Genomic DNA, 57,671 nt, shown 5'->3' with positions numbered 1-57,671 from the left:
GCTATGTCTATAGATCACCTATAATAAATGCAAAGCTTACAGGTTACTACAACAAAATAGAAGATGCCAATGAGGTCTCTTTTTATTATGCTGATGGGGTCATCGGATTTGATGATGTAGCAGAGTTTGTTAGCGAAACTTTACAAGGTGTAGATAAAAGATATTTGGGTGCAGAATTAGGGATTGAGGCACAAGTTTTACCAACCTTGAAATTGAAAGGGGTCGCCGCTTTAGGTAATTTTACCTATGACAATAATCCCAATCTTATTTTGTCTTCCAATGATAGGGATGTCATTGTAGGACAATCAAATCTTAAAGATTACAAATTGGCAAGTGGTCCTCAAACGGCAGCCTCATTAGGATTTGAATATCGCGACCCAGATTACTGGTGGTTTGGAGCTACCGTAAATTATTTTACCAATACCTATGTAGATGTTGCTCCTTTAACTAGAACCAGAAACTTTTATTTAAATCCAGTTGATGAAATTCCTTTTGATGATTATGACCAAGAAGTGGCTAGAGAATTGTTAAGACAAGAGGAATTTGAAGACTATTTTACCGTAAATTTAATAGGAGGGAAATCTTGGAAGATAGATGACTATTACATTGGTTTCTTTGCTAGTGTTAACAACCTTTTGGACGAAGTCTACAAGACTGGAGGGTTTGAACAAGGCAGAAACGCAAACTATAGAGAACTATTGGCAGATGAAAGTAGGGATACACCTATTTTTGGTTCCAAATATTGGTATGGTAGGGGAGCTACCTACTTTGTAAACGTATACTTTAGATTCTAAAAAAAAATGATTATGAAAAATATAACTTCAAGCTTTATGAAAACAACCAAATTATTTAGTTTGATGTCTATCATGGCTCTAACTGTGTTGACATCTTGCGTAAATGACGATGATTATAGTATCCCCAACGTTGGAGATGCTCAAGAGCCCAATATTTCTGCAACCACAACAATTTCTATTGTGAAAAGTATGTACGATTCTAGTACTGATGCTATTGTAGATTTTGATGAACAAGGAACCGATTTAGTTTTAGAAGGGTATGTTATTTCTAATGACGAGGCAGGTAACTTCTATAAAACGTTGATTATTCAGGATGAACCTGAAAATCCAGTAGCAGGTATTCAAATTGATATTGATGACCCTACGTTATATGATTTATACAAGCCTGGACGAAAGGTTTATGTGAAATTAAACGGATTGGGTATGGAGAATCAAAATGGGGTCCTTCATATAGGGACCATTAACGGGACAAGCGTAGAAAGAATTCCTGCCGTTACTTATACTGATTATATCATTCGCTCTACAGAAGTTGCAGAAATCGTTCCTAAAGTTATTACTCCAGGAGCCTATACAGATGCCAATTTAAATCTATTGGTACAAATTGACGATATGCAATTAAGAAGCGAGGAAGTAGGTTTACCATATGCTAATGCTGATGACACTTACACGGTAAATAGATATTTAAAGAATTGTGGAGATGATTCTCAAATCATTATTAGAAACAGTGGATTTGCTGCTTTCAAAAGTCAGTTGTTCCCAACAGGAAGAGGAACCGTAACGGCTGTTTTCAGTAAATATAATAGCGATTATCAGTTGTTCATTAGAGATACTGATGATGTAGCCTTTGATGGTGAGCGCTGCGATCCTTTGTTTGAAGAGTTTTTTGAAACAGGATTCACAACTTGGACAGCTTATAATGTCATTGGGTCTCAAGTTTGGATTCCAAATTCTTATGGGAACCCAGGTTATTGTGCTGCTATGTCAGGTTTTAGTGGTGGTAATCATGAAAATGAAGATTGGTTAATCTCTCCTGCTATTGATTTGACTGGAGTAACCGAGGCTATTCTTAATTTTCAAACTGCTAAAAACTACAATGGAAATTTATTAGAGGTTTATATGGCAACCAATTACTCTGGAGGAGATCCTAATACAGATGGTGATTGGACGCCTCTATCTGCTACCTTATCAGCAGGAAGTTGGAGCTGGACTGATTCTGGTGACATTGATGTTTCTGCTGCGGCTGGAGGTAATTTATTTATTGCTTTTAAATACACATCAACAACTTCAGCTTCTTCTACTTGGGAAGTTGATAACGTAAAAGTTTTTGTTCCATAAGGAATGATTCTTTAAAGAATAAAAAAAAAGCCCGATTAAACAATCGGGCTTTTTTTATTTATGAAGTATAAGATAAACCGGAAAATGATCACTATAGCCCCCTTTGTATTTGGTGCCTACATAGGTTCGAAAAGGTTCTCCTTTAAAAGGTCCCCTAAATAATTTTAGGAAGTCTTCATCAAAAATATCAGCCTTTAGATAGGTCAATGTTCCTGGTATTCTTTCAAAAAAAGACGTACTCAAAATAATTTGATCAAATAAATCCCAAACAAAGTCATGTCGTGTGGTGCCGCGACTCTTGCTATAAACTTGTTCCATAGGATTGAACAAATCCTGATTGTTCACCAAATTTTTAATGCTTTCTGTGTCGGGGTTATCATTGAAATCTCCCAAGATGATAAATTTGGCTTCAGGCTCTTCATATAAAATCGTCTCCATTATTTCGATTACCTTATTGGAAGCTGCCATTCTTTTGATATTGGATTCTTCAAGGCCTTCACGTCGGGATGGCCAATGATTCACAATAACATGTACTTTTTCACCATCAAATAGACCCGATACATGTAGGATATCTCGTGTATAATCTTTTTCCCCATCTACATTGAATATGTCAAGTGCATGTCTTGAGGCTTTTAGTTTATGGAATACCTTTTTATTATACAATAAGGCCACGTCAATGCCACGTTCATCTGGAGAATCAAAATGAACAAAATCATAATGAATGTGAGCCAAGTGTTGGGAGCTAATTAAATCTCTTAACACTAATTCATTCTCCACTTCAGATAAACCTACCAAAGCAGGAGGGAATCCAGTTTCGTTCTCACCTATTTGGGAAATAGCAAATCCTAATTTTCTAAGCTTGTTCAGATATCTTTTAAACGTCCATTTTTTAACCGAATCAGGAAGAAATTCATTGTCTTGGGTCAGTTCGTCATCATAGGTGTCAAAAAGGTTTTCAAGGTTATAAAAGGCAACGGTATATTGTTTTTTATTGTGAAATGAAGGCATGTCCCTTTGATTGCAAAATGGTTGTACTTATAAAGATACAGATATATCAGTGGGCAATTTTAAAAAATTTGATTTAATCCTTGTAACTTTGTCGTATATTAATGATATATGCTAGAAAAGAAGGACATAGACTTAGAAAAGGCCGTTTTGATTGGTATCGTAAACCAAGAACAGGATGAGGCCAAGTCCAAGGAGTATTTAGATGAATTGGAGTTTTTAACTTATACCGCTGGCGGAGAAGTTGTAAAACGGTTTACACAAAAATTGGAGATGCCCAATCCAAAGACTTTTATTGGGAAGGGTAAGATGGAAGAGGTGCAGGAATTTATTCAGGAGAATGAAGTGGGAACTGCCATTTTTGATGATGAATTATCTCCGGCACAGGAAAGGAACATCAGCAAGATGCTTAATTGCAAAGTGTTGGATAGGACCAATTTGATATTGGATATTTTTGCACAAAGAGCCCAAACCAGTTATGCAAGAACCCAGGTAGAATTAGCCCAATGTGAGTATTTGCTTCCTAGATTAAAAGGAATGTGGACACACTTAGAGCGTCAAAAAGGGGGGATTGGTATGCGTGGTCCTGGTGAAACGGAAATTGAGACAGATAGACGTATTGTAAGGGACAAAATATCACTTTTAAAGGAGAAGATTAAAACCATTGATAAACAGATGGCTGTTCAAAGGGGGAATCGCGGACAAATGGTTCGTGTGGCGTTGGTAGGATATACCAACGTTGGGAAATCGACCTTAATGAACGTCATAAGTAAGAGTGAAGTATTTGCAGAGAACAAATTGTTTGCCACCTTGGACACAACGGTTAGGAAAGTCGTAATAGGAAACCTACCATTTTTGTTAAGTGATACTGTTGGATTTATTAGAAAGCTGCCAACGCAGTTGGTAGAGTCTTTTAAAAGTACCTTGGATGAGGTTCGGGAGGCTGATTTACTGCTTCATGTGGTAGATATTTCACATCCTAATTTTGAAGAACATATTGAATCTGTGAATAAGATTCTTGGTGAAATAGAAAGTATTGATAAACCAACGATAATGGTTTTCAATAAAATTGATGCCTATGAGCCTGAGCCTTATGATAAGGAAGACTTAATGACAGAGAGAACCAAAGCGAATTATTCCCTAGATGAATGGAAAAAAACGTGGATGGGAAGAATAGGGGACAATGCTTTGTTTATTTCGGCACTAAATCGAAATAATCTAGAGGATTTCAGAGCTAAGGTTTATAATGAAGTTAGGAAAATACATGTCACCAGATTTCCATACAACCATTTTTTATATCCCGATTACAACGAATTTACTGAATAAAAAAACACGCCAATTGGCGTGTTTTTTTATTTAAACCCTTTCTTTTAGAAGGAATAGCTAATCCCGAAAGTAGAGTAATATTGAATCTTGTTATCTACGTTGTCAAAATCAGGAACAGGCTCTCCAGACTCTTCGGTCCAATTACCCAAGGCGTAGTTAACGGCCTCTTGCTTGTTACCTCTTAAACCGATTTCAAAACCAACTCCAATACCTTTCCAAATGGAATAGCTAGCCGAGTTAATCCACGTCCAATTGGATAAATCTGAACTCTTGTAACTTTGAAAAGCGGAAAGGTTTGACATGAACTTAAATTTATTCATCGTTCTGGTATAATTGGCCACAATTTTAGCACCTAAAGATGAATCAAAAATGGCATCATTATCTGCAAAAACGAAGTTGTAGTTTATTGGATGTACCACAACGACTAAATTGGATATAGGTGTCCAAGTAACACCAACCCCTAAATCCAAATACCCTGGATCGTTAAAATTGTTTAAAAGAGTTGTTCTGTATTCCCCTAAGGTAGATGCTGCTAACTTTGAAGACAGCTTGTAGCCAAAAAGTGAGGTAACATTAAAAACATCTACTGCCTCTCTCCATCCTTCTTCATCGGTTGGGTCATCTTTGTCATCAAATTTCACCCAGCCTAAATTGATATTGGCTTGGTTGTACCAAAAATATTTTTCTCGATCTAATTTGGCGTGCGGGTTAAAGGTAATATTGATATTCCCTGAAGCATTATTAGGCGATCCTTGGGCATACCAATTACTAAATTCTGACCAACTCCCACCTATGGTACCAAGTGCACCAAACTTCCAACCTGGAAATTTGTCAATCTGGGATTGTAAATCATCGACTTTTGACTGTAAGGCGTCAATGGAGTCTTGTTTTGAGGCTTTTTCAGCTTTAAGTTCTTCTAAGGTTTGGGCATTTGCTGCAATCGAAAAACACAGCAAAGAAAATGATAGTAATAGCTTTTTCATAAATATATATTATATGTAATAAATGATGGTTCAAAAATAACCATTTTTGCCTAATGGCTCTAAATAAAGTACTTAGATTATTTTTTGTATAAAGGAACGGTGGAACAAGCTTCACCAAACATTAAAGATTTGGCCACTGGTTGCAATTTGGAAATTAAAAGTGTGTAAGCCGAATCGGGTATGGGTTTGTCAGAGCATCCTTTAATGATGACTGGTTTGTCTGCAAATTCATCCAATTGCAATTCATTGATGACTTCTTGAAAAATAACGGTTTCCAATAATTCAAGGCTGCCAACCACTATTTTTTTAGCAAATGGTTGCAGTTTGGTGGTCAATAAAAGATAAGCCCAAGATGGAATAATGGCATCTGCCGAACAGCTAAGTGCCACATATACGTCTTGATATTGGCTCCAATCGTGAGCTTCCACAAAAGTCCTAAAATCTTTTTCTTTAAGAATGATTTCTTGAAACAACCAGTCTTTAATATCAAATAAAATTCTGTTGCCTTTTGGATAGAATTCCTCTAAATCCAAAGTTTTTAGTTTGCTGTTTGCTACGCGATTAACAATTTCTCCTGACATGGTACAAAGTTACATAAATTACTTATAGCCTTCCGCTTGCAATGTAAACAGTTCGGCATACAGTTTTTGATTCGTCATCAATTCCTCGTGAGTGCCTATTTCTAATACTTTACCCTCTTCTAGAACCAGAATGCGATCAGCTTGTCTTACTGTGCTGAATCTATGGGAAATGATGATGCTGGTTTTTCCTTTGGTCAATCCTATAAAGCGTTCAAAAACATCACTCTCTGCTCTAGCATCCAATGCGGAGGTAGGTTCGTCTAAAATCATAACCTTGGCATCTTTCATATAGGCTCTGGCTAAGGCTACTTTCTGCCACTGTCCACCAGATAATTCCATACCACTTACAAATCGTTTTCCTAATTGTTGCTCATAGCCATCCACTAGGGAATCAACCACTTCATTGGCCAAACTTAACAGGGCGGCATTTTCTATTTTATTTTGGTTTTCAAGCTCCTCAATATCTCCAATCGCAATATTTTCTTTGAGCGTAAATTCATATTTGAAAAAGTCTTGAAAAATCACACCAAAATACTCTTGGTAATCTGCTTTTTTGAAACGGTTGATATTTATTCCATCTAGCAAGATTTCTCCAGAGGTAGGTTCGTAGAATCTCAAAAGTAATTTGATTAAGGTCGTTTTTCCGGCGCCATTCTGGCCTACGAAGGCAAGTTTTTCTCCTGCTTTTAGCTGGAAGTCGATTCCCTTTAAAATTTCGATTTCCGATTCTGGGTATGAAAAATGAACGTTTCTGAATTCGAATCCGGTTTCTATTTTTTGGGGAAGAGGTATCTCTTCTTCAGTCGTTGAAGAAATGGAAATATCAATGAAATCAAAATAATCCTTAAGGTATAAGGCGCTTTCTGATATTCTTGTAAATCGAGAGAAGAAATCTTGAAGGTTCTTGGTTAATCTATTGAAAGACCCTGAAAGAAAGGTCAATTCACCCAGAGTGATGACCCCTGAAAGCACTCTGTAGATGATAAATACATAGGCTGCATAATAACTTAGCGACCCTAAAACATTAAATAAAAAGCCGTAAGAAGACCGTTTGATGGCAAGTTTTCTATTCAGTTTGTAGTATAAATGGGAAAGTGTTGAAAAACGATTAACCAGAAAATCTGTAAGTCCAAAGAGTTTGATTTCTTTGGCCGTTTTGTCATTGGCTCCAATGTATCTCAAATAGTCCAATTCACGGCGCTCTGAAGTCCAACTTCTAGCTAAGGAATATTGTTGCTGACTAAATTTAACTTCATTGATAAATGAAGGGATAATACTTAAAACCAAAAGGATGATTAATAAAGGCTCAAAATAAATCAAACCAGCTACTAAGGATATGATGGAAATCAATCCTTGAGCTTGTCCCAAAACATTTGACATCAATCCAACCCTGCCTGTGGTTTGCGTTCTGGCACGTTCCAGTTTGTCATAGAATTCAGAGTTTTCTAAAAGACTGATATCTACTTGATGTGTTTTTTTAATGATTTTGACAGAAGTGGCAATATTGTATTCGTCCCCTAAAAGACCATCGGTTAGGGAAATAGCACGACTAATCAGGTCAGAAAGGATGACCAGAATAAACTCAATAATTACATAAGTCCAGAGTTGACTATAATCTGTAATTTCAAGATTGGTTTGGGTGACAATTTCGTCAATAATCAGTTTGCCTACCCAAAGGATAATAACGGGTAATAATGCTCCTATTAACCGGCAAACCGCTGTCCATAAAAACAATCCTTTGTTTACATTCCAGATTTCTTTGAAGAACCGTGGAATGTAAGCTAAGGCGTTAAAAGACGATTTTAAATTAGTTTTTTGATCCTCTTGTAAGGATTTTGGTATATGTCTGGGCATTCAAAGAATGATATTAAAGCATCCCTAGCTCTAATTTTGCTTCTTCACTCATTAAATCTTGGCTCCAAGGTGGGTCAAAAGTGATTTCTACCTCTGCACTATTAACCTGATCTAATGATTTTATTTTTTCCTCCACTTCCATGGGTAATGTTTCTGCAACTGGGCAGTTGGGAGTGGTTAAGGTCATCAGGATTTTAACGTCATAATCTTCATTGACAAAGACATCATAAATTAATCCCAATTCATATATGTCTACTGGAATTTCAGGGTCAAAAATAGTTTTTAAAACCTTGACTATCTGTTCTCCGAGAGCATTTGTATCTATAGTGGAATCGCTCATACTTAACTTAATTGTGTTTGGTATGCAATAGCATACATTTTCAGTTGTTTTATCATACTAACCAAACCGTTGGCCCTAGTGGGAGAGAGGTGCTCTTTTAATCCAATTTCATCAATAAATTCAGTATCCGCCTCAATGATGTCTTTTGGATTTTGATTAGAGAAAACCCTAATGAGGATGGCAATAATTCCCTTGGTAATGATGGCGTCGCTATCTGCTGTAAACAAAACTTTGTCATCTTTCAGTTCAGCGTTTACCCACACTCTACTTTGACAGCCTTTTATTAAGTGGTCTTCCGTTTTAAATTTTTCATCTATAAGCGGAAGCGATTTTCCCAAATCTATCATATATTGATAACGCTCTTCCCAATCATCAAACATGGAAAACTCTTCAATAATATCTTGTTGAATATTTTTAATGCTCACGACCAATTGTTTTGTGCAAAAATACAACTTGAAACATACCTATTTGAATAAATTAGGGTTTTTCAACAAACGATAACATTTCATTAACTAAATCGGCAATTTCTTCTGGGGGATTCCCGTGGTCAAAAGCGGGAGTTTGAAAGGTTTCTCCATTCTTGGTTATTTTCAAGGTAGCAAGGAGTGCTCCATCAAATTGATGATCCTTAGAAGGAACCTCAAGGTTTTTTAATTCTTCTAATTCCAATTTATTAGCTTTTTCTAAAATGGAGGATAAAGCCTCCAAATTAAGTTCTTTACTGGAAGGAAGTCCTCCCCTTGTTTTTTGATAACTAATCGAATTGTCATTCAAGGTCACTTTCAAAAAGGAACCTCTTGTTGTAGCAGAATATTCTAGAATGTATGGGTTTTGTGTCATTGTTTTTTGATTGGAAACCTTAATTTGATTGGCTATAATAAGGGTTTTGTTATCCTCATCTTTTAGGTATAAGGTGTTATTCTTGAATTCATAATTTTTTACCTGATCCAATAATTTCAGGAAATGATCTTCAACTTTCATCCCTTCTCCTGGGCAGAGTTTTTTGGTTGTTGCTAATGGACCAAAATTCAACTTTTTGTCTGATGTCTTATAATTGCCCGTAAACCTGTTGCATCCCGCAAAACCAGAAACCATTTTGTTTTCATCATTAAACTCCATAGTTAGTTTTGAAGGTAATGTGGTTAAACCATCAATAGTTGAAATTTCATAAGTTCCGCTAATCATGGTAGCAGTTTCCTTGGCGCTTCCACAAGCATTGAAAATAAGTGAAAAGCATATGATATAAAGAAGTTTCATTAGTATCTTTTTAGTGTTTCAAAACTAATATTACAAAAAAGAAGCCAAACTGAATGTGAAAGCTATGGTAAATAAAAAAGCGCTCTATTTTGAGCGCTTTTAATATTTATGAGAAGAATCTTAGTTTCCTGCCAATGAAGCTCTAGCTCCACCAGACTCAAACAAAGCTCTCATTCTAGTATTTTGACCATTCGTAAACATATACATACAATCATCATAGACATAATCCATGTAGTTCATAGTCATATCTGCTGTTTGACAATTTACGGTTGGATAAGAAGGACAACCATAGTTAGGTCCATTTGATGGAGGTGTGTCCTGTACAAAATCATCTTGCTTACATTGACCATCACCCCAGATATGACGTAAGTTTAACCAGTGACCTACTTCGTGAGTTGCTGTTCTACCATGGCCATAAACGCCTCCAGCAGCATTTTCACCAAAGAAATCAGTTCCAATTACAACACCATCAGTTGAAGAAGGTCCTCCTGGAAATTGAGCGTAACCTAAAATTCCACCACCAATTTCACATACCCAAATATTTAAATAGGTAGAAGGATCTGTTACATCTATTCCTCCTTGACTACTGTGCTTCATAGCATCATTAGTTCCCCAAGAGGATTGGGTGCTAACAACTCTATTTACAGCATGAAGTGTAAAGGAGATACCACAATCTGCTACATCACCAGAAAATTCAGAAGGTACACCACTTGTGTTTGAGTTGTTATTGTTGAAATCCTCATTTAAAACAGCTATTTGCGAGTTGATCTGTTGAGTTGTCACTTGATTAGAATATTGCTCTATGATATTCACTACAACAGGGATGCTTACTGGATCTGTGAAGCCTGGATCTGGGTCAGTACCACCGCCACCGTTGTTTCCACCACCATTTCCATTTCCGGCGCCATCTGGCTTTTTAGCAGCTATGGCAGCTCTTAAATTGTATTCTATATCATACATTGTTTGTTCTAAACCTGGATTCTCATTTAATAAGCGGTTTAGGTTCACCATGGAATGGCAGGATTTCTGTCCAGAGGCTACACGTGATTGCTCATCAATGTCAGCATCGGTGTAAAGATAGAAGTCACTCATGTCAACTTTAGCCTGTTGATCATTGTTCATAGTTTCTTTGGAGTCATTACTACATGAAGTAGCAAAAATCATGGCCAAGGCGGCCATACTTAAAATTACTTTTTTCATCTGATTCTATAAATTTTGAATTAAGTGAATCGGAAGATATAAAAAACAGATTACTATCTAAAAAAAATGTTAAAAAATAATAGATATTTCGATGAATGACCTGAAATTTTCACGTTTAGATCAAAAAAAAGACACTTATTTTAAGTGTCTTTTTTACAAATAATATGGAGGTATTTTTCTTTAGATGCATATTTTAACACCGCCTGCAAGACCACCATGATGTACGGTAATGACCAGCGTGTCTCCTGATCCAAAATCTTCAAATGCGGTGGCTAAATTTCCTTCTACACAGGACTGCGTATAACAGTTACTACCAACTTGACTTGTTCCTGAAGGGCAATTCCATACCTCAAGCCCGTCAAACGAAGTATGTTCACCATTTCTTTCAAAATATTCAAAATCCCTAATAGTTATTTTTTGGTCATCTACTAGTATCTTATAAGTGGCCATGAGTAAAAACTCGTCCTCTTCAATTGCTCTTTCAAGATCATTATTAATTTCTCCTATTTTTGTTAGGGCTTGTTGCTTATCAAGAATATTAAATTCAAATATTTCTTCTCCAGAAATCTTTAAGTTTGGAAGAGATATATTATCTAATTTTGGGAGTTTATCTGTGTTTGAATTTTCATTTTCACTACACGAGAAAAGAGTTAGAATAAAAAAAACTAATACAAATGTTTTTTGATAAAGTCTCATGGCTTTTGGGTTTATAGGTTATTGAACCTTAAATAAATAAATAAATAAATATCAAAAAATCCAAAAGAAAATAGATTAATTTTATTCTTGATTTATCACGACAGCATCATCTGAGCTTTTTTTACCCCCTCGACCAGTTGGTCAATTTCTTCAAACTTATTGTAAAAAGCAAAAGATGCCCTTACTGTTCCAGGAATTTTGAAATAGTCCATGATCGGTTGGGCACAATGGTGTCCTGTGCGAACAGCAATTCCCATTTTATCTAAGATGGTTCCTACATCATAAGGATGGATTCCTTCTAGATTAAATGAAATCACCGATGTTTTATGTTTTGAAGTCCCATATATTTTCAGACCTTCAATTTCTAAAAGCTTTTCAGTCGCATAAACCAAAAGTTCATGTTCGTAAGCTTCAATATTTTCTAAACCTATTTGATTTAAGTAATCTACGGCAGCCCCAAAAGCAATGCCACCACAAATGTTTGGCGTTCCAGCTTCAAATTTATGTGGCAGATCTGCGTAGGTTGTTTTCTCAAAAGTAACTTCGGCAATCATCTCGCCACCACCTTGATAGGGGGGTAATTTATTTAACCATGTTTCTTTTCCATACAGTATGCCTACACCTGTTGGCCCACACATTTTATGGGCAGAAGCCACATAGAAATCTACATCCAAAGCTTGTACATCAACTTGAATATGGGGACAGGCTTGGGCGCCATCTACCAATACCGCTGCTCCAACTTCGTGTGCCTTTTGAATGATATGTTCAATAGGATTGATAGTTCCCAAGGCATTCGATATATGATTTACAAATACCAATTTGGTTTTATCAGTAAGTAAGTTTTCAAATTGTTCAATGACCAATTCACCTTCATTGTTCATTGGGATGACCTTAAGAATAGCTCCTGTACGTTCACAAAGCATTTGCCACGGTACAATGTTACTGTGATGCTCTAAGGCGGAGACTATGATTTCGTCTCCCGATTTTAACAAAGCAGAAAACCCATTGGCAACCAAATTAATACCATGGGTAGTTCCAGAAGTCATAATGATTTCAAAAGCATGTTTGGCATTAAAATGCTTTTGAATGGTGTGTCTGGCTTGTTCGTATTTATCGGTAGCTTCTTGACTTAATGCATGAACGCCTCTATGAATGTTGGCATTATAGGAGCTGTAATAATCTACAATACAATCAATGACCTGTTGCGGTGTTTGCGAGGTCGCTGCATTATCAAAATACACCAAGGGTTTATCATTGACTTTTCTTGAAAGAATGGGGAAATCTTTTCTTATGTCCTGAATGTCTAGGGCCATAAATTTATTTTATAAATCAAACCCAATATTCACCCCAAGCTTTTTGGCTATGAGTTTGGTGATTCTTCTTTTAATTTCGTTGATTTTGACAGATTCCAATACCGTGTTACTAAAAGCAAACATCAAAAGTGCTCTTGCCTCTTTTTCTGGAATTCCACGAGATTTCAAGTAGAATAGCGCTTCTTCATCCAACTGACCAATAGTACAACCGTGAGAACATTTTACATCATCAGCAAAAATCTCAAGTTGTGGTTTGGTGTTAATTGTAGCTTTGTCATCTGCCAAAATGTTATTATTGGCTTGGTAGGCATTTGTTTTTTGCGCTTCTTTTTCAACAATCACTTTCCCGTTGAAAACACCTGTAGATCGATCCCCAAAAATTCCTTTGTAATCCTGGTGGCTTTCACAATTAGGCTCTATGTGATGAACAAGGGTATTGTGATCTACATGTTGCTTGTCTCCAATAATGGTAATTCCCTTTAAGGTAGAATCGATTCGTTCCCCGTGTTGGTAGAAATTAAGATTATTTCTTGTTACGTTTCCTCCAAAAGAAAACGTGTGAACTGAGGCAATACTTTCTTGTTTTTGTTTGATAAACGTGTTATCAATTAAAGACGCATTCAGATTATCGTTCTGAATTTTATAATAGTCAACAATAGCTCTCTTATTGGTGAAAATTTCAGTAACACTGTTAGTCAAAACCGGGTTGTCTGTTAAGCTTTGGTGTCTTTCGATGATTTGAACATGCGAATTTTCATCTACAACAATTAAGTTGCGAGGTTGTAACATCAAAGAAGCTTCAGAACCTGTAGAGAAATGAACTATTTGTATTGGTTTTTGAACCAGTTTGTTTTTAGGAATATGAATAAAAGCGCCTTCTGTAGCAAATGCTGTATTCAATGAGGTCAAACTTTCTTTATTGGCCGCCTTGTTGAAATAGTTTTCAATCATGATGCGGTACTTAGGCTTTGATAGCGCTGCTGACATAAGGCAGACATCCATTCCCTCGTGTGTGGTTTGGGACAAATGGGACGAATATTTCCCGTCAATAAAGATGATTTTGAAGGTGTCAATATCATGAATCAAATAGGGCTTGATCGCATGATACTCAACGGCAGTCTCTTGCTTTGGGAATAAACTGTAATTGTGTTTTAAAACACTGTTGAGTGAGGTATATTTCCAAGCTTCTTGTTTTTTTGTTGGAAACCCTTGTTGTTCAAAATTCTTGATGGCCTCATTTCTTATCTCGTGAAGAGGAGAGCTGTCTTCCAAATAATCTTCGACAGCAAAAAATGAGGACACTAATTTATCTTTTAAATCCATTTGTATAAGTTGCAATGTTAAAAAGTTTGAAAGCTAAAATTTGGTCTATTTTCTGCTTCAACTTCTTGACGTTTTACGTTTTTCATCAGTGCTATGCACCTACTTCTTCCTTAATCCAATCGTAACCTTTGGCTTCTAACTCATGAGCCAATTCTTTGGAACCAGATTTTACGATTTTTCCATTGTAAAGAACATGTACAAAATCTGGCACTATGTAGTCTAATAATCTTTGGTAGTGTGTAATCACGATGACCGCATTGTCCTTACTCTTAAGTTTGTTAACACCATTGGCAACAATACGAAGTGCATCGATATCCAATCCAGAATCGGTTTCATCCAAAATAGCCAATTTAGGTTCTAGCATAGCCATTTGGAAAATCTCATTACGTTTCTTTTCACCACCCGAGAATCCTTCGTTTAAAGAACGCGATAGGAACTTTCTATCTATTTCCAAAAGTTCTGCTTTTTCACGAATTTTTTTAAGCATTTCGTTTGCTGGCATTTCTTCTAAACCTTGAGCTTTACGGGTTTCATTGATAGCCGTTTTCATGAAATTGGTAACTGATACACCTGGGATTTCAACCGGGTACTGAAAGGATAAAAAGATGCCTTTATGGGCACGTTCATCAGCTCCCAGTTCATCCATAGGCTCATCATTCAATAAAATCTCACCTTCTTCTACTTCATAATCTTCCTTACCTGCAATTACAGATGCTAGGGTACTTTTACCAGACCCATTAGGCCCCATAATAGCATGAACCTCTCCAGGTTTAACCTCTAGATTGATTCCCTTTAAAATATCCTTGCCTTCAATGCTGGCGTGTAAGTTTTTTATCTTTAACATACGCTTTTATTCTCCTAATTTTATGACATTGTTTGTGCTTTCAGTGGGCTTACTTACACCTAATATTTCTACAATTTCTACACGGTAATCCCAACCTTCTTCTCCCTCTGGTTTCGGAATGATTTTTCCTTTAATAGAAACGGGAACCATGTCTGTATCTTCTTTTTTGTAGGGTTTAACCATATCATCCAACTCATGCATTTTTTCGTTGATGATAACTCCATAAATTTCTTGAGACGTTTGTAATACAGCGGCATCTGCCAAATAAACAAACTCTCCTTTCAATTCCTTTAAGTCTGCTGAATCGCTTGCTTGATTCGTGTCATTTTTACAAGCAGAAATTGCAGTGAGCATCAATAAAAACAAAAGTTTTTTCATATGATTTTTATTTATGATTATCCTACCGAGCCTTCAAGGCTGATTTCAAGTAATTTTTGAGCTTCTACGGCAAATTCCATAGGGAGTTTGTTTAATACTTCCTTACTAAATCCATTCACAATTAAGGCAATGGCCTTTTCTGTGTCAATACCTCTCTGGTTGCAATAAAAAATTTGGTCTTCTCCAATTTTACTTGTGGTAGCTTCGTGTTCTACTTGAGCGGTTTTGTTTTTTGCTTCGATGTATGGAAACGTATGTGCACCACATTCATTACCCATTAATAAACTATCACATTGTGAAAAGTTTCGTGCATTTTCCGCTCTGGAATTAATTTGTACCAAACCGCGGTAACTGTTCTGGGATTTTCCAGCCGAAATACCTTTTGATATAATCGTAGATTTGGTGTTTTTCCCAAGGTGAACCATTTTGGTTCCAGTATCAGCTTGTTGAAAGTTGTTGGTCACGGCAATGGAGTAAAATTCACCTACCGAATTATCACCTTTCAACACACAACTAGGGTATTTCCATGTTACGGCACTACCTGTTTCTACTTGAGTCCAGGAGATTTTTGCATTTTTCTCGCATAATCCTCTTTTGGTCACAAAGTTAAAAACACCACCTTTTCCTTCGCTATTTCCTGGGTACCAGTTTTGAACCGTTGAATACTTAATCTCCGCATCATCCAAGGCAATCAATTCTACAACAGCAGCATGCAATTGATTTTCGTCTCTCATAGGTGCAGTACAACCCTCAAGGTAACTTACATAACTTCCTTCGTCTGCAATTACCAAGGTTCTTTCAAACTGTCCTGTTCCTGCTTGATTGATTCGGAAATAGGTAGAAAGTTCCATTGGACATCTTACTCCTTTAGGAATGTAGCAAAAACTACCATCACTAAATACGGCACTGTTCAAGGCAGCATAAAAATTGTCCTTTTGAGGTACAACAGTTCCAATGTATTTTTTAACCAATTCTGGATGCTCTTGAATGGCCTCTGAAATGGAACAGAATATGATGCCTTTTTCAGCAAGCGTTTTCTTGAAAGTAGTCGCGACAGAAACTGAATCCATAACCACATCTACTGCTACACCTGTCAGTTTTTTTTGTTCATCTAAAGAAATACCAAGTTTGTTGAAGGTTTCCAATAATTCAGGATCTACTTCATCCAAACTTTCATATTTAGGCTTTTTATTGGGAGCTGAATAATAGGAGATGGCTTGAAAATCTGGTTTTTTATAGGTTACATTGGCCCATTCAGGTTCCTCCATTTGAGTCCAAGCGCGGTAGGATTCCAATCGCCATTCCGTCATCCATTCAGGTTCGTTCTTCTTTTTTGAAATGGCACGAACTATCTCCTCGTTTAAACCTATAGGAAGCGTGTCAGATTCTATATCGGTATAAAATCCATACTCGTATTCCTTGGTTTTTAATTCTTCTCTTAAGTCGTCTTCAGTATATTTAGCCATAATGTCTCGCTTCAAAAACTATAGTGAAAAAGATTCACCACAACCGCAGGTTCTGTTGGCATTAGGATTGTTGAACACAAATCCGCTTCCGTTTAGGCCTCCAGAGTAATCTAAGGTTGTTCCTATAAGGTACAAAAAACTCTTCTTGTCAACAATGATTCTCACACCATTATCTTCAAAGACCTTATCGTCCTCCAGTTGTTCTTTATCAAATTTTAAATCATATGATAACCCAGAACAACCACCACTTTTAACTCCTACGCGCACAAAATCTGCCGAAGAGTCAAATCCATCTTCAGTCATTAATTCAACGACTTTTTTTCTAGCTGTATCAGATACTTTTATCATAGTTATTTAGAAAATTTCCAAATTGGATGCAAATATACAATATAAGTAGGGTTTTACCTCATAACCTAACATTATATTAGCAAATAGGTTAATAGGCAATCATTATAGTGGGATTCATTCCCTTATTTCTGAAATACTACCGTTGTAAGTGATGGGATCGCGATGGGAACTGCTCACGTACATAGAGGCAGATCCTTTACCACTTATGGTTAAATTAATCTGATAATTTTCAGATTTTTCATGGGCCTTAAACTTGATGATGATCCTTTGCTTTTTGTCGTTAAATTCTGTTTCAAAAGAAGTGTCTGTTGACTCAAAACGAATGCCTTCATTAGTAGACCCTACCATTCTTACAATTCCAAAGTAGGGCAATCTAGCGGTAACGGTATCTTGTTTAACTATTAACTCATTATAGTTTGTAGTAAGGTCAACCCTTCGGCCATTTCTAGTATTTAACCATTGTCCTGTAAACTGAAACTCACCCGATTTCACCAATTTTTTGGTTTGCTCATAGGCAAGCTCTTTTGCTTGTTGTTTCAATTCTTTTTTTGTTTGACTAAATGCTTTAAATGCTGGGTTAGCACAAAGAAAACAAAACAGTAATACCCAATGTTTCATACCAATGTTAATACAGTTTCTAAGATTAACAAGTTACAAAAAAATGAAAGAATTGATTTGAAATTTAAGGAATGAAATCTGGGTTGTTAAGGAAGGATGGGTCTGATAATGATAGTAAAAAAGCTTTGAGGTCCGCTTTGTCTTGTTCGGTTAATTGCACTCCGCCTTGGTTTACTGTTTTCATAAGTGGATCTACAGTAGGTGAGTTTTGAAGACCTTCACTATAGTGATTGATTACTTCATCTAAGGTTGCAAACCTGCCATCGTGCATATAGGGCGCCGTGTAGGCTAAATTTCTGAGTGAGGGTGTTTTGAATTTGCCATTATCGGCAGGATCTCCTGTGATGTCCCCCAAGCCATTATCTGAGAATGTACTGTCTAATGCGTTATTGTGAAAAGCGTTATCAGTCCATAATGGATTGTTTGGATTTCCGTGGCAATGAAAGCAGTCGCCTCGGTCTTCATCCATAAAAACAGCTAAACCATTTTGTTCTTGTGGCGTCAAGCTGGCTGTGCCTAGAAAGTAATTGTCAAATTTTGAGTTGGCAGAAATAAGTGTTCTTTCAAATTGGGCTAAGGCTTTGGTTGCCAAGTTACGCGAGATGGGTGCGTTTCCAAAAGCTGCTTGAAATAACTCTGGGTACTCAGAGTGGTTAATTAATCTGTCTACAACTGTTTCCCATGTATTTGCCATTTCAGTAGGGTCTTCAACTGGTAGGGAGGCTTGATGTTCCAAACCGAAGGAGCGCCCATCCCAAAAAAAATGTTCATCAAAATTCCAAGCCAAATTAAATAACGGCATGGAATTTCTGATTCCTAAATCGCCGTTGACTCCCGTGCTGAAGGTATTGCTATCTGTAAAACTGTTTTGTGGCATATGGCAGCTTGCGCAAGCTTGTGAAAAATCTAGGGATAGAATTGGGTCAAAGAACAATTTTTTTCCCAAGGCAATACCTTCTTCCGTTTGTGGATTGTCTGCAGGGATTATAGGATCAATTAATTGATTTTCAAAAACTTGAGGGATGTTCAAGGGTGATGGTGTTGGGCCGGCAGGGATGTCAACATATTCCTCTGAAGAATCATTGGAGCATCCTAAAATGATAAAACCTAACAATAATAGCTTGTAAAAAGTTTTCAAGTCAACCTATTTAATTGGTTACCTGTCCTATACTAAATGCAGTGGCTGCATTTTGTTGCATCATTTTTTGGGCATCATAATTTGGCATGAGGGAACTACTATATTGATTTAGGTCCCAAAGGTTAGGGTTTTTGAAAAGTTCGGCCAAATTGAATTGAATTTCGATTTCTGTATTATGGGAAATGAAAATGCTGTTTGTAAACTCAAAATTGACAAAGTTTTGCTCAAACTCTGTATCATTTAGTTTAGCCGTCCCATGGTGATAATTGTAAGGGCTCGCAATAGTGGTGTCTACGTTAAACATACCATCCATTTGTAAAAAATGATAGCCACCACCTAGCATTTGAGGCCAATTCCATGATACTGAATTCAATTCCGGATAAGCGCCGTCAATATTGTCCATCTCGTTGAATCCATAAACAAATTTAAGAGTATAGAGGCCTTCTGGTAAAGAGCCCTCGGGACTAAAAAGCGACGTACTGGGGTCTGAAAGATCTACTAATTGGTAACCGTTCAAGATGAAAATATCACCGTCAGCATTTTCAAAAACTATTTTCGAAATCAAATATCTAAGATTAGAAATATTTAAGGTTTCGCCATGAGCATTAGTGAATTGGGTGGTTATTAAATCATCAATGCTTACATCGGTTCCATCCCAATTTTGAGTAAACCTAAATGTAGGAGTTGCCAGATTTGATAGATCAAGGTTATCATCCTTGTCTTCAAAGCAAGAAATTAATAGAAGGCACAGGCAAAAGCTTAATAATCTTTTCATTTGGTTTTTAAAATTAACAAATCTGTAAATCCTTTGTTTTCGGGTATGTCATAATCTGAACTACTTGATTCACCAACAGCAATAATTCTGCCATCATTTAGTTTTACGGCATCATAAAAGTAATCAATTTGTGAACCGCCAATGGACCAGGACTTTAAAACAAGACCTTCTGGATCTATTTCCATTAACCAAGCGTCATTTTGTCCATTGTTGGTGCTTAAATCACCATTAATGCTCCTTGAACTACCTGAAATAATATAGGTGTTAGAGGTAGTTTTAAAAACAGATCTTCCTGCATCAAACCCTGTACCTCCAAACGATTTTTCCCACATTATATTGCCTTCGGAGCTTATTTTAACAAGCCAAAGATCGGCTGCGCCATGATTTGATGAAACATCTTCATCTTGACTTCTCGTATCGCCCACAATCAAATAGGCACCATCAGTAGTTTTGGTGATGCTTCGAGCTTCATCAATTTCAGATCCGCCAAGTGATTTTTCCCAAATAATGTCGCCATTGGTTTTTGAAATTTTAATGACCCAAAAATCATAGGTCCCCTTATTGCTTGAAATATCTACATCATTACTGTCTGATGAGCCAACCAAAATAAAGGCATTATCATCTGTTTCAACCACGTCATAGGGAGTGTCTGTAAAAGAGCCTCCATAATATTTGCTCCATTCTATATCTCCAAGAGAATTTAGTTTCAAGCCCCAATAATCACCTCCAGCATGCTGTACTTTATTTGTGTTTCCAGCGCCTCCCGATGCTGTTACATCCAAGATTCCAGAAATAAAAAGACCACCATCTGTAGTTTCAATAACCGAAAGACCTGTGTCTGTACCAGAGTAGCCAAAAGAATGCTCCCAAAGGATACTGCCCTGAGAATCTAATTTAACCAGCCAATAGTCTTGCAATCCTGCATTTTCGGAAACATCTAAATCACTACTTGATGAATGACCAATAATGACGTAACCACCATCTGCCGTTTGAATGATTCCATTACCACGGTCATCGCCACTTCCGCCATAAGTTTTGGACCATTCCAACAGGTCAAGGGCATTAAATTTCAACACCCAAAAATCAAAACCTTCTTCATTCTTGTCTTGAATGTCTCCATCTGCACTTTGGGTATGTCCTAGAATAGCATAACCACCATCCAATGTAGGAATAATGGATTGTCCACTTTCATTTTTTGAGCCCCCCAAGGTTGTAATCTCCAAAGTCTCTTCTAGCACTGGGTCTATCGAAGCTGAATTTTCTTCGGAACACCCAAGGAAAATAAAACTAAGAAGTATAAGAAGTATTGGTAGACCAATTTGCTTCATTTTTTGCTTATTGATGTTTTACAATGAAAAGACCACGATCAATATCGCTTATAATGATGTTACCACTATTGAAAAAGGGGTAAACATTCCACGCTCCATGAAAACCTGTATTATCGTTTTCTGGGTAGGTATCAAAAAATCCTACTTCCGTCATGGATTGTGAGCCTATTCCAGAAATGTCAACAAATCTCACCCCAGCATTGTAATTGGCCAAATAAAACATATTGCCGTTAACATACCCGTTGTGATCTATAGCAGCCGTTGGGCCAAAATAATCGAAGTATAGGTTTGGATTGTCTAAATCTGTGAAATCAAAAATGAGTGTTCTGGTGTTATTCCCGTAGCTCATTTCGTCCACTTCATCTCCAAGTACAAAATAGGTCATGTCGTCAGTAAACCATCCTTGATGCGTATATCCAATGTTGTTGTAAGTTACGGTGGAAATAATGGTTGGGTTTGATTTATCTGTTACATCAACAAGCACCACATTATCTGCATTGCTGCCGATTAAAATTTCATGATTTTGGTAGTCTTGGTCTGGACCATTATAAGTTACGACTTGAGCGTCATGTGAATAGCCGTCCCCAGAAAAGCCACCTTCACCTATTGGATTTAAAGGATTTTGAATATTAATAAAATGTGGTCCTCCCGATAAATTGGGCGCATTGGAACCTACGATATAGGCATAACCACTTTCTTCGTTGATTACAATATTGTGAGCTGAACCAAATCCAGAATAATGAGCATCTTCCGTGAATTGTACTGGAGGATTTTCAACATCTCTCAACTTTGTTAAGTCAAACACTTGCATTCCATGGTTTGCTGCTTCACTTACAATAAAGGCATAATTGTGATAAACTTTTACGTCTCTCCATGAGCTTGTAGAAGATGCTGTTGCCAACCTACCTAATAATATAGGTTCTGAAGGGTTTGAAATATCAACAAAAGCGGTGCCATGTGTTGAGCATACGAGAGCGTATTCTTTCCCTGAGATAGGGTCTGTCCAACCCCAAGAGTCATTTCCCTCGGCATTTAAAGCGCCGGCTAACATTTCTATGCTAATATGAGCCATCAAATCATAGGAATTGCAAGGATAAATATCTGCAAATCCATTCTCACAAGGGAATTGTGCGTCATTATTAGATGACGGTGGATTTTCAGGGTTTTCAGGATTTTCAATGGGATTTTCGTCAATAGGGGTTTGATCATTCAGGGGTTCAATATCATCTTCGTTACAACTAATGAACATGAATGTGGCACATAACACAGTAGCGATTAAATGGGCTCTTTTCATTTGGGTAAAGCTTTGTTTTTAAATCAGGAGGAAAGATACAAAGCTTTTTCAAATTAGGATAGGTTCTTACATATTCTATTCCAATTAGGTAGTCAAAATCAATATTTTGCATGTTTTCGTGGATTAATTAAGCTTAGGGTTTTAATTTTGCAGTATGATTGAAGATAAAAACCAAAGTAAAACAGATTTGGGGCAATTAGGAGAATTTGGATTAATTGACCATTTGACCAAACATTTTGAAATTAAGAATAAATCGTCTATCACAGGAATTGGAGATGATGCTGCTGTTCTAGATTTTGATAAGAAACAAGTGGTAGTAAGTACCGATATGTTGGTAGAAGGGGTTCATTTTGACCTAGCCTATATGCCTTTGAAACATCTGGGATATAAGGCTGTTATGGTTAACTTGAGCGATATTTATGCCATGAATGCCAAGGCAACTCAGATTACAGTATCGCTTGCTGTTTCCAATAGATTCCCGTTAGAGGCATTAGAGGCGTTATATGCGGGCATTGAAACTGCAGCAAAAATATACAATGTAGATGTCATTGGAGGCGATACAACCTCCTCAACCACAGGATTGATTCTTTCTGTTACTGCTATTGGAGAAGTAGATTCGAAAGATGTGGTTTATAGAAAAGGTGCAAAACCTAATGATTTAATTGTTGTTACCGGAGATTTGGGAGGGGCTTATATGGGACTTCAGGTATTGGAGCGAGAAAAGGAAGTGTTTAAGGTGAATCCTCAAAGTCAGCCCGATTTAGAACCTTACACATATATCATTGAAAGACAATTGAAACCTGAGGCAAGAAAGGATGTGATTGAGTTATTCAAGTCCTTAGATGTAAAGCCAACTTCAATGATTGATTTGAGTGATGGCTTGTCTTCAGAGACCATGCACCTATGTAAACAAAGCAATGTAGGTTGTGAGCTTTATGAAAACAAAATCCCATTAGATCCGCAAGTTATTTCAACATGCGAAGAGTTTGATATTGATAGTACGACCATAGCGCTAAATGGAGGTGAGGATTATGAGCTTTTGTTTACAATTGATCAAGGTGATTATCCTAAAATTAAAGGAAATCCCAATTTTACGGTTGTTGGTTTTATCAAAGAAAAGGAAGCTGGGATGCAATTAATCACTCGGGGAGGAACGAGCATTGAATTAAAAGCCCAGGGTTGGAATTCTTTTTAGATTTAAGCCGTTAAGCAACGTCGCTTTTTCGCCTTCTTTTTTTTGTAGACATCATTCAAAATGGAATTGATTTCACGGTATTTATCTGTTAATGGCCTGAGATGGCCATTTTCACCGGTGGTCATTTCCTTTTTGCAATGAATGCACTTAAATTCTTTAACATGGGTGGTCACTTCTTTGGTCACTCTGAATTCATGGCCAGCGAAGGAGCAAATAAAATTCTTCATAGCTATACTTTGTTCATAGGACGTGACAAAGTATATAAAAAAAAATCGAAAATTAGAATGAATCGACTAGCAAATTTGGGTTGAAAAGGTTTTTTCTTTTAAACGTAGAAGACGTTTGCTATACATTTCTTCTAGTAAATTATTGATTTCCCTGTATTTAGGTGTTAAAATAGTAAGGTTTCCATTGCTGTTTGTGGTTAGTTGTTTTTTACAACATTTACAGGTGTATTCGTTGACGTGTTGTGTTACTTTTTTAGACACTTCATAATGATGTCCAAACAAATCACAATACATTCTCGTAATGGAAAATGAACGGTTGGTGTTGACATTTTTATTCATGGCTGTTAGATTTAGTGTTCTAACTTAGGAAAAAATGTCTTTAAAATAGTCAAAAGGCATTTAAAAATCGACGAAATGCACCATAAAGTCAGATAAATCTTCCAAATTTTCTATATAACTCATGTGTCCTCCGCTTAATTCCAAAATCTCAACATCCGAATTTTCAAAGAGTTGACGTGTTGATTTTGGATTCATTACAGGGTCATGTTGACCAATAACAATCATTTTCTTGCATTCTAATGACTTAAAAAGGTCTGTGCGGCTAGGTCTTATTTTCATCCCTTCCAATGCGGCTATTATTCCTTGAACGGGCGTTTTTAAGGCCTGTTTTTTAATTTGGAAAATCTCGTTTTGGAAGCGTTCCCTGTTCTCTGGAGCAAATAAATTGGCTACAGACATGCCAACAAACGTCTGTTGGTTATGTTTAACTGCCTTAATAGCTCGATCTCTATTCTGCTTTTTTTCTTCTGAATCTGGTTCTGAAGTTGAATTCACCAACCCTATGCCGTTAACTTTGGAAGGGAATAATTCTGAAAAAGCCAAAGAGACATAGCCTCCCATAGAATGTCCAATAATTACTACGTCCTTAATGTTTAAATGATTTAATAAGGCATTTATAGACTTGGCCATATCTTCCATGGTATGGATATAGCCCAAGCAAGGGGTCTTACCGTGACCGAATAAGTCAATAGCTATCACACGATGTGTTTTGGAAATAACCAATGCAATTTCTTTCCATATCGTAAGGTCTTCCAAGAAACCATGCAGTAGCACGACAGTTTTTCCTTCACCGTTATCCGTATAGTTTATAGCGACGTTCTTATAATTATAAATCATCTAAGAGGGTTATAATGCAAAGATAAAGGGTGTTATATTAATTGAGTTGTTTAAAATTAAGATTTTAAATTTTTTATTACTGAAAAGGCGCGATCTACCAAATCGTCTTCAACCAAAACGGTAAATTCGTTGGTAGTAGAAACGACTTCGTATAAAGATATGCCCTCCCAAGCGAGTCTTTTAAATATTTGATAATACAAACCGGGTATTCTTGAATTGTTGACTGGGAGGTTAATGCTAATGGCAGACAAGTTTTTATTGAGACCTATTTGTTTTTCATTTTTAAAACAACTCATTATTTTTTCTGATTGGGAGCTGGAAATAATGATATTGCTTTCTAAGATACCTCTTGTAAAGGCATAGAAAATATTTGGAGAATTATCTATTTGCTCTAAAATTTTTGAATGACTATTTATTAGGGATGGTGAATTCTGAAATGTGAAATCGCTGAGGTCAGAACGTACCGTAATGTCTCCAAGGCTTTTCATAGCTTGTTTCAATTTTGGGGTTGTTCCAATGTTAGAAGGCGCATGATACCTTCTAAGTGCCATCATAATGGCTCCCGATTTGATGTTTTTTTTAAGCATGCTTTCTACTTGGGGTTTTAATTCCTCTGCTAAAGCAGAAAAGTTTACGATATTTCTATGGAGCGCTTCTTCCAAAAAGGGTTGGTTAGCCAAAATTTCTTCCACACAAGATGCTGTTGTTTTCATTTTGTTAAATAATTAACATTATGTGCAAAATTAGACTAAATTTTTTATTTATAATGTTTATTAGGAGTTCCATGAATAATTTAGCGCCATTAAATTACTAGAAACCATGTTGGTACTTAAATTTGGAGGAACGTCTGTTGGGTCTGTTGAGAACATGTCCCATGTTAAAGACATCATTAATGATGGACAGCAAAAAGTGGTTGTACTTTCCGCTATGTCTGGCACAACCAATGCGCTGGTTGAAATTTCAAATGCATTAAAAGGAGGGAATGCTTCATTAGCACTTTCACTTATCGATGCCTTAAGATCTAAATACATCGAAGTTATTTCTCATTTGTTTGAAGATGAGATGTTGGCTGTAGAGAGCGAACAATACGTTCGTTGGATTTTTAAAAACATCCAAGATTGTGCCCAAGAATTTTATACAGAGAGATCCTATAATCAAATCGTGGCTCAAGGAGAATTCCTTTCGACCTTTTTGTTTAGTAGGTTTTTACAACAGGAAGGAATCAATGCTCAATTAATTTCGGCTTTGGATTTCATGAGAATCGATAGAACCAATGAGCCTGACATGTTTTATATCAAACAAAATTTGAATAGAATTTTGACTGAAACCGAACCGGCCGATATCTATATTACACAAGGATTTATTTGTTTGGATGCTGAGGGTTATGTAGCGAACCTACAACGTGGCGGAAGTGATTATACTGCAACTATTATTGGTGCGGCAATTAAGGCTACAGAAGTTCAAATTTGGACAGATATTGATGGATTCCATAATAATGACCCTAGACATGTGCCTGACACACATGCCATTTCCAATTTGTCATTTGATGAAGCAGCTGAGCTCGCCTATTTCGGGGCTAAAATCTTGCATCCCCAAACAGTGATGCCAGTTCGTGATCTGGATATTCCAGTCAGGCTAAAAAATACCATGGAACCAAAAGCGTATGGTACATTGATTACCAATGAAATTCATGGGGAAGGTATAAAAGCTATTGCGGCCAAAGATGATATCACGGCTATTAAAATCAAATCTGGTAGAATGCTTTTAGCTCATGGGTTTTTGAAAAAAGTTTTTGAGGTTTTTGAGAAATATGAAACCTCTATTGACATGATAACTACATCAGAAATCGCTGTGTCACTAACGATTGATGATATCACCTATATACGTGAAATTGTAGAAGAACTTAGTAAGTTAGGTTCTGTTGAAGTAGATAGTTATAGAACTATTGTTTGTTTGGTAGGAAATAATATCGTGTATCACCCAGATACCCCTAAATTATTCCAAATCATGCAGGATGTCAACGTGCGAATGATAGCTTACGGAGGAAGTAACAACAACATATCCCTTTTAATCAATACAAGCGATAAATTAGAGACCTTAAGGAAACTAAATCGTTATGTATTTGAACCTGAATTAGTATAGGTTCTGAATTAAGTGAAAAAAAAGGATGGTTTAAAACCATCCTTTTTTGATTTATGAATTCATCAAGGCTTCGATTTCCTCGGCTTCAATAGGAATATTCTTCATAAGATTTAAGGGTTCTCCTTTTTCTTGAACAACCACATCATCCTCTAGACGAATTCCAAACCCTTCATCAGGGATATAAATTCCTGGTTCTACGGTGAAAACCATATTGGCTTTCATAGGTTCGGTTAAAATACCATAGTCATGTGTATCTAATCCCATGTGGTGACTGGTCCCATGCATGAAGTACTTCTTGTAAGCAGGCCAATCAGGGTTCTCATTTTGAACATCTGCCTTATCCAGCAATCCAAGTCCCAAAAGTTCTGAGGTCATAATTTTTCCAACTTCTACATGGTAATCGGCCCATAATGTTCCTGGCACCAATAATTTGGTTGCTTCATCCTTTACTCTCAAAACCGCATTGTAAACGGCTTTTTGTCTGTCAGTGAATTTTCCATTGACAGGAATCGTTCTGCTTAGGTCACTTGAATAATTGGCATATTCAGCAGCCGTATCAAATAGAATTAAATCACCATCCTGGCATTGCTTATTATTTTCTATATAATGCAAAACATTGGCATTGTTTCCAGATGCAATAATGGGTGTATAGGCAAAACCTTTGGATCGGTTTCTTAAAAATTCGTGCATCATTTCTGCCTCGATTTCATACTCCCAAACCCCTGGTTTTACAAATCCTAAAACTCTTCTAAAAGCCTTTTCTGTAATATCACAGGCTTCCTGAATCAAAGCGATTTCAACAGGATCCTTTACAGAGCGCAACCTTTGCAAAATAGGATTGCTTTTTGCCACAGAATGGGCTGGAAACTTTTCTTTTAGCCATTTATTGAATCGGTCCTCACGTGTTTGAGTTTCAATACTAGCTCTGTAGTGCTCATTAGTATTGATGTAAACCGTTTCACTTTGAGACATTAGTTCTTTAAAAATTCTCTCAAATTCTGAAAGCCAATAAACCGTTTTGATACCCGAGGTTTCAAGCGCTTTTTCCTTGGTTAATTTTTCACCTTCCCAAACAGCAATATGATCATTAGTTTCTCTTAAAAATAAAATTTCACGGTGATTTTCTTTGGGGCAATCTGGAAATAAAACCAAGATGCTTTCTTCTTGATCAACGCCGCTTAAGTAAAAAATATTACGATCTTGTTGAAATGGCATGGTGCTATCCGCACCTATGGGATAAATATCATTAGAGTTGAAAACCGCCAAACTGTTTGGTTTCATCTCAGATGTGAATTTTTTACGATTTCGAACGAAAAGCTGACTGTCTATAGGTAAGTATTTCATTTTTTAATTATTTTTTCCAAAGGTACTTAAACGCTTAATGTCATAAAAAAAATGGAAGCCAAACTTATCTTAAGGCCTTATGTTTTTTCAAGATTCAAGATTTATAATTGCTAATTGTTTAAAATCATTCTAAATACTTATTTAAAGTGACATAGATTTTCCTAAATTGTAGCGGTAGTATATCTTTGTGGGTATTTAAATTAAACTACAAAAATGAGCGGAATCTTTCATTCTTCGATCGGAAGAAAATTTGCCATGGCTCTCTCGGCTTTCTTCCTAATGATTTTCTTATTACTACATTTTTCTGTAAACTTAGTTTCCGTATTCAGTGAAGATGCCTTCAATCAAGCATCCCATTTTATGGGTACAAATCCATTGGTGCAGTTCTTAATGCAGCCAATCTTGATTTTAGGTGTTATTTTTCACTTTGTAATGGGCTTTGTTTTGGAGTTAAGAAACAAAAATGCACGTAGCATTAGTTACGCCAAGAACAATGGTGGGGCAAATTCTACTTGGATGAGCCGTAATATGATTTATAGCGGATTGGCAATTCTTGCCTTTTTGGTGCTTCACTTTATTGATTTCTGGTTGCCAGAGATTAATACGAAGTTCATTCAGGGAGATATTTCTGGTCTCAATATTGATGGCAATTTTAGATATTACGAAGAACTAGTTCATAAGTTTGAAAACCCATTACGAGTTGGAGCTTATGTGATTGCTTTTGTGTTCTTGTGCCTACACTTGTTGCACGGATTTATGTCGGCTTTCCAATCAGTTGGAGCTAATAATAAATACACAAAAGCGTTACAAGGATTTGGAAAGGCGTATGCCATTATTCTTCCAGTAGGATTTATTTTCATCGCATTATTCCATCATTTTAGTCACTAAAAAATTCTAATATGGCTTTAGATTCAAAAGTACCAAAGGGGCCCATTAAAGATAAGTGGACCACTTATAAAGATAAAATCAATTTAGTTAACCCAGCAAACAAGCGTCATATTGATGTGATTGTGGTTGGAACAGGATTGGCAGGTGGTTCGGCAGCTGCAACCTTGGCAGAATTAGGGTATAATGTAAAAGCATTTGCTTATCAAGATTCACCACGTCGTGCGCACTCCATTGCGGCACAAGGGGGGATTAATGCTGCTAAAAATTACCAAGGTGATGGTGATTCAACTTACAGGTTGTTTTATGATACTGTAAAAGGAGGAGATTACCGTTCTCGTGAGGCTAATGTATATCGTTTGGCTGAAGTATCTGCTAACATTATCGACCAGTGTGTGGCCCAAGGGGTTCCATTTGCTCGTGATTATGGCGGACTGCTAGATAACCGTTCATTTGGTGGGGTTTTGGTATCTCGTACCTTTTATGCCAAAGGTCAAACTGGTCAGCAGCTTTTATTGGGTGCCTATTCAGCGATGAACCGACAAATTGCTCGTGGAAAGATTGAAATGTACAACCGCCATGAAATGTTGGATGTTGTTGTTGTTGATGGAAAGGCTAGAGGTATTATTGCCCGTAATTTGGTGACTGGAGAAATTGAAAGACATTCAGCGCATGCTGTTGTGATAGCCTCAGGAGGTTATGGAAATGTTTATTTCCTATCCACCAATGCTATGGGAAGTAACGCCACTGCAGCTTGGAAAATACATAAAAAAGGAGCCTATTTCGCTAACCCATGTTATACACAAATTCACCCAACTTGTATTCCACGTTCAGGAGACTATCAGTCTAAATTGACTTTGATGTCTGAGTCCCTTCGTAATGATGGACGTATCTGGGTGCCTAAACACATGGACGATGTCATGGCTATTCGTGAAGGTCGTAAAAAGCCAACCGATTTATCAGAAGACGAAAGAGATTACTACTTAGAGCGTCGTTACCCGGCGTTTGGTAACTTGGTGCCTCGTGACGTTGCATCCCGTGCTGCTAAAGAGCGTTGTGATGCTGGTTATGGTGTAAATGCAACTGGAGAAGCTGTTTATTTGGATTTTGCTTCTGCTATTGAGCGTTACGGTAAGGAGCAGGCTAAAATTCACAATATTAAAGATGCTTCTAAAGCAAAAATTACCGAGCTAGGAGAAAAAATCGTTGAAGCGAAATACGGGAACTTATTCCAGATGTATGAGAAAATCGTTGATGAGAATCCATACAAAACGCCAATGATGATTTATCCAGCTACCCACTATACTATGGGTGGTGTTTGGGTTGATTACAACTTGATGACTACCATTCCAGGATGTTATTGCATTGGAGAAGCGAACTTCTCAGATCACGGTGCAAACAGACTAGGAGCCTCAGCTTTGATGCAAGGTTTGGCTGATGGTTACTTTGTATTGCCATACACCATCGGAGATTATTTGGCAGATGACATTCGTACAGGAAAAATTTCAACGGAAACCAAAGAATTTGATGAAGCTGAAAAAGCGGTTAAAGATCGCATCGATTTCTTCATTAATAACAATGGAACCAAATCTGTAGATCATTTCCACAAGCGACTAGGAAAAGTGATGTGGGATAAAGTTGGAATGGCTAGAAACGAGCAAGGTTTAAAAGAAGCTATGGCTGAGATTAAGCAAATTCGTGAGGAATTCTGGAAAGAGGTCAAAGTGCCTGGAGGTGCTAGTGAAATGAATCCGGAATTGGAAAAAGCAGGACGTGTGGCCGACTTTTTGGAACTAGGTGAATTATTCGCTAAGGATGCCTTAATGAGAGAAGAGTCTTGTGGAGGTCACTTTAGAGAAGAGTCTGTTGAAGAAAGTGGTGAGCAAAAAGGAGAAGCCAAACGTAATGATCAAGATTTTGCTTTTGTAGCAGCTTGGGAATACAAAGGAGAGCCTGCTGATGCCGTTTTACACAAAGAACAATTGGAATTTAAAGATATTGAACTAAAACAACGTTCATACAAATAAGATAGACATTATGAATTTAACACTTAAAATTTGGAGACAGAAAGACTCAAATACTAAGGGTCAAATGGTCGATTATAAAGTTAATGATATTTCAGAACACATGTCTTTTCTTGAAATGATGGATGTTTTGAACGAGCAATTGGTCAACTCAGGTGAAGAGCCTGTCGCATTTGACCATGATTGCCGTGAAGGAATTTGCGGTATGTGTTCGCTTTATATCAATGGGGAGGCACATGGGCCAGATCGTGGTGTAACAACCTGTCAATTACATATGCGTATGTTTAATGACGGCGATACCATTACCATAGAGCCTTGGAGAGCTACAGCATTTCCAGTAATTAAAGACTTGGTTGTTGACAGAACAGCTTTTGAGCGTATTCAACAAGCGGGAGGATATATTTCAGTAAATACCTCTGGTAACACTCAGGATGCCAATGCGATTCCTATTTCAAAGGAAGCGGCAGATGAGGCTATGGATGCCGCTACTTGTATTGGTTGTGGTGCTTGTGTGGCAAGTTGTAAAAACTCGAGTGCTATGTTATTTGTTGGAGCCAAAGTATCTCAATATGCGTTGTTACCACAAGGCCAAGTTGAAGCTACAGAACGTGTATTAAACATGGTTAAACAGATGGATGAAGAAGGATTCGGAAACTGTACAAATACTGGAGCATGTGAAGTGGAATGTCCAAAAGGAATTTCTTTAGAGAATATTGCACGTATGAACCGTGAGTATTTAAAGGCTTCCTTGAAAGGCTAATATTTAGATTTAAAATATTATATAAAATAAATTCTCCCAAGTGAAAGCTTGGGAGTTTTTGTCTATAGTCAACAGATGACCTCATGAAAGACCCAAATAACTTTTATCAACACCAATTAAAAATCCATCAGCAAAGCGTTGAAAGGCTCAACAAACAAATGTATGTTTTGAGTATGTTGAGGTTAACCGTGTTTTTATTGACCGTTGCAGGGGTTTATTTCTTTTTTGAAAACTTGCCATTGGCAGGCGTAATTTTCTTGGTTGGAAGCACTTTGTTCGGTTTGCTTCTTTTAAAGTACATGCGCATTAAAAGAAAGCGGAATCTTCACAAGGCTCTTGTAGGAATTAATGAGGAAGAATTGGAAATAGGTAAAGGCAAATTTCATCATCGGGATCAAGGAATACGCTTTAATGATGACTTTCATGAGTATGCCTATGACATAGATTTATTTGGTAAGGGATCCTTTTTTCAATTTCTTAACCGAACACGTCTGGAAGAGGGAAGTGAAACCCTAGCCCTCTTATTGAAAGCTAATGATGTTGAGAATATTGTTTCCAAACAACAAGCTATTCAGGAATTAGATAAGAAGGCTGAATGGCGACAGGAATTTGCAGCCATCGCCTCTTTAATTAAGGTTGAGGTTCCTGCCAACCAAATTTTAAAATGGTTAAAGGAGCATCAAAGCTTTGTGCCAGCCATGATGAGGTGGTTCCCAACTGTTTTTGCGTTGGGTTCTATATGTATGCTTGTTTGGTCGGCTTATGATTATAATCATTTGACTTTTTTGGGATATTGGTTGATGTTAGGACTAGGGATTACAGGAAAATACTTGAAGAAAATAAATGTCTTAGCTTCCAATTCTGATAAGGTAAAGGAGACCTTTAGGCAGTACGCATTGCTTCTAAATAAGATAGAAAATGAATCGTTTTCATCTGAAATGCTTCTGGCCAAACAACAGCAAATTCAAAGCCACCAAGAAAAGGCTTCCGCTATTTTTAGACAATTTTCCAAACACTTGGATGCCTTAGATAATCGAAATAACATGATAGGTGCCATTTTTGGAAATGGATTGTTTTTGACCGATCTTAAAAATAGTTATAAGATTGAAAAATGGATTCATCAATATCACCAAACAGTGGCTCATTGGTTTGAAGCGGTAACGTTTTTTGACGCCTATAATTCCTTAGGAAATTTTGCTTTCAATCATCCAGGTTATGTGTATCCAGAGATTGTAGATAATAGGTCTTGTATCAAGGCTGAGGGTCTTGGTCATCCTTTATTGCCGGCGCAGAAACGAATTGATAGCGATGTAGAAATAAATAAGGAACAATTTTTTATAGTCACTGGTGCTAACATGGCTGGGAAGAGTACCTTTTTAAGAACCGTTTCCCTGCATATCGTTATGGCCAATATGGGTTTGCCTGTTTGTGCCAAATCCAGCCAGTACCATCCGGTTAAATTGATAACCAGTATGCGAACCAGTGATTCTTTAACCGATGATAGTTCCTATTTCTTTTCCGAACTTACTAGATTGAAGTTTATTGTAGATGCTATTAAAGAGCAGCCCTATTTTATTATTCTGGATGAAATTTTGAAAGGAACCAATAGTACTGATAAGGCTATTGGCTCTAAAAAGTTTGTTGAGAAATTGGTGGCTTCAGATGCTACTGGTATTATCGCAACACATGACCTTAGCTTGTGTGAGATTGAAAAGGATTTGGAGCCGGTTAAAAACTATTATTTTGATGCCCAAATCATCAATGAAGAACTCTTTTTTGATTACAAACTTAAAAAGGGAATCTGTCAAAATATGAACGCCAGTTTTTTATTGAAGAAGATGGAGATTGTTTAATCTTGAATAATTTGAATTAAAACAGGAGAGATAGATTTAAGTTTGTAATGAGAATCATTATGATCTACCCGAATATCTTGAATAGTGATTGTGTCACCGATATTTAGATTTTGAATTATTTCTTTGGATTCTGGATTAAAACGATTGCCGCTAATAGTTAAGGTGTCATTTGAAGTATATAGGTTGAATTTTAATACTTTCCTCTTCATTTCCCATGAGAATTCTGGTATTTCCCATCCAATCGTTCCATTCATGATTTTGCTTTTGGATAACTTAATGGGGCAATCATTTCCATCACCTAACCCATTGATGGTGCCAATGGGTCTTGCGAGATCTTTTATTCTCAATTCCTTTTCAAAGGAAATTGAGTCGCCACTTTTAAAAAAGCCCTTGATAAAAACCTTGACTTTTAAACCGGATCCTGGTCTCAAATTGTAGTTTCCGTCTTTATCTTTACTAACGCCTATACCTGATATTTCTATTTTTTCCGCGTTATTAATAGTTGCACGAATTGGATTTGCAACCCCTCTGTAAACCACATTCATATTGGTTAGTTCTAGAGCAACATCATTCTGAGTTAACCTATTTTGATTTATTTGGGCTATCTGATTTTTTAGTAAGGTATTTTCTTGAATGAGTTCTTTCCTTGTCTTTTGGGAAGGCTTGCATCCGAAAATCAAGAAGAATATTGAGAAGGGAATGAAAAGAAATTTATTCATTATCTAATTTAAGCAATAATAAAAGTAATTATTTTTAATTTTAAACATGTCAGAAATTTTAAAAGTAGACTTAGTCCAATCCCACCTTTTTTGGGAAAACCCCACTGCCAACCGCGAGCAATTCTCAAAAAAGATAGCGGCTGTTTCAGGAAAAGTCGATTTGGTAGTGCTTCCAGAGATGTTTTCTACAGGGTTTAGCATGCAGGCCAAAAAATTGGCCGAATCTATGGCTGGGGAAACGGTAAATTGGCTGGTTAAGCAAGCCAAGACCCATCAGATAGCGTTAACTGGAAGTTTGATCATACAAGAGGACAATCAATTTTTCAATCGTCTCTTTTTTGTGTTTCCAGATGGAACATTTCAAACCTATGACAAGCGGCACACTTTTACCTTGGCTGGTGAAGACCGTGTTTATAAAGCTGGTAGTGAAAAGTTACTTGTAGATTATAAAGGTTGGAAAATTTGTCCGCTTATTTGTTATGATCTTAGGTTTCCTGTATTTGCCAGAAATACCGAAGATTATGATTTGCTTCTTTATGTCGCTAATTGGCCCAAACTAAGAATAGATGCTTGGGATACCTTGCTTAGGGCTCGGGCCATTGAAAATATGAGCTATTGCATTGGTGTTAATCGAATTGGACTGGATGGCAATGGTTATGAGTATTCGGGACATTCTGCAGCCTATGATGTTTTGGGAAATAAAATATCGACCCAAAATGAAGAAAAAGAATGGATGGATATCGTTTCCTTAAAAAAGGAACATATTATCACTAATCGTAAAAAGCTAGGTTTTTTAAGGGATAGGGATCGGTTTAGTTTGTTATGATAAAATCTTCAATGTTTTCCCAGTTGGCATTGGCCTCAAGAATATCCGAAGAATAAATAATACGTTCGGGCTGCTGTCTCTTTAGAACATTTCCAGAGTCATATTTACCATTTTTATTGGTATCATAAATCACTCTAATTCTATAATTTCCCGTATCGATATTAGTGAAGTCAATAGGTTCTTCTTTTTCACTATACTGTTCATATTTGACTTCCCCTTTATCGTTTGTTAATTGAACAATCACAGGATATTGTGCATTTTTTAAATTGATTCTTGCATTGCCATAGTCAGATAGCTTTTTGGTGCTGATAGTGTATTTTAAACTGTCGTTTGTATCGCCAAAAAAGTCTGTAAATGCCTGTGGCAAAACATTTACTTCATATTTATTGCTTTGAGTTTTCTCAAAATTAAAAACCAAGTGGTTTAATAAAGTATCCAGTTTGGTTTGAAAGTGAACATCTAAGGAGTCCTTATCCATGATACTTATATTGTCCTCTTTAATTTCATAAAAGGGTGTGCTAGCTGATAGAATGAAATCTTCATTGAAGTTAAGTGTGGATTTGCTTTCATTCTTAATGGTTAACGTATCTCTCGGTTGTTCACTAATTTTAACTGTGAAATCTTCTTCATAATCTTTATTCCTAACCTTGAAAATAAGGGAGTCTACTTCCAATCGCGGTTTGTACCAATAGTCTAAGGTATCTGTAGTGGCATTTTTTGTGATTCGATAAGAATAATCTTCAGGAACATCAGATTGCACCAGTATCTCCATGTTTTCGTAATCCCCTTTGTATCCAAATGCAATACGTTCCCCAGAAACCAAACGAGGTCTAATAACTTTGGGGTCTAGTTGCTCTTTAAATAATTTAAGATCATAGAGAGCCGAATCATTTGGAACTGTAATTGGTGTTGGATGAAAAGCAATTTTATCTGTTGCCTGCTGGAATTTATTATCTTGATTGGCATCTTTCATGGCAAACAACATGTATTGTCCAGGCTTAATATTTTCTATAGTAAACTGGGTAAGGCTATCCAAGGTGTTGGTAATATATCTGGGTTGCTCCTTAAATATGATAGAATCGGTGTAAGTACTATCCATTTCATAAAGCATGACAGAAACAAAGTTGTCTGGTTTAATCAATTCGGCGTCCAGAATATTTCCAGAAACTGTTAGGGAATCAATGTAATCTCCTGTTGAAAAAACATAACGGAAGTAGGGATACGGATTTTCTTCGTTATTGTCAACAATACTATTGCCAAAATTGAAGGCATAGGTAGTATTGGGAGCCAAAGTGTCTTTGATATTTATCCTAATAAACTTACTAGCACCGCCCAAAGGTGTTATATCTGGTTTTGTGTCCATGGGAGGGGAAATAATAAGCTGCTTTTGTATGTTTTTGATCTTTACATACTCATCAAAATATATGGTAATGACATCCCCTGAAAAATTGGTTGAGAAATTTTCTGGTTCAGATTTTACAATAATGGGTGGATCTTCATCTTTTGGGCCGCCTTGTGGTCTTCCTCTATTGGCACAGTTTACTAATATTAATCCAGCAATTATTGAATAAATAAGGTTTTTGAACAGTTGATTCATTCCTCTTTTAAAAATTTACACAAAGAAACAACTAATTTGTTATTAACGAAATTACTATTGGGCTATTGCCATGGAAGCAAGACTAATTTTAACATTTTTTGCTTGAGTTAGTACATTGAAGCATGCCTCCATAGTGGCTCCAGTGGTAATAACATCATCAACTAACAATAGGTGTTTGTTCGCAATTTTTTCATGATTTTGAAGTTTGAAGATTTCTGTATTGTTCCACCTGGCCCATCGGTTTTTTCCAACTTGTGATTGGGTGTTGGTAACTTTGATTAAGATTTCGTCCATGTATTCTGCATCTAATTCACTGGCAAGTTCTTTTGCGAATCCTGCCACTTGGTTATATCCTCGTTTCTTTAGTTTGTTTTTGTGCAAAGGCACTGGGATGACCATGTCAATCGCTCGGTAAGTCTCATGTTCCTTTAACTCGGCACCCAGCCAGGAGCCTAATATATAGCTCACTTGTTCTTGGTTTTTATATTTAAGATTGTGTATTAATTGTTGGGTGAGTCCCTTTTTCTCAAATAAGAGTAGAGAGGTAGCATGTTTTATGGGGATTCTTCCATAGAATATTTTTGTTACTTCATTTTCTGAATCATGAGGATGATTTAAAACTGGTAAATCATGTCGGCAATTGGTGCAGAGATGTAGTTCGTGATCACTCAGGGCCTCATGACATGCCAAACATACTTTTGGAAAGAACAAATCGATAATATCTGTGAGGTATTTCAGCATACCTTAAAGATAAATATTACTTTTTTAACTGCTTTATTAAAGAATATGTGCTGTTTGTAGAGTTTTATCAATTATTTTTTCAGTTTATCGATAAAAATTATTTTAAATCCTCTTTCTTGTTAGATTCGCGAAATAATCCCGAAGTAATGATAGTTAACCCTCAATTATTTAACTATAGATTAATTATCGGTGCATTAGCGATAGCAATTGTTGTATTAGGGTCTTATAGTTTTTCCACTTATCAAACCTTAAAAAATCATCAAGATTTTTTAGAGCAGGAAACCCATTTGGTTCAAAATGAATTGTCTCAAATGATTCAAAGCTATGACGAGGTAAAGACGGACAACAAGGAGCTAAACCAAGAATTAAAGGATTCAAAAACCAGAATGGAACTGGCATTAGATTCTTTAAACATTATGAAAGCTGATGCGTCTTTGATATCTAAGTACAAAAGTCAATTAGCGATTCTTAATAGCGAAAGAACGCGACTATTTAAAAAAATAAAATCTATTCAGGTTGAGAACGACCTGCTACAAACTCAGGTTGATTCTGTTTCAAATGAATTGGTATCAAAAGTTTCCTATATTAAAGATTTGGAACTTGAGAATCATTATTTGACAACCACCCTAAGTAAGGTTGAAGCACTATCTGCCGATAATGTGCATGCCGAAGCCTTAAATTCCATTAATTTCGGAACGATTACAACTACTGATAAATTGAACAAACTTGACCATATTGAAGTTTGTGCTACTCTTTTAAGTAACAAATTAACTCCTATAGGGAACAAAGAGATTTATGTTCAAATTCTAAATCCACAGAATGAAGTTGTGGAACCTAGAGGGTCTATATCAAATAAAACAAACACGTTGACTTATAGTGGTAAAACAACCATCCAAAACATCAGTGATGAAATGGATGTTTGTACCAAAATCAATATCAATTCGAAGGCTAATTTAACTGCTGGCGTTTACAAAATTTTTATTTTCCAGGACATGCTACCATTAGGAGCTACTGAAATGGAACTTAATTAACTAACTCATTTATATTTTTAAGGAAACCGTTCCATTAGTTGGAGCGGTTTTTTAATTTTGCCATATGACAAATCAAGACGATCAATTTAAGAAGGTTATATCACACGCTAAGGAATACGGTTATGTGTTTCAAAGTAGTGAAATTTACGATGGGCTAAGTGCGGTTTACGATTACGCCCAAAATGGTGTAGAATTAAAGAAAAACATACGTGATTATTGGTGGAAGGCCATGGTGCAAATGCACGATAACATTGTTGGTATTGATGCTGCTATTTTTATGCACCCTACCACATGGAAGGCTTCTGGTCACGTCGATGCGTTTAATGATCCGTTAATTGATAATAAAGACTCCAAAAAGCGCTACAGGGCAGATGTCTTGGTAGAGGACTATGTGGGGAAATTAGATGCTAAAATTGAGAAGGAAGTTAAAAAAGCAGAAAAGCGCTTTGGAGATGCCTTTGACAAAGATCAGTTTTTGGCAACTAATCCTAGGGTTTTAAAATACAAGGAAGAAGGAGAGGCTATTTTAAAGCGTTTGGGTAAATCTTTGGAAAATGAAGATTTAGCTGATGTGAAAGCACTTATTGAGGAACTTGATATAGCAGATCCCCTAACTGGAAGTAAAAACTGGACCGATGTCAAACAGTTTAATTTGATGTTTGGAACTAAGTTGGGTGCATCCGCAGATAGTGCCATGGATTTATATTTAAGGCCAGAAACGGCACAAGGTATTTTTGTGAATTTCCTAAACGTTCAAAAAACAGGACGTATGAAAATTCCTTTTGGAATTGCCCAAACAGGAAAGGCCTTTAGAAATGAAATAGTTGCCAGACAGTTTATCTTTAGAATGCGTGAGTTTGAACAAATGGAAATGCAGTTTTTCATCAAGCCGGGAACGCAGCAAGAATGGTTTGACTACTGGAAGGAAACAAGGTACAAATGGCACCAATCATTAGTAATGGGAGCCGATAATTATCGCTTTCATGACCATGAAAAATTAGCCCATTATGCCGATGCCGCTACAGATATTGAGTTTAAATTTCCTTTCGGATTTAAAGAATTGGAAGGAATTCACTCACGTACAGATTTCGATTTAAAGCAACACGAAGAGTTTTCAGGTAAAAAATTACAGTATTTTGACCATGAAGAGAATAGAAGTTATGTGCCTTATGTGTTAGAAACTTCCATAGGTTTAGATCGAATGTTCTTGGCGGTATTCTCAAATTCTTTGGTAGAAGAAGAACTTGAAAATAACACCACCAGAACCGTTTTAAAAATACCAGCGGTATTAGCGCCAACCAAGGCAGCCGTATTGCCTTTGGTTAAAAAGGATGGTCTTCCTGACATCGCCAAAAAAATTGTAGATGATTTGAAGTGGGATTTCAATGTGGATTATGATGAAAAAGATGCTGTAGGTCGTCGCTACCGTCGTCAAGATGCTGTTGGTACGCCATTCTGTATTACCGTAGACCACGATACTTTAGAAGATAACACTGTGACTATTCGTCATCGCGATTCTATGGAGCAAAAGCGCGTTAAGATTTCAGCACTTCGCGATATCATCAAAAAAGAGGTGGATGTCAAGGAATGGTTGATGAAAATGTAATTGGATTTAATGAACAAACAGAAAGTTATTCGATTTTTGGGGATCTTGTTAATGGTTTTTGGGGTTACCTTTTTAGATTACGACCAACCTGCTTTCTCTGAAAATGCCAAAGCTTATATAGCCCTAATATTAGGAGCTGTTATCGTTTTGATTATTTCCTTTAACAGTTATAAAAAATAAGAAAAGCCCAAGTTTTAACTTGGGCTTTTTTGTTCCTTAATGCCCATGCCCAGAGTCTCCTTCATTATCTAAAAGGGAGGTTCCCTTTATTAAAATATCTTTTCCTTTCAATTTCTCGGGATTTAAAATCTCGGTGGTTTGTTCGTTGGTTTCACCCAATGGGACCTCTGTTTTTTCAAAATAGTAGGCTGTTTCGGTGGTTTCTGCCAATGTTAAAACATAGGCTTCATTCTCAGTTTTTATGATAGCTTCATTGGGCAATCCTTTAGCTGTTTTTTGGCTAACTGAAATATAAGCTTCTACATACATCCCAACAATAAAGTTGGCCTCCTCTTTATTCAAATGTCCATGTACTTGTACCCGTCTCGTGTTTTCATCAATGGTAGTGCCTACCAAATGCACTTCTGCTGTATAAATATCATTGGAAGCTTCGGGTATTTTAAATTGAATGACTTGTCCTTTTTTAATTTTCATGATGTCTTTTTCAAAAACCGATAATTCCAAATGAATGTGGTCTGTATCCACAATTTCCATTACAATGTCAGCTGGCGAAACGTAATTCCCATTGCTAATGTTTACCTTGGAAACACTCCCAGAAATAGGCGCATAGAGATTAATGGATCTGGATATGTGTCCTTCTTCAACCGATTTAGGACTGAGGTTCATCATTTCCAATTTCTTTTTTAGGCCATTGTAATGGGCCAGATTGCTTTTATAGTTGCTTTCGGCTTGTAGATAGTTTTTTTGTGAGGTAATGTTTTCATCAAACAACGTTTTCTGTCGCTCATACTCACTCTTTAAAAAAGTTAACTTTTCTGCTGCCTCCAGATATTGCTGTTGTATTTCAACATATTCTGTGTTTTCTAGTGTGACCAATAATTGTCCTTTTTTTACCAAGTCACCAACAAGAAGGGGTGTTTTGGTGACATATCCTCCCATAAAAGTGGTAATATTTGATTTGTTGTGTGGGGGCACATCAATCATTCCGTTTACTTGAACCGTTTCCTGAAAATGGTATTCAGAAAGTTGGCCCAAGGCCATAGACTCTCCTTGAAATTGCTCTCGGGTAATTTCTAGCTCGTGGCTAGATTCATTTGATTCTGCAACTGGTGCTTCTTCAGAATTGCTTTTGCAGGAAACAACAAAAAGTAATAAAAGAAGGCTATATAGATATTTCATGATTATAGAATTAAAAAGTTAAGTTGAATGACGGTTTGGTTGTATAAATTAAGATTTTGAAGGTATTCCAATTCGATGTCCTTGGCAGTTTCAATACTTTGAATGTATTGAAAGAAGTCAATTTCACCTTCTTTAAAGGTTCTTTGTGCTGTTGAAATGATTTCTTCTGAAAGTGTTTTTCCTTGTGATTCATAGTAGGAAATAGCCTCCTCATATTGTTTGAGGGTGGCCAACAAACTTTGTTGTTTGCTTTTCAGGATTTGCTGATAGTTTTGTTGCTCATAGGTAATACGGTCTACAGCAATTTTGCTGGCCTTTATTTTTGATGCTTGTCCCGAAAACAAAATGGGTATTTTAACTCCAAATTGATACCCTATCAAATTTCCATTGAGTTGACTATTGGTCCCTTGAAAATATTCGGCATTTAAATCAGGTAGTAAATCTTGTTTTTCTTTCACTTCCAATGCCTGAAAGTATATTTTGGAAGATTCAAAAAAGTGAAGCCCCGGATTCGTGTCAAGTCCTAAAGTATTTACTTCCAGTCGGGTTAGAATTTCATCATCAACTTCAAAATCCAAACTATCTAATTGTATCACTTTTTTTAGAGTTTCCTTAGATTTTGCAACTTCCTGTTGAGCTTGTTTAAAGACAGTTTCAATCTGTTTTTGCTTGGATTGAGCGGTTATCATTTCCAAATAATTGGTTTCTCCCAATTCAAACCTTCGTTTGGCAGATTTGGAGAAATTTTGGTACAAGCTATCTAGAAATTGGTAGGTGTCGGCTTTTCTTTTTGAATATTTCAATTGGTAAAAAGCAGTATAAACTTCTTTGGTTAACTGAAGTGTCTTAAGCTCGTGTGCTGATTGTTGCCTGTTGTATTGTGCTTGATTTACTTTCTTGTCAGCAAAATATACGGTTGGAAATTTAAAATCCTGAGAAATACCCCAAACCTTTAGAGGCTCATTATTTATGGCCAAATTGTTTTCGTCATAGTGATAATAAAGCGCCGTTTTATCAAAATTGAAGGCTGAACCAATTAGCGCTTTACTTTCTTCGGTCTGTGCTTGGGAGGCTTTTAATTCGTTATTGTTCTGTATGGCTAATGCTAAGGCTTCCGCGATACTTAAAGGTTGTTGCTGCGCTTGGATTTGGAATGCAACCAAAATTACAACCACCGTAACAATGGATTTCTTTTTAAAACGCACTTTTCGGGGTTTTTCAAACCAAGCGTAAAGAACGGGTAAGACGACTAAGGTTAAAAGGGTGGCGGTAATTAAACCTCCAATGACGACGGTAGCCAAAGGTCTTTGAACCTCGGCACCTGCATTGGTAGAAATAGCCATAGGTAGGAAACCAAGAGCTGCAGCACCCGCAGTTAAAAGAACAGGTCTTAAACGCTCTGAGGTTCCTTGTTTGATGAGGTCCTCAATGGTCGCAAAATCACCTTTCTTTTTGAGTTCTTTAAAATGCTCAATGAGTACAATTCCGTTTAGAACAGCGATCCCGAAAAGAGCGATAAAACCAACGCCTGCCGAAATACTGAAAGGTAAATCTCTTAGCCAAAGTAATAGGATACCACCAACCGCTGATAATGGGATGGCTGAATAGATCATTAAGGCATCCTTAATCGATTTGAAGGCAAAATGCAGCATGATGAAAATAAGAACCAATGCAAGTGGTACGGCAATCATCAATCTGTTTTTAGCTTGTTGGAGATTTTCAAATTGACCTCCGTAGGTGATGTTGTAACCTGCTGGAAGACTGAGTTCCTTTTTAAGGATGTTTTGAATATCATCGACCACCGATTGTAAATCCCTATTTCTAACATTAACACCAACTACAATGCGTCTTTTTGTGTCATCTCTCGAGATTTGTGCCGGTCCTGTAGTGTATTCAATATTGGCTAATTCATCTAAAGGAATTTTGGTGTTATTAGGGCCATCTACATAAAGTGTCTTTAAGTTGTTGATATCCTTACGGTATTTGGAATCTAAACGCATTACCAAGTCAAATCTCTTTTCGCCTTCAAAAATGCTTCCGGCTGTTTTACCAGCAAATCCCATAGATACGATATCATTTAAATCGGAAATGTTAAGTCCGTAGCGCGCAATTTTATCTCGGTTATAAGTAACGGTCATTTGTGGTAGTCCTGCTACTTTTTCTACAATAATATCCGAGGCACCTTCTACATTTTGAATCAGATTTTTTATTTGGTTGGCTTTATTAGCCAAAATCTCCAAATCGGCTCCAAAGACTTTAATGGCAACATCGGCTCTAACTCCAGTAATAAGCTCATTGAATCGCATTTCTATGGGTTGGGTGAATTCGACGTCCATTCCTGGGATAACTGATAATGCTTCTTTAAACTTATTGGCCAATTCATCTTTGGTTTCTGCAGATACCCATTGGTCCTTGGGTTTTAATTTGATGATAACATCACTTTGTTCCATCGACATGGGATCGGTGGGAACCTCTGCGGCGCCTATCCGACTAACGACTTGGTCCACCTCTGGAAATTTTTTGATGAGGATATTTTCAATTTTAGTCGTAATCTCTATGGTTTTATCTAGTGAGGTTCCCGTTTTTAAAACAGGTTGAATCACAAAATCACCTTCATCTAAAGTGGGCACAAATTCTCCTCCCATGCTGCTGAAGATCCAAATACTTGCAAGCAACAACGCGGCAGACATTCCAATTACATATTTTTTATGGTTGAGTGCCCAATTGATTACAGGTTGGTATTGCTTGTTCAAAAAGGCGATAAGTCGCTTGGAGAGGTTGTTTTTCTTTTCCTTTGCAGGTTTTAAGGCCAAGGAAGAAATTACTGGCACATAGGTTAAACATAGGATCATGGCGCCAATTAAGGCAAAACTAAAGGTGAGAACCATGGGTTTAAACATTTTTCCTTCAACACCACTGAGTGACAATATAGGGATGAAAACGATTAAAATAATAAGCTGACCAAAGATGGCTGAATTCATCATTTTGGAAGCACTCTTTTTAGTGATGGCATCAATGGCCGATTGTCTTTCGCCTTTTGTTAAGGTCTGGAGCTTGTCAGCATTACTTGAAATTTGGAAAGCTATAAACTCAACAATGATGACAGCGCCATCAATGATAATTCCAAAATCGATAGCTCCCAGGCTCATTAAATTGGCATCCACGCCAAATACATTCATTAAGGTTATGGCAAACAATAAACTTAAAGGAATCACCGAAGCGACAACCAAGCCCGACCTTAAATTTCCAAGAAGAAGAACCACTACAAAAATGACAATCAAAGAACCTAAAATGAGGTTTTCAGATACGGTAAAGGTTGTTTTGTCAATCAGTTCACTACGTTCTAGAAAACCATTAATATAAACACCTTCGGGCAAGGTGCTTTCTATGGATGCTATACGTTCTTTGACCGCTTCAATGACTTGCTTGGAATTTCCATCTTTCAGCATCATGATTTGTCCAAGTACTTTTTCTCCCTGACCATTTCCTGTGATAGCACCAAAGCGAATAGCGTTCCCATAACCTACTGTCGCAACATCCCTTATGTAAAGCGGAACACCATTATTTTTGACTACGATGTTTTTAATGTCATTTAAGGATTTTGCTAAACCCTCGCCTCTGATGAAATAGGCTTGGTCTGATTTTTCAATATAACCACCACCCGCAACACTATTATTTTTTTCCAAGGCGTCATAAACCTCAGAGATGGAGATATTCATAGCCGCTAATTTCTGCGGATTGATGCTAACTTCATATTGTTTCAAGTAGCCGCCCCAAGTGTTGATTTCAACAACACCAGGAATACCTGACAATTGACGTTTTACTATCCAGTCTTGGATGGTACGTAGTTGGGTTGTTGAGTAGGAACCTTTGTAATCTGGTTTGACATCTAAGGTGTATTGGTAAATTTCTCCAAGACCTGTGGTAATGGGCCCCATTTCTGGAGTTCCAAATCCTTGTGGGATTTTTTCGGTGGCAGATTTTATTTTTTCAGCCAAAAGCTGTCGGGGCAAATAGGTGCCTAGGTCGTCGTCAAAGACTACTGTTACCACCGAGAGTCCGAATTTGGATACCGATCTAATTTCCTTGACTCCGGGTAGGTTGGCCATTTCCAACTCTACGGGATAAGTGATAAATTGTTCAACGTCTTGGGTGGATAGGTTTCTGGATGTGGTGATAACTTGAACTTGGTTATTGGTAATATCAGGAACCGCACCAATGGAAATTTGGGTTAAAGAATAAAGTCCAAGGCCAAATATTCCAGCTGTAAATAAGAGGATGATGAGCTTGTTTTTTAAGCTCAGTTTGATGATGTTTTCTAACATAATTCTTTTAGATAATTAAATAAATATGACCCATGTCGCCTTGTGGATGGGCGCTGGTCTATCATTTCTAAGGAAGAATTATGCTGTTTTGGGCGGCTGTAAAAGGGGGTATTTTTCAAAAATTGAGTGTGATTCCTTGTAAAAAAAGTTGCAAGGAATCTCTACGAATTCTATTTGATCAAATTCGATATTTGAATTTTCAAACGTAAAGACCGGACTTAAATGGGAGCACATTTGATGTTCATGCTGGAACGGGAGATCCTCATGTTGGTGGTCCCCTTGGTGCTCCTCTCTAGAGTTGCCATAATGTTCTGCGATAAACTGAAGAAAACTGTCTCCATAGGCCTGTTTGTGGAATTCGGCATGTTCAAAAAAGGTGTCCAAATGAACCAAATCTCGTACTTCAAAACTGATGCTTTGAAACAGGATTAAAAAGGCATAGGTTATGGATAACAATTTTTGCATACCAGACAAAAATACTATTTTTTTGAGAAGAAATGATGTAACAAACGTTACATTGCTTAAAAATAAGCCTTTAACTGTACGGTCCCCGTATGGATTACCTGACTAGTTTCACTTTTACGTCCCATATAGTTCAAGTTTAAATCCAAGTATTGGGTGATTTTCTTTTGTGCTAATAAACTCCATGTTAAATTTCTTCCAGGTTGCAAGCCTTCCATCATTTGATAGGAAACAGGCGTATTGGCATTTCCTGAAAAATCATTAGAAATGTAATTGAATTCTCCATTTATAGCGGCACTTTGTGTGTCGGCAAACGAGAATGATACGCCATAGTTTTGTTGTTTCAGGGTTTCAAAATCACCAATGGTATTTTCTTTCTGATTGTTTTTATAAAAAATATCAAATCGCGTATTGTCATTTAGCAAGTAGGAAAGCTTAGGGAATAATAAGGTTTCATCAATGTTGAAATTTTTACTCGCATAATTTTCACTTGAAGACTCTGAGTTATTAAAATAGGATTCTACATTAAGTAGCCAACTTTCTGCAAATTTGTGATTAAATTGAAGTTTGTGGCTAATAAGTGAGTTTTCAATTTGTCCTATGGTGAGTGTGTTTTTGGTTCGGTTTTGTAAATAGGTATAGCTACTTGTAAAATGTTGTTTGCCGCGATTAAAGAAGAAAATGTTCCTGAAATTGGACTGCAGCCCCAATTCGTTTTCCAAATCGTCTTTAAATGGATTTAAGTTGAAGCTTCTTCCTTCTCTCAAGTGTTTTCTATCAACTAAGTAGGAAGTTTGGTTGTAAAAGTGAGCCAAGAATTTTTGTAAGTGATTATCCGAAACAGACCATTGTTGAAAGTTCATAGTTAGGTTGGCGCTTAGTCTGTTTTGATGGGTCTTCAGATAGATTTGATTGGGAAGTAACACTCTAATATACTTTCCCTGATCTTGAAATTGAGCAATTTCAAACTCTTCCAGTTCCTGAATGCCATTGTTGTTGTAATCTATCCAAGTGTAATTTCCTTGGCCTGGTTCAACTTCCACATAAGTGAAATCCTGTTGAGGTAAGGTTCCTGAGTTGGTTTCGTAAACTGTATTTAAAAGGAGAATTTGATTGAAAAACTTTTGACTGTATTGGATTCTGGAGTTTAATGAATTTTCATCCTCGTAATTTGGGTCTTCTTGCTTCAAGGTCCTGTAATTGATATATGCAGCAAGATTGGTGTTTTGGTTGTTGATTAATCTTGAGTCAATATAGTAAGTGTTGGAAGTGTTGACCCTTTGAAGATCTCCAGCCCTTAAGCTATCATTTACCCGAAACTTATAGCCTATTTCAGCAAAGACATTGGTGCTATCGCCAACCCCGGTAAATACTTCGGCTGATTGATATCTTTGACTTAGTGCCGTATAGTTTCCCGTTAATTTTTCCTTTTGCTCATTGTCTTCCATGGCTAATTTAGTCCCGGCCCATCCTTTCTTCAGACTATAGGTTAAAACATTGTAGCTCCTCAAGAAAGTCGATTCGTTGGTATTTGAATTCGCATTTAAAAAACTGGACAAGGACCTTATTTGCCATTTGTTTAAATTAAAATTGACATTGTAGAGATGTCTACTTCCATTAAAGTTTTCAGAATAATTTAAGTATTCAAATCTATAAGTTGCTTGCCCTTTCTGATGATGAAATAAATTAAACCCAGACTTAGCTAATGTTTGATTGCCTAGTTCAGTGGCAAGTAGCGGGGTTGATGAGGTGCCTAAATTCCAATCGCGATTAAATTCGGCATTGTAAATTCTTTGTATGGATTGAAAATTTTGATGAATGTAATCGGTATCAATAAAAAGATCCAAATTCCACAAACTGTCCTTTTTTATCACATTTTGATTCCATGCTATCTTTCCGGCAAATCCGTCATTGTCATCATTGTCCAAACTAGAAAATAAATTCTCATCACTTTTACTTCCAGCCAGTTCAAACATTATATCTGTTTTGGGAATGGGTTTGTAATGGCCGTTTACAACACCTATTTGGAGTTTAGTGGGGGCAATAAGTTGAATGATGGGAGCATAATTTCCTTGTGGTATACCGCCAATTGGTTCAACATATTCATAGATAGTGTTGATGGCATTGGTACTGCTAATGATGTAATCTCCTTGATTATCTCCTACCTGGGTAAATTTGACACTGTAAAGTTCATCATCGGGATTGTTTGAAAACACAAATATTTCAATGCCATTAAGAATGTCTTTTCGGTAAAGAATTCTATTTTCATTATAGCTCTCGGGAACTGCAGAAGGGGCTACCATCAAGGTGGTGTCATCTCCTGCTTGTGAGAGTGTTTCCACTTGATCTGGAGATAAGTTTTGCTGTAGTGGGTTGTTTTTGGAATCGTTTTCACTGTAAATGGAAGCGCCTATCTGCAATTTTTCGCTTTCATATTGGCCTCCGCCATAAACAACCAGTCTGGAATAGTTTCTTTCGCTGTATTGATAGTCTACCGTGACACGCATTTCGGAGGTTACTGGAAAAGTGGAATTGAAAATGATTTCTCCAGCATTGTAATCGATAATGTAATCTTTGTTTTCGCCCCTTTGTAAGGGAACACCGTTAACATATACAATTTCACTGCCAGATACGATTAACACATATAATTCTTGGTTGGGGCCTTTAAGTTTGTATGGACCTTGGTTTCCTTCTTGGGTATTAAACTGGCTGGTTGTGAACTGACCTCTTACCAAAGCTCCGGAGGCAAATAGCTGTGTTTGAGATTCAGGGTGATTTAAAGTTGCTCCTAGGGCGAGACCTTGTACTCTTTTGGTGAAATTAGCAAAATAGGATTGGGTGTTGGTTAAATCAATGTCTCCTGCTCGTATTTTCCAGTTATCACTGAATAATTCTATAAAGACTTGATCAAATTCATCCAAACGCTGGGAATATCCACTTTCCTGAAGGGGAATATTAGCATCTTGAATTGAGGCTCTTAAGGACACCTTGTCGCTTAGTTTACCTGTTATCTGTAAATCCAATTCACTGTTTAAAACCGAGTTTTGATTGTTCCCAATGACGACTCCTCTTGAAATACTACCCGAGGTGCTTAAACCATCAAAAGGAGTGAAGACTTCCTTTTTACTAGGTTGTTGCAGTTTATACAAACGGTTGAGGTTTTCATTGCTTTCAACAATGATGTTTTCATCCAATTGCTTGTAAGTTTTGGTTAAAAATTCAGGGTATTTTAAGTAGCTTATTATTATGGTGTCAGTATCTATTTTTTTTTTGAAGGTCAATAAAGACTTTGAGAAATCTACTAGGTAATAGGATTCATCAATATAGGAGCTGTCTTTGGTTTTAATGGAGAAAAAGCTGGGGTTGATACTAACGCTATCAATAAGAATACTATCTCTTGTAGCTACCTTTTTTGACCTGAAGTTAGAATCCAGATTTTGGCCAAAGGAAGCCATTCCAAGCAAAATGAGTAGGCATGTTAGCGTTAGTTTCATCAAATAGTAAACAGAATATTTTTCAAATTATTTTGTTAATAGCTTTTGAAAAAAAGGTATTGGCTTCTCTGTGGTAAATGTAACGCATTATTTATTTTAGCTAAAATTCAAAAAGGACTTCATGAAAATCATTTCTTATAATGTAAATGGTATAAGAGCAGCAATAAACAAAGGATTTCTAGATTGGTTGAAATTAGCCAATCCCGATGTCATATGCATCCAAGAAATCAAGGCTATGAAGGAGCAGGTAGATGTTGGAGCTATTGAAGAAGCAGGTTACAAATACCATTATTGGTTTTCGGCCAAAAAGAAGGGATATAGTGGTGTCGCAATTTTTAGCAAGGTGAAACCAAATCATGTAGAGTATGGTACTGGAATAGAATCCATGGATGATGAAGGCAGAAATCTCCGCGTTGATTTTGATAGGTTTTCGGTAATGAGTTTGTATTTGCCATCAGGAACCAATATTCAAAGATTAGATCATAAGTTAGAGTATATGGCCATGTTTCAAGAATATGTTGATCAATTAAAGAAGAAGATACCTAACCTTATTATCTGTGGCGATTACAATATTTGTCATGAAGCTATAGATATACACGACCCTGTGAGAAATGCTAAGGTATCTGGTTTTTTGCCCGTCGAGCGAGAATGGATAGGTGGGTTTATTGATAGCGGGTTCATTGATTCATTCAGATTTTTTAATAAAGAACCACACCATTATAGTTGGTGGAGTTATAGAGCAAACGCTAGAGCCAATAATAAAGGATGGCGTATTGATTATTGTATGGTGTCAGAGCCTTTGAAAGACCAAATGCAACGTGCGGTCATTTTGCCAGAGGCAATGCATAGTGATCATTGTCCTATTTTAGTTGAAGTTAAATCCTAAATTCTTATTAGAGTTCATGAAAAGTCGATTCCTTTTAATTCTTACCGCCATTGTTTTTGTTTCCTGTGTTTCTCCTAAAGTATATAAGGACTTAGAGAGTAAGTACAACGCGCTTCAAGAAGACCATCAAAACTTAAAGAAAAGTTATGATGATTTATTGGCTGAGAAAAACCAAGCACAAAATGAACTGAATTCGGTATTGGCGGATTATGAAAAGTCTCAATCAGACCAGAGCAAATTGTCGGGAGAATTGGCTGCCTTAAAGTCCAATTATAACAATCTAAAGAATTCTTATGATGCTTTGGAGGAAAATAGTTCTTCGGCATTGGCAGAAAATGCACAAAAAAACAGAGAATTATTGGCGAAATTGGAAGCTAAAGAACAGGCTTTGGCAGCAGAAAGCGCCAGACTTGAAACATTAAGAAGAGAATTAGAAGAGCGATCTAATAGGGTTGCAGAATTAGAAGGAGTCATAGCGGCTAAAGATGCCGCAATGACACAATTAAAGGATGCCATCTCGAGAGCCTTGACAGATTTTGAAGGTAAGGGTTTAACCATAGAGCAAAGAGACGGTAAGGTTTATGTGTCTATGGAAAACAAACTGTTGTTTGAATCTGGAAGTTGGGCGGTTGGTGCTTCAGGGCGTCAAGCAGTGAAACAATTGGGAACAGTATTGGCCGATAATCCTGAGATTGCAGTATTAATTGAAGGACACACAGATAATGTGCCTTATTCAGGAGGAGGAAACCTGCAAGGAAATTGGGATCTTTCTGCTAAAAGAGCTACGGCTATTGTTCAATTGTTAATGGAGAACCCTCGAATAAAACCTGATAATTTAACGGCCGCCGGAAGAGGGGAGTTTTTGCCCATTGCATCTAACGATTCTGCAGAAGGAAAAGCAAGAAATAGAAGAATCGAGGTGATTTTAACACCAAAGCTCGATGAGATTTCAAAGATTTTGAAGGAAATATAGCAAAAGAGATTCCTACAACTAACATATCCTTTTTCTTGAAAGAAAATAAATGCTTACTGGAAGATTTGAAGCAATATTATCGGTTTCATAGTTTTAGGTAGTTGTTTTTCTTCAAAGTGAATTTTTTTGCCATTTTTTGGGGTCTTAGCTCTGCTCGCACTTTATCGAATAAAAAAGCTTTTTGTCTATTTAATAGGAAGAGCCCAATTTATGAGTTTCTTTTTTTATAATTTTTGGCTCTCAAAATTCTTATAAATTCTAATTAGAATTAAGGAATTACTTGGATGTCGTAAGACGAGAAAGAAAAAAACAACTAACTTATTTAATTTATGAAGAAAACTACATTCCTTCTACTGCTGGCTTTCATGTTGTCAATTTGGCACGTAAAGTCGCAAGTGATGATAGGGTCGGGTACAATCGAGACAGCGAATACCCCTTTCGAGCCCTTCTATGGTTACACGTACTCTCAGTCCATTTATTTGGCTGACGAAATCAATGCATCCGGAGAAATTACCGGTTTGCAATGGTATTACAGCGGAACATCAGATTTAGCTGACAATCAAGAATTGGTAATTTATATGGCTGAATCTACAACTTCATCTTTTCCATCTACTGCAGATTGGGAGCCATTTGCAAATTTCACTCAGGTATATTCTGGTGGTATTACAGTAGAAGCTGGGGTAAATGGTTGGGTTCAGATTGTATTTGATACGCCGTTCACCTATTCAGGTACCGATAATTTGATTATTGCGGTTGATGAGAATATGCCATCATATGATTCTTCGGGAGACGATTTTTACAATACGGATATGGGGACATCAAGATCCATCGTTTATTATAATGATGGTACTAATCCAGACCCTGCCAGTCCACCTTCAGATTGGTCTACCTCCACATCAACTTTAGTTCCAAACATTATACTAGATGGTATTACACAGGCTTGTCCTAATCCTTCTGATTTAGCAGTTAACTCTACTGGGTTGGATAGTGCAGAATTAGCTTGGACTGAAAATGGAGATGCTACTTCTTGGAATATTGAATTGGTTGAGGCTGGAACAACTCCAACAGGAACAGGAAATTACACAGCAGATGCTAATCCATTTACTGCTACAGGTCTTACTTCTGGTACAAGCTATGAATATTACGTTCAAGCCGATTGTGGAGCTGAGCAAAGTGGATGGATAGGACCTTTCTCATTTGATACGCAGTTATGTGATGTGACTGAGCAGTGTGAGTATACATTTGTAATGACCGATTCATTTGGAGATGGTTGGAATGGAAACACTATGACCATTTCACAAAATGGTGTAGATGTAGAAACAATTACTTTATCTTCAGGTTCTTCAGGAGAGGCTCAAGTAACCTTATGTGACGGTCAACCTTTTGAACTATTTTGGAATACTGGTGGATCCTGGGCTGGAGAAGTTGGAGTAGTTATCCAAGCCTTTGGTGAAGACTTATTTACAATGCCAAGTGGTTCAGGTTCTTTACAAGGAACAACTATATATTCTGGAACTGTAAACTGTACACCACCGAGTTGTGCAATTCCTACAGATCTTAATGCAGATAATATTACGGCTTATACAGCAGAATTAAGCTGGACAGATAATAACACTGGTGTTTCTTCTTGGAACGTAGAAGTTGTTGAATCAGGAACAACTCCAACTGGTGTGGCAACCGACGTTGCAGACACCAATACGGCTTTTGAGGTAAGTGGTTTATCTGCCATAACAGAATATGCTTATTATGTTCAAGCAAACTGTGGAGATGAAGATGGGTTAAGCAACTGGGCAGGACCTTTCTTCTTTACAACAGAATGTGCTGTATTTATTCCTCCTTACTTACAAGAGTTTAATTCTTTCATCCCAGATTGTTGGGCTGAAGCTGACAATGGTGATCCAACTTCTGGACCAACAGATTTTATAGATACTTGGACTTGGGCTGAAGGTGGATTTGCTAACGTTGGTTGGGCAGGTGCTTATAGAATTAACCTTTATGGAACAGGAAAAAGCGATTGGGTAATTTCTCCTGAATTTAACTTAGATGGAGGTCCTTGGCAATTAGAATGGGATTTTGCCATTATGCAAGGATTTGGAACTGATACTGCTGGAATTTTAGGTTCTGATGATCAAGTTCAACTTTTAATAACTACTGATGGTGGTACTACTTGGACACCTATTGAAGAGTGGGATAATACATCTACTGTTCCAGTGGGAGGTGACCATTTTATATACAGTTTAGAAGCTTACACAGGTGTGGTTCAATTTGCAGTTTGGGCTTCAGAAGGCGAAGTGGCAGATTTTGCTGATGCAAGTGTGAGTTTTGATAATTTTGAAATTGTAGAAATTCCTGCTTGTCCACAGCCTACTTCATTGACTGTGGAATTAGTTGATATGACAACAGCCATTTTAGAGTGGACTGAGTATGGAACTGCAACATCTTGGAATATCGAGATCGTAAATGTGGATCTTGGTGAAACACCAGATGGTACTCCAGATTACACGGGAGTTACAAACCCATACACTGTTATGGATTTAGATCCCGATACGAATTATGAGTATTACGTTCAAGCCGATTGTGGTGCTGATGATGGAACAAGTACTTGGAGTGGTCCAAGAGACTTCTATACCGGATATTGTATCTCTGTGCCAACAAGTAATGATGGTCAAGGAGTTACCAATGTGCAAATAGAAACGTCTAATTACCCTAGTTTTGGTGATGTGACCTATGAAGATCATACAGATGGAACAGTTCAAAACTTATTCCAAGGTTGGGAAACAACCGTTATTGTAAGTTTCGCTACAGGATTTACATATAATACAAATATTTGGATTGATTTAAATGATGATTTAGTGTTTGATAATGACACCGAGTTGTTTTTCCAAGGAGAATCTGAATGGGCAAATCCAACTACGTTAGAATGTGTTTTCACATTACCTGTTGATGCAAATCCAGGTTTACACAGAATGCGTATTGGTACGGCGGATTTTGGTCAGACAAATCCAAATCCATGTTTTAATGGATCCTTTGGTGTTACTTTAGACTTTACAGTAAATATTGTAGAGCCTACATGTGAACTTCAAGAAGCTACTTTCGCATTGGTTGATGACTGTGCTAACGGAGATCAATTCTTAATCGACGTGACTTTGGTTTCTATGGGAGATGCTACATCAATTACTATAGGTAGCGATTTTGATGATGCAACAGTAGAAGCTACAGAAGCTGGAACTTATCAAATTGGACCTTTCCCGTTTGATACAACTGTTATCGCTTATGCAATTAATACGAATGACTCAAACTGTTTAATTAACAGTACACCATTCTTACAATTGGCTTGTCCTCCAGACAATGATAATTGTGATGCAGCTATAGAAGCCGGGGTGAATGAAACATTTGTTTGTGATATTGTTACTCCAGGAGTTATGACTGGTTCTACACCTTCAGGTGCCCCTGCAGGATGTGCTGGAGCTAATGATGATGATGTTTGGTTCTTCTTCGAGGCTACAGATCCTAACCTTATTGTTTCTATAAACAATATAGTTGGAGACGAAACCAACCTAGACATGGCTCTTTATTCAGGTACATGTGGTGATTTTACAGAATTGGCTTGTACTACAACTACATCAGCTATTGTAAATGACCTTGTGATTGGAGAAACTTACTATGTAAGAGTGTTTACAACAAATCAAGGGGTTTATGAATCTACATTTGATTTATGTATCAGACCTATTCCAGGTCCAGTTCAAACAGATACAACAACTTACACTTATGAAGAATTGGTAACTGACGTGCTTATTGATTCACCATGTGCAGATGTATCAAACATCACTTATTCTGGTCAAGAAGGTATTGGTTATTTCTATACTGAAACTCCAGGGTTTGCCTTTGAAGATGGTATTGTATTGGTTAGTGGAAATGCTGACTCTCCAAATTTAACCGGTCCTAATGGAGCTGGTCCAAGTCTTCAAAACAGTGGTGGTCAAGATCAAGATCTGTTTGATTACATTCAAGCAACCGGAATTGACCCAAGTTTATTCAGTTATAATGATTCAGCAGTTTTAGAATTTGATTTTGTTCCATATGTAGACGAATTTTCTTTCAATTTCTTATTTGCTTCAGAAGAATACGGAACATTCCAATGTTCGTTCTCAGATGCCTTTGCATTTTTCTTGACGAATACAGAGACTGGAATTACTGAAAACTTGGCGGTAGTGCCTGGTACAGGTGATCCAATTTCGGTACTAACAATTAGAGATCAAGCTTATAACGCTGGTTGTGGATCTGTAAATGCAGAGTATTTTGATAGTTATTTTGGAGCCGGTGGAGTAGATCCTTTAGCAGCTCCAATTAACTTTAATGGTATGACCATTCCGATGGCAGCTACTTCTACAGTAGAAATTGGAGTTACTTACCATATTAAATTAGTAGTAGCTGATAGAAATGACTCTATTTTAGATTCTGCTGTATTTATCCAAGGTGGAAGTTTAAGTTTAGGTGAGATTGACTTAGGGGTCGATATTACTATTGCAGATGGTACAGCACTATGTCAAGGTGAACCTGTCGTTCTAGATACTGGACTTGAAGGAGCTTACCACACATGGTATCAAGACTTCGTAGAGATTTCAGGTGAAAATACTTCTGTTCTTACAGTTACTGAACCTGGAAATTATTATGTGCAAGTTGGGGAATCGGCGCAGTGTTCGGTTGCTGATGATATCAACGTTGAATTCTTACCATTACCAGAGTTTGTAACTGAGGCGGTTCCACTTGAGGAATGTTCTGGAGAGGACTTCACAGAATTTGATTTGACTCAAAATGCTGAAAGTATTTTGGATGGTACTCAGGATCCAAGTGAATTTACATTTGCTTATTATACAACTGAGCAAGATGCCATGGATCAAACAAACCCAATTTTAGATCCAACAGCCTATGTTAACGTCTCCAGCCCACAAACTATTTATGTGGGTGCTGTAAATACTACGACGGGATGTTATGACTCTACTTCTTTTGAGATTTCTATCAATGCATTGCCAGAGCCTGTTCAGCCAGATGATATGTTTAGCTGTGCTGATATGGATGGATATGCAACATTCGATTTAGAAACTCAAACAGATGTAATCACAGGAGGTCAGACAGGTTACCTAGTAACTTATCATGAGTCAATGGCCGATGCAGATGGAGCAATGAATGCGTTAACCTCACCATTTGAAACAATGCCTCCTCAAACTATCTACGTTAGAGTAGAGGATGAAATGACTGGATGTTATTCAACTACCACATTTGTAGTAGACCAATATCCATTTGAGGATGCCTCTTTCTCTTATGATGAAGAATTTATCATGTGTTCTGAAACAGGTATGGCTTTGACTGCTACTGCAGGTGGTAACTTTGCCATCGTGGAGCCAGCAAATACAACAGCTGTTATTAACCCTGATACAGGTATGATTACAGGAGCTGGTAGTGGTGCTACTTATGTAGTGTCTTATACTACGACAGGACCATGTCCTCAAACTACAACAGTTACGGTTGAAATGGACACTTGTATCTTCCCAGAGGTGGTAACACCAAACGGAGACGGTAGCAACGACAGTTTCGATCTGACCGGATTTGGGGTTAACAGTCTGGAGATCTTCAACCGTTACGGTACGAAGGTATTCAGTTTCACCGGGGCTTACACTGATGAGTTCAGGGGCGTATCTGATGACGGGGATGAGTTGCCAACGGGGACTTATTTCTACGTTGTGAAGTACAAGGACACCGAGGTAAGGACAGACTGGTTCTATATCACCAGAGAACAATAATTAACGCAACCAGAAAAAGATAATGAAAAGACTATATATATTAATCGCT

48 protein-coding genes (1 of these 48 running past the window's edge) are annotated in these 57,671 nt (G+C 37.0%); 16 read left to right on the top strand and 32 right to left on the bottom strand.

Annotated features, from left to right (window positions below):
• Together LOK78_RS03075 and LOK78_RS03070 are read left to right on the top strand one after the other, a co-directional pair.
• A protein-coding gene (locus LOK78_RS03075; protein ID WP_232393803.1) for a TonB-dependent receptor crosses the window boundary here: on the top strand, window positions 1-794 show its 3' end. Its footprint begins 1,987 nt before the window's first position; the window shows 794 of its 2,781 coding nt (coding positions 1,988-2,781); its start codon lies off the left edge, out of view; it ends in the stop codon at window positions 792-794.
• Window positions 795-806: 12 nt separating this feature from the next.
• Entirely contained in the window at window positions 807-2,129 is a 1,323-nt protein-coding gene (locus LOK78_RS03070; protein WP_232393804.1) for a DUF5689 domain-containing protein, read from the top strand.
• Window positions 2,130-2,183: 54 nt separating this feature from the next.
• On the opposite strand, the gene LOK78_RS03065 is transcribed toward LOK78_RS03070, so the two are convergent.
• On the bottom strand, window positions 2,184-3,137 hold the full coding sequence (locus LOK78_RS03065; RefSeq protein WP_232393805.1) for an endonuclease/exonuclease/phosphatase family protein: 954 nt from the start codon (window positions 3,135-3,137) through the stop codon (window positions 2,184-2,186).
• Between the two features lie 108 nt (window positions 3,138-3,245).
• Here LOK78_RS03065 and hflX point away from each other — a divergent pair, with 108 nt between their 5' ends.
• Window positions 3,246-4,460 (top strand): GTPase HflX, encoded by a 1,215-nt coding sequence (hflX, locus tag LOK78_RS03060; RefSeq protein ID WP_232393806.1) that lies wholly within the window; start codon window positions 3,246-3,248, stop codon window positions 4,458-4,460.
• Window positions 4,461-4,504: 44 nt separating this feature from the next.
• Here the strand turns inward: hflX and LOK78_RS03055 are convergent, their stop codons facing one another.
• The 19 genes from LOK78_RS03055 to LOK78_RS02965 form a co-directional block, all read right to left on the bottom strand.
• Entirely contained in the window at window positions 4,505-5,443 is a 939-nt protein-coding gene (locus tag LOK78_RS03055; protein ID WP_232393807.1) for a DUF3078 domain-containing protein, read from the bottom strand.
• 77 nt (window positions 5,444-5,520) lie between these two features.
• Entirely contained in the window at window positions 5,521-6,024 is a 504-nt protein-coding gene (locus tag LOK78_RS03050; protein ID WP_232393808.1) for a DUF2480 family protein, read from the bottom strand.
• Between the two features lie 18 nt (window positions 6,025-6,042).
• Entirely contained in the window at window positions 6,043-7,878 is a 1,836-nt protein-coding gene (locus tag LOK78_RS03045) for an ABC transporter ATP-binding protein (RefSeq protein WP_232633561.1), read from the bottom strand.
• A 13-nt stretch (window positions 7,879-7,891) separates the two neighbouring features.
• Entirely contained in the window at window positions 7,892-8,218 is a 327-nt protein-coding gene (locus tag LOK78_RS03040; protein ID WP_232393810.1) for a DUF59 domain-containing protein, read from the bottom strand.
• A 2-nt stretch (window positions 8,219-8,220) separates the two neighbouring features.
• Window positions 8,221-8,643: a SufE family protein gene (locus LOK78_RS03035; protein WP_053971008.1), complete on the bottom strand. Its 423-nt coding sequence runs from the start codon at window positions 8,641-8,643 to the stop codon at window positions 8,221-8,223.
• A gap of 52 nt (window positions 8,644-8,695) precedes the next feature.
• Complete coding sequence (locus LOK78_RS03030) at window positions 8,696-9,475, bottom strand: META domain-containing protein (protein ID WP_232633559.1); 780 nt, start codon at window positions 9,473-9,475, stop codon at window positions 8,696-8,698.
• 120 nt (window positions 9,476-9,595) lie between these two features.
• Window positions 9,596-10,675, bottom strand: coding sequence for a zinc metalloprotease (locus tag LOK78_RS03025; protein ID WP_232633558.1), 1,080 nt, complete (start codon window positions 10,673-10,675; stop codon window positions 9,596-9,598).
• Window positions 10,676-10,855: 180 nt separating this feature from the next.
• Window positions 10,856-11,371 (bottom strand): hypothetical protein, encoded by a 516-nt coding sequence (locus tag LOK78_RS03020; RefSeq protein ID WP_232633556.1) that lies wholly within the window; start codon window positions 11,369-11,371, stop codon window positions 10,856-10,858.
• Window positions 11,372-11,466: 95 nt separating this feature from the next.
• Complete coding sequence (locus tag LOK78_RS03015) at window positions 11,467-12,684, bottom strand: aminotransferase class V-fold PLP-dependent enzyme (RefSeq protein WP_232633554.1); 1,218 nt, start codon at window positions 12,682-12,684, stop codon at window positions 11,467-11,469.
• A gap of 9 nt (window positions 12,685-12,693) precedes the next feature.
• Window positions 12,694-14,007 carry a Fe-S cluster assembly protein SufD gene (gene sufD / locus LOK78_RS03010; protein WP_166957157.1) on the bottom strand — a complete coding sequence of 438 codons (1,314 nt, stop codon included), beginning with the start codon at window positions 14,005-14,007 and terminating at the stop codon, window positions 12,694-12,696.
• Window positions 14,008-14,098: 91 nt separating this feature from the next.
• Window positions 14,099-14,851, bottom strand: a complete 753-nt coding sequence (sufC, locus tag LOK78_RS03005) for a Fe-S cluster assembly ATPase SufC (RefSeq protein ID WP_053971013.1) — start codon at window positions 14,849-14,851, stop codon at window positions 14,099-14,101.
• A 6-nt stretch (window positions 14,852-14,857) separates the two neighbouring features.
• The gene (locus tag LOK78_RS03000) at window positions 14,858-15,229 is read right to left on the bottom strand and encodes a hypothetical protein (RefSeq protein WP_232633551.1); all 372 of its coding nucleotides are present in this window, start codon (window positions 15,227-15,229) and stop codon (window positions 14,858-14,860) included.
• Between the two features lie 17 nt (window positions 15,230-15,246).
• Window positions 15,247-16,695 carry a Fe-S cluster assembly protein SufB gene (gene sufB, locus LOK78_RS02995; protein WP_232393816.1) on the bottom strand — a complete coding sequence of 483 codons (1,449 nt, stop codon included), beginning with the start codon at window positions 16,693-16,695 and terminating at the stop codon, window positions 15,247-15,249.
• A gap of 18 nt (window positions 16,696-16,713) precedes the next feature.
• On the bottom strand, window positions 16,714-17,043 hold the full coding sequence (locus LOK78_RS02990) for a HesB/IscA family protein (protein ID WP_053971016.1): 330 nt from the start codon (window positions 17,041-17,043) through the stop codon (window positions 16,714-16,716).
• A 114-nt stretch (window positions 17,044-17,157) separates the two neighbouring features.
• Entirely contained in the window at window positions 17,158-17,583 is a 426-nt protein-coding gene (locus LOK78_RS02985) for a DUF4251 domain-containing protein (RefSeq protein WP_232633549.1), read from the bottom strand.
• Between the two features lie 142 nt (window positions 17,584-17,725).
• Window positions 17,726-18,799 (bottom strand): cytochrome-c peroxidase, encoded by a 1,074-nt coding sequence (locus LOK78_RS02980; protein ID WP_232633547.1) that lies wholly within the window; start codon window positions 18,797-18,799, stop codon window positions 17,726-17,728.
• 10 nt (window positions 18,800-18,809) lie between these two features.
• Entirely contained in the window at window positions 18,810-19,574 is a 765-nt protein-coding gene (locus LOK78_RS02975) for an MbnP family protein (protein ID WP_232633546.1), read from the bottom strand.
• Entirely contained in the window at window positions 19,571-20,902 is a 1,332-nt protein-coding gene (locus LOK78_RS02970) for a hypothetical protein (protein WP_232633544.1), read from the bottom strand. The genes LOK78_RS02975 and LOK78_RS02970 overlap by 4 nt, the downstream gene beginning before the upstream one ends.
• A 7-nt stretch (window positions 20,903-20,909) precedes the next feature.
• Window positions 20,910-22,196: a choice-of-anchor B family protein gene (locus LOK78_RS02965; protein ID WP_336246327.1), complete on the bottom strand. Its 1,287-nt coding sequence runs from the start codon at window positions 22,194-22,196 to the stop codon at window positions 20,910-20,912.
• Window positions 22,197-22,350: 154 nt separating this feature from the next.
• Between LOK78_RS02965 and thiL the strand changes: the two genes are divergently transcribed.
• Window positions 22,351-23,391: a thiamine-phosphate kinase gene (thiL, locus tag LOK78_RS02960; protein ID WP_232633542.1), complete on the top strand. Its 1,041-nt coding sequence runs from the start codon at window positions 22,351-22,353 to the stop codon at window positions 23,389-23,391.
• 2 nt (window positions 23,392-23,393) lie between these two features.
• Here the strand turns inward: thiL and LOK78_RS02955 are convergent, their stop codons facing one another.
• From LOK78_RS02955 to LOK78_RS02940, 4 genes are all read right to left on the bottom strand, one after another.
• Window positions 23,394-23,618, bottom strand: coding sequence for a DUF1660 family phage protein (locus tag LOK78_RS02955; protein ID WP_053971022.1), 225 nt, complete (start codon window positions 23,616-23,618; stop codon window positions 23,394-23,396).
• 66 nt (window positions 23,619-23,684) lie between these two features.
• Entirely contained in the window at window positions 23,685-23,957 is a 273-nt protein-coding gene (locus LOK78_RS02950) for a DUF1660 family phage protein (protein WP_053971023.1), read from the bottom strand.
• A gap of 60 nt (window positions 23,958-24,017) precedes the next feature.
• Window positions 24,018-24,794 (bottom strand): alpha/beta fold hydrolase, encoded by a 777-nt coding sequence (locus tag LOK78_RS02945; RefSeq protein WP_232633541.1) that lies wholly within the window; start codon window positions 24,792-24,794, stop codon window positions 24,018-24,020.
• Between the two features lie 56 nt (window positions 24,795-24,850).
• Window positions 24,851-25,507, bottom strand: coding sequence for a hypothetical protein (locus LOK78_RS02940; RefSeq protein ID WP_053971025.1), 657 nt, complete (start codon window positions 25,505-25,507; stop codon window positions 24,851-24,853).
• A 106-nt stretch (window positions 25,508-25,613) separates the two neighbouring features.
• On the opposite strand from LOK78_RS02940, the gene LOK78_RS02935 reads away from it, so the two are divergent.
• The gene (locus tag LOK78_RS02935; protein ID WP_053971026.1) at window positions 25,614-26,936 is read left to right on the top strand and encodes an aspartate kinase; all 1,323 of its coding nucleotides are present in this window, start codon (window positions 25,614-25,616) and stop codon (window positions 26,934-26,936) included.
• A gap of 51 nt (window positions 26,937-26,987) precedes the next feature.
• Here LOK78_RS02935 and LOK78_RS02930 read toward each other — a convergent pair whose 3' ends face one another.
• Window positions 26,988-28,280: an aminopeptidase P family protein gene (locus LOK78_RS02930; RefSeq protein WP_232393823.1), complete on the bottom strand. Its 1,293-nt coding sequence runs from the start codon at window positions 28,278-28,280 to the stop codon at window positions 26,988-26,990.
• A 213-nt stretch (window positions 28,281-28,493) separates the two neighbouring features.
• Here LOK78_RS02930 and LOK78_RS02925 point away from each other — a divergent pair, with 213 nt between their 5' ends.
• From LOK78_RS02925 to LOK78_RS02910, 4 genes are all read left to right on the top strand, one after another.
• A complete protein-coding gene (locus LOK78_RS02925; RefSeq protein WP_053971028.1) occupies window positions 28,494-29,168 on the top strand; it encodes a succinate dehydrogenase cytochrome b subunit in 675 nt (224 codons plus the stop codon).
• A gap of 11 nt (window positions 29,169-29,179) precedes the next feature.
• Window positions 29,180-31,192 (top strand): fumarate reductase/succinate dehydrogenase flavoprotein subunit, encoded by a 2,013-nt coding sequence (locus LOK78_RS02920; RefSeq protein ID WP_053971029.1) that lies wholly within the window; start codon window positions 29,180-29,182, stop codon window positions 31,190-31,192.
• A gap of 1 nt (window position 31,193) precedes the next feature.
• Complete coding sequence (locus LOK78_RS02915; RefSeq protein WP_157492083.1) at window positions 31,194-31,949, top strand: succinate dehydrogenase/fumarate reductase iron-sulfur subunit; 756 nt, start codon at window positions 31,194-31,196, stop codon at window positions 31,947-31,949.
• 83 nt (window positions 31,950-32,032) lie between these two features.
• Window positions 32,033-33,802, top strand: a complete 1,770-nt coding sequence (locus LOK78_RS02910) for a MutS-related protein (protein ID WP_232633539.1) — start codon at window positions 32,033-32,035, stop codon at window positions 33,800-33,802.
• Here LOK78_RS02910 and LOK78_RS02905 read toward each other — a convergent pair.
• A complete protein-coding gene (locus tag LOK78_RS02905; RefSeq protein ID WP_232393825.1) occupies window positions 33,799-34,521 on the bottom strand; it encodes a GldM family protein in 723 nt (240 codons plus the stop codon). The genes LOK78_RS02910 and LOK78_RS02905 overlap by 4 nt on opposite strands.
• 46 nt (window positions 34,522-34,567) lie before the next feature.
• Between LOK78_RS02905 and LOK78_RS02900 the strand changes: the two genes are divergently transcribed.
• Window positions 34,568-35,347: an amidohydrolase gene (locus LOK78_RS02900; protein WP_232633538.1), complete on the top strand. Its 780-nt coding sequence runs from the start codon at window positions 34,568-34,570 to the stop codon at window positions 35,345-35,347.
• Here LOK78_RS02900 and LOK78_RS02895 read toward each other — a convergent pair.
• Both LOK78_RS02895 and LOK78_RS02890 read right to left on the bottom strand, forming a co-directional pair.
• Window positions 35,334-36,944: an Ig-like domain-containing domain gene (locus LOK78_RS02895; RefSeq protein ID WP_232633536.1), complete on the bottom strand. Its 1,611-nt coding sequence runs from the start codon at window positions 36,942-36,944 to the stop codon at window positions 35,334-35,336. The genes LOK78_RS02900 and LOK78_RS02895 overlap by 14 nt on opposite strands.
• Window positions 36,945-36,998: 54 nt before the next feature.
• Window positions 36,999-37,685, bottom strand: coding sequence for a ComF family protein (locus LOK78_RS02890; RefSeq protein ID WP_232633535.1), 687 nt, complete (start codon window positions 37,683-37,685; stop codon window positions 36,999-37,001).
• A 146-nt stretch (window positions 37,686-37,831) separates the two neighbouring features.
• Between LOK78_RS02890 and LOK78_RS02885 the strand changes: the two genes are divergently transcribed.
• The 3 genes from LOK78_RS02885 (at window position 37,832) to LOK78_RS02875 (ending at window position 40,502) form a co-directional block, all read left to right on the top strand.
• Window positions 37,832-38,716: a DUF8428 domain-containing protein gene (locus LOK78_RS02885; RefSeq protein ID WP_232633529.1), complete on the top strand. Its 885-nt coding sequence runs from the start codon at window positions 37,832-37,834 to the stop codon at window positions 38,714-38,716.
• A gap of 64 nt (window positions 38,717-38,780) precedes the next feature.
• Window positions 38,781-40,322, top strand: a complete 1,542-nt coding sequence (locus LOK78_RS02880; RefSeq protein WP_232633527.1) for a glycine--tRNA ligase — start codon at window positions 38,781-38,783, stop codon at window positions 40,320-40,322.
• Window positions 40,323-40,331: 9 nt separating this feature from the next.
• Window positions 40,332-40,502, top strand: a complete 171-nt coding sequence (locus tag LOK78_RS02875) for a hypothetical protein (protein WP_166957191.1) — start codon at window positions 40,332-40,334, stop codon at window positions 40,500-40,502.
• A 36-nt stretch (window positions 40,503-40,538) separates the two neighbouring features.
• Here the strand turns inward: LOK78_RS02875 and LOK78_RS02870 are convergent, their stop codons facing one another.
• The 4 genes from LOK78_RS02870 to LOK78_RS02855 form a co-directional block, all read right to left on the bottom strand.
• On the bottom strand, window positions 40,539-41,681 hold the full coding sequence (locus LOK78_RS02870; protein ID WP_232633526.1) for an efflux RND transporter periplasmic adaptor subunit: 1,143 nt from the start codon (window positions 41,679-41,681) through the stop codon (window positions 40,539-40,541).
• A 2-nt stretch (window positions 41,682-41,683) separates the two neighbouring features.
• Window positions 41,684-46,006: a CusA/CzcA family heavy metal efflux RND transporter gene (locus LOK78_RS02865; protein ID WP_232633524.1), complete on the bottom strand. Its 4,323-nt coding sequence runs from the start codon at window positions 46,004-46,006 to the stop codon at window positions 41,684-41,686.
• A 78-nt stretch (window positions 46,007-46,084) separates the two neighbouring features.
• Window positions 46,085-46,471, bottom strand: coding sequence for a hypothetical protein (locus LOK78_RS02860; RefSeq protein WP_166957197.1), 387 nt, complete (start codon window positions 46,469-46,471; stop codon window positions 46,085-46,087).
• A 56-nt stretch (window positions 46,472-46,527) separates the two neighbouring features.
• Window positions 46,528-49,962, bottom strand: coding sequence for a DUF8818 domain-containing protein (locus tag LOK78_RS02855; RefSeq protein WP_232634150.1), 3,435 nt, complete (start codon window positions 49,960-49,962; stop codon window positions 46,528-46,530).
• Between the two features lie 121 nt (window positions 49,963-50,083).
• On the opposite strand from LOK78_RS02855, the gene LOK78_RS02850 reads away from it, so the two are divergent.
• From LOK78_RS02850 to LOK78_RS02840, 3 genes are all read left to right on the top strand, one after another.
• On the top strand, window positions 50,084-50,848 hold the full coding sequence (locus LOK78_RS02850; protein ID WP_232633522.1) for an exodeoxyribonuclease III: 765 nt from the start codon (window positions 50,084-50,086) through the stop codon (window positions 50,846-50,848).
• A 16-nt stretch (window positions 50,849-50,864) separates the two neighbouring features.
• The gene (locus LOK78_RS02845; RefSeq protein WP_166957203.1) at window positions 50,865-51,821 is read left to right on the top strand and encodes an OmpA/MotB family protein; all 957 of its coding nucleotides are present in this window, start codon (window positions 50,865-50,867) and stop codon (window positions 51,819-51,821) included.
• 329 nt (window positions 51,822-52,150) lie between these two features.
• Window positions 52,151-57,622 (top strand): choice-of-anchor L domain-containing protein, encoded by a 5,472-nt coding sequence (locus tag LOK78_RS02840; RefSeq protein WP_232633520.1) that lies wholly within the window; start codon window positions 52,151-52,153, stop codon window positions 57,620-57,622.
• Window positions 57,623-57,671 lie beyond the last annotated feature (49 nt).

The sequence above is a fragment of the Mangrovimonas futianensis genome, assembly GCF_021245805.1.
Taxonomy (GTDB): domain Bacteria; phylum Bacteroidota; class Bacteroidia; order Flavobacteriales; family Flavobacteriaceae; genus Mangrovimonas; species Mangrovimonas futianensis.
This window is presented reverse-complemented; position numbering and strand designations above follow the sequence as displayed.

What these genes read in the sequence shown, in the direction of transcription:
- LOK78_RS03070 (WP_232393804.1), top strand. Translation starts at nt 807, where the DNA reads ATGAAAAATATAACTTCAAGCTTTATGAAAACAACCAAATTATTTAGT.
- LOK78_RS03065 (WP_232393805.1), bottom strand. Translation starts at nt 3,137, where the DNA reads ATGCCTTCATTTCACAATAAAAAACAATATACCGTTGCCTTTTATAAC.
- hflX (WP_232393806.1), top strand. Translation starts at nt 3,246, where the DNA reads ATGCTAGAAAAGAAGGACATAGACTTAGAAAAGGCCGTTTTGATTGGT.
- LOK78_RS03055 (WP_232393807.1), bottom strand. Translation starts at nt 5,443, where the DNA reads ATGAAAAAGCTATTACTATCATTTTCTTTGCTGTGTTTTTCGATTGCA.
- LOK78_RS03050 (WP_232393808.1), bottom strand. Translation starts at nt 6,024, where the DNA reads ATGTCAGGAGAAATTGTTAATCGCGTAGCAAACAGCAAACTAAAAACT.
- LOK78_RS03045 (WP_232633561.1), bottom strand. Translation starts at nt 7,878, where the DNA reads ATGCCCAGACATATACCAAAATCCTTACAAGAGGATCAAAAAACTAAT.
- LOK78_RS03040 (WP_232393810.1), bottom strand. Translation starts at nt 8,218, where the DNA reads ATGAGCGATTCCACTATAGATACAAATGCTCTCGGAGAACAGATAGTC.
- LOK78_RS03030 (WP_232633559.1), bottom strand. Translation starts at nt 9,475, where the DNA reads ATGAAACTTCTTTATATCATATGCTTTTCACTTATTTTCAATGCTTGT.
- LOK78_RS03025 (WP_232633558.1), bottom strand. Translation starts at nt 10,675, where the DNA reads ATGAAAAAAGTAATTTTAAGTATGGCCGCCTTGGCCATGATTTTTGCT.
- LOK78_RS03020 (WP_232633556.1), bottom strand. Translation starts at nt 11,371, where the DNA reads ATGAGACTTTATCAAAAAACATTTGTATTAGTTTTTTTTATTCTAACT.
- LOK78_RS03015 (WP_232633554.1), bottom strand. Translation starts at nt 12,684, where the DNA reads ATGGCCCTAGACATTCAGGACATAAGAAAAGATTTCCCCATTCTTTCA.
- sufD (WP_166957157.1), bottom strand. Translation starts at nt 14,007, where the DNA reads ATGGATTTAAAAGATAAATTAGTGTCCTCATTTTTTGCTGTCGAAGAT.
- sufC (WP_053971013.1), bottom strand. Translation starts at nt 14,851, where the DNA reads ATGTTAAAGATAAAAAACTTACACGCCAGCATTGAAGGCAAGGATATT.
- LOK78_RS03000 (WP_232633551.1), bottom strand. Translation starts at nt 15,229, where the DNA reads ATGAAAAAACTTTTGTTTTTATTGATGCTCACTGCAATTTCTGCTTGT.
- sufB (WP_232393816.1), bottom strand. Translation starts at nt 16,695, where the DNA reads ATGGCTAAATATACTGAAGACGACTTAAGAGAAGAATTAAAAACCAAG.
- LOK78_RS02990 (WP_053971016.1), bottom strand. Translation starts at nt 17,043, where the DNA reads ATGATAAAAGTATCTGATACAGCTAGAAAAAAAGTCGTTGAATTAATG.
- LOK78_RS02975 (WP_232633546.1), bottom strand. Translation starts at nt 19,574, where the DNA reads ATGAAAAGATTATTAAGCTTTTGCCTGTGCCTTCTATTAATTTCTTGC.
- LOK78_RS02970 (WP_232633544.1), bottom strand. Translation starts at nt 20,902, where the DNA reads ATGAAGCAAATTGGTCTACCAATACTTCTTATACTTCTTAGTTTTATT.
- LOK78_RS02965 (WP_336246327.1), bottom strand. Translation starts at nt 22,196, where the DNA reads ATGAAAAGAGCCCATTTAATCGCTACTGTGTTATGTGCCACATTCATG.
- thiL (WP_232633542.1), top strand. Translation starts at nt 22,351, where the DNA reads ATGATTGAAGATAAAAACCAAAGTAAAACAGATTTGGGGCAATTAGGA.
- LOK78_RS02955 (WP_053971022.1), bottom strand. Translation starts at nt 23,618, where the DNA reads ATGAAGAATTTTATTTGCTCCTTCGCTGGCCATGAATTCAGAGTGACC.
- LOK78_RS02950 (WP_053971023.1), bottom strand. Translation starts at nt 23,957, where the DNA reads ATGAATAAAAATGTCAACACCAACCGTTCATTTTCCATTACGAGAATG.
- LOK78_RS02945 (WP_232633541.1), bottom strand. Translation starts at nt 24,794, where the DNA reads ATGATTTATAATTATAAGAACGTCGCTATAAACTATACGGATAACGGT.
- LOK78_RS02940 (WP_053971025.1), bottom strand. Translation starts at nt 25,507, where the DNA reads ATGAAAACAACAGCATCTTGTGTGGAAGAAATTTTGGCTAACCAACCC.
- LOK78_RS02935 (WP_053971026.1), top strand. Translation starts at nt 25,614, where the DNA reads ATGTTGGTACTTAAATTTGGAGGAACGTCTGTTGGGTCTGTTGAGAAC.
- LOK78_RS02930 (WP_232393823.1), bottom strand. Translation starts at nt 28,280, where the DNA reads ATGAAATACTTACCTATAGACAGTCAGCTTTTCGTTCGAAATCGTAAA.
- LOK78_RS02925 (WP_053971028.1), top strand. Translation starts at nt 28,494, where the DNA reads ATGAGCGGAATCTTTCATTCTTCGATCGGAAGAAAATTTGCCATGGCT.
- LOK78_RS02920 (WP_053971029.1), top strand. Translation starts at nt 29,180, where the DNA reads ATGGCTTTAGATTCAAAAGTACCAAAGGGGCCCATTAAAGATAAGTGG.
- LOK78_RS02910 (WP_232633539.1), top strand. Translation starts at nt 32,033, where the DNA reads ATGAAAGACCCAAATAACTTTTATCAACACCAATTAAAAATCCATCAG.
- LOK78_RS02905 (WP_232393825.1), bottom strand. Translation starts at nt 34,521, where the DNA reads ATGAATAAATTTCTTTTCATTCCCTTCTCAATATTCTTCTTGATTTTC.
- LOK78_RS02900 (WP_232633538.1), top strand. Translation starts at nt 34,568, where the DNA reads ATGTCAGAAATTTTAAAAGTAGACTTAGTCCAATCCCACCTTTTTTGG.
- LOK78_RS02895 (WP_232633536.1), bottom strand. Translation starts at nt 36,944, where the DNA reads ATGAATCAACTGTTCAAAAACCTTATTTATTCAATAATTGCTGGATTA.
- LOK78_RS02890 (WP_232633535.1), bottom strand. Translation starts at nt 37,685, where the DNA reads ATGCTGAAATACCTCACAGATATTATCGATTTGTTCTTTCCAAAAGTA.
- LOK78_RS02885 (WP_232633529.1), top strand. Translation starts at nt 37,832, where the DNA reads ATGATAGTTAACCCTCAATTATTTAACTATAGATTAATTATCGGTGCA.
- LOK78_RS02880 (WP_232633527.1), top strand. Translation starts at nt 38,781, where the DNA reads ATGACAAATCAAGACGATCAATTTAAGAAGGTTATATCACACGCTAAG.
- LOK78_RS02875 (WP_166957191.1), top strand. Translation starts at nt 40,332, where the DNA reads ATGAACAAACAGAAAGTTATTCGATTTTTGGGGATCTTGTTAATGGTT.
- LOK78_RS02870 (WP_232633526.1), bottom strand. Translation starts at nt 41,681, where the DNA reads ATGAAATATCTATATAGCCTTCTTTTATTACTTTTTGTTGTTTCCTGC.
- LOK78_RS02865 (WP_232633524.1), bottom strand. Translation starts at nt 46,006, where the DNA reads ATGTTAGAAAACATCATCAAACTGAGCTTAAAAAACAAGCTCATCATC.
- LOK78_RS02860 (WP_166957197.1), bottom strand. Translation starts at nt 46,471, where the DNA reads ATGCAAAAATTGTTATCCATAACCTATGCCTTTTTAATCCTGTTTCAA.
- LOK78_RS02855 (WP_232634150.1), bottom strand. Translation starts at nt 49,962, where the DNA reads ATGAAACTAACGCTAACATGCCTACTCATTTTGCTTGGAATGGCTTCC.
- LOK78_RS02850 (WP_232633522.1), top strand. Translation starts at nt 50,084, where the DNA reads ATGAAAATCATTTCTTATAATGTAAATGGTATAAGAGCAGCAATAAAC.
- LOK78_RS02845 (WP_166957203.1), top strand. Translation starts at nt 50,865, where the DNA reads ATGAAAAGTCGATTCCTTTTAATTCTTACCGCCATTGTTTTTGTTTCC.
- LOK78_RS02840 (WP_232633520.1), top strand. Translation starts at nt 52,151, where the DNA reads ATGAAGAAAACTACATTCCTTCTACTGCTGGCTTTCATGTTGTCAATT.